Genomic DNA, 53,800 nt, shown 5'->3' on the forward strand with positions numbered 1-53,800 from the left:
CGGATGGAGCGAAGCGCAATCCGGGACTCTCTGCGCGGCGCAAGAAACCCGGATTTCGCTTCGCTCCATCCGGGCTACGATTTGCGCTAAATCTCCAGCTCCGTGCCGAACTCGACCACCTGCTTGGTCGGCACGCCGAAGAACGCGGCTGAGCGTTCGGCGTTGCGTTGCAGAAAGGCGAACACGGTTTCGCGCCAGACCCACATGCCCGGCACGTCCTCGCGCGGAATGATGGTTTCGCGGCCGACGTAATAGGTGATGTCGTCGAGGTCGATCCCGGGCAGCTTGCCGTGGCGGCAGGCGAGGGTCAGCCCGTCGTAGATCGTCGGGTTCTGCATGAAGCCGTAATGCAGGACGACGCGGGTAATGCCGGGAATGATCTCGATCACCTCGATGCGGTCTTCGTCGGCGATGTGAGGAAGCTCCTCGATCAGCACGGTGACCAGGATGATGCGCTCGTGCAGCACGTGGTTGTGCTTGACGAACTGGGTCAGCGCCAGCGGCACGCCGCGCGGCGCCGACGCCAGGAACACGGCGGTGCCTGGAAGCCTGGCGCTGCACTTGTTGACCGCGGTCTCGATCAGATCCTCCTCGGGCTGGCGCAGCTTCGCGCGTGCCGCTTCGACGAGCTTCACGCCGCTGCGCCACGTCAGCATCAGGAAGGCGACGAAGCCCGCCAGCATCAGCGGAAACCAGCCGCCCTCGAACAGCTTGATCGAATTGGCCGAGAAGAAGATCAAATCGATCACAAAGAAGAAGCCGTTCACGGCCACCACGAGCCACGGCGAAAAGCCCCACTGGATCGCGAGCAACGCGGCGAGCAGCGTGGTGATCGCCATCAACAGCGACACCGCGATGCCGTAGGCGCCGGCCAGCGCCTCCGAGCTGCCGAAGCTCAGGACGGCGCCGAGCGTTGCGGCGGCGAGCAGCCAGTTCACCAACGGCACGTAAATCTGGCCGATCGCGTCGCTCGTGGTGTGACGGATCTGCATGCGCGGCAGGAAGCCGAGCTGGATCGACTGCTGCGTCAACGAGAACACGCCGGAGATGATGGCCTGTGAGGCGATCACGGTCGCGACCGCCGAGAAGGCGACCAGCGGATAGTGCAGGGCGTCAGGGCAGAGCTGGAAGAAGGGGTTTTCGATCATGGTGGGGTCGGTGATCAGCAGCGCGGCCTGGCCGAAATAGTTCAGCACCAGCGCGGGCAGGCAGATCGCGAACCAGGCCAGCCGGATCGGCAGGCGGCCGAAATGCCCCATGTCGGCATACATGGCTTCGCCGCCGGTCACCGCGAGGAAGGCGGCCCCCAGGATCGCGAAGGAGACATGAAAATCCTGGTGGATCAGGAAGTCGAACGCATAGAGAGGGCTGAGCGCCGCCAGCACCGCCGGCGCCTTGACGATGCCGTGGATGCCGAGCGCTGCCAGCACGAAGAACCAGGCCAGCATCACCGGTCCGAAGATGCGGCCGATGAAGCCGGTGCCCTGCTTCTGCATCATGAACAGTCCGATCAGGATGACGACGGTCACGGGTACAACCGCCGGCGCGAGCGAGGGGGCGTCGACCTTCAGACCTTCGATGGCGCTCAGCACGGAGATGGCCGGCGTGATCGCGCCGTCGCCATACAGCAGCGCTGCGCCGATGAGCCCGACGACCAGCAGATGCGCGCGCCAGGTACCGGGTTGGGCGTTGCGGGCATGCAGCAAGGCCAGCAGGGCGACGATGCCGCCTTCGCCGCGGTTGTCCGCGCGCAGGATCAGCAGCGCATATTTCAGCGAGATGATCAGCAGCAACGCCCAGAGGATCAGCGAGGCAACGCCCAGAACGGCGTCGTTCGTCAATGTGCCGCCGTGGGCGGCAGCCTTGGCGGCTTCCTTCAGGGCGTACAGTGGGCTGGTGCCGATATCGCCATAAACCACCCCGAGGGCGCCCATGGTCATCGCAAGCGGCAGTGGATCAGGTTGATGGCCGGAGGCGACTGCGGGCGTACTGGACAATGGCGACCCCCCGATGGGATCGCGCCCGACTGGTCATTCCGGCGGGCGCGAGCGTCAGGCAGTCTGCGACGGTACGTCGCAAATATCCATGGGGTTTATCTAGGGGGTTTATCGTTGGGAGTTATCAGGAGGTTTCCTGACGCGAAACTGACAGACCCCGCTACGGTGTGCGGTTGGCGGTCACGAGGCGAGCCTCGCGGATGTTGGCTTTGGTGCCGGCCTGGCGAAGGCAGGACGCCTCGAAATTCGGCCAGGCTCGCTGCGAGCAGTCCTTGCCGATGGTGCGGATATCGAGCCGGTCGCCCTTGGCGAGCGGCTGCGGCACGCTCGCCTCGACGGTCGGGGCGAAGCCGGGCAGGAGGGTGAGGGCGGCAGCAACACACGCAGAGATGGCGATCGCCGAAAGAGCCTTGATCATGACAGTCCCCTGTGATGCGGCCGCTACGCCCAGTGTGCGGCCCGTCGTTCGTTGGCCGGATTAGTAACCATGGCCAGTTTCCGGACGTCTTCGCGAACGCGGGAAATGGTTTCGTTCGCGCTCCGTTTTGTTTCGTGGCCGCCCTCAGGACGAAACAATTCGGCGCATTCCGACACGGTTTTGCGGAAAAGCCGCCGGGGAACCTGACCGGCTTGCCGGGCCGGGCCGGGCGCGGTAGGACGTGGCCATGCCCCGCATTGCCTTCTATCCAGGTTCCTTCGACCCCATCACCAACGGCCATCTGGACGTGGTCCGGCACAGCGTGTCGCTGTGCGACAGGCTCGTTGTCGCGATCGGGGTGCACCCCGGCAAGAAGCCGCTGTTCTCGACCGAGGAGCGGCTCAAGATGCTCCATGACGTCTGTGGGCCGGTGGCGGCCCAGGCCGGCTGCGCGCTCGAAGCTGTGACGTTTGACGACCTGTCGGTGACCTCGGCGCGCAAGCACGGGGCGACGATCATGATTCGGGGCCTGCGCGACGGCACCGACCTCGACTACGAGATGCAGCTCGCCGGCATGAACGAGGCCATGGCGCCCGAGGTGCATACGGTCTTCCTGCCGGCTTCTCCCATGGTCCGCCCGATCACCGCCACTTTGGTGCGCCAGATCGCTGCCATGGGCGGGGACGTCTCGGCCTTCGTCCCGCCGCTGGTTGCGGCCCAGCTCAAGGCAAAATTCGCCTGATAACGGCGCGTTTCCTTTCTCATCTCTGATCCGGAGTTATCATGATCCGAATTCTCGCAGTTCTTGTCGGGTTTCTTGCCGCGGTTCTGTTCGCGGTGCCGGCCTTCGCGCAAGCCTTGCCGGCCGGCCTCGACAAGGCCAACGCCATCGTCATCGACTCCACCAAGGGCCGCATCGTCATCAAGCTCAGGCCGGACCTTGCGCCCCAGCACGCCGAGCGCATCAAGCAGCTCGCGCGGGAGGGCTATTACAACAACGTGCCGTTCCACCGCGTCATGGACGGCTTCATGGCGCAGACCGGCGACGGTCAGAACTTCAACGGCACCGGCGGGTCGAAATATCCGAACCTGAAGCAGGAATTCTCCAAGGTGCATTTTGCGCGCGGCATCGTCGGCATGGCCCGGCGCGGCGACAGCGTCGACACCGCCAATTCGCAGTTCTTCATCATGTTCGCCGACGGCGGCAGCCTCGACAACCAGTACACCGTGATCGGCGAGGTCGTGCAGGGCATGGACGTCGTCGACAAGCTCAAGAAGGCGCCTCCCGGATCAAGCGGCGGCACCGTCACCGATCCCGACAAGATGGTGAAGGTGCAGGTCGCTTCCGACATCAAATAGGAGCGGCGATGGCGCGCTGCGGTGGCAAGCTCCTGCTGGTTGCCGCGGTGCTGCTGCTCGGCGTCCCCGGCGCAATCGCCGAGGACGCACAGGTCAACACCATCCAGGACATCTTCCGGCATCTGCGCACCTGCTGGAAGCCGCCACCCGCCGCCAGGGCACGCCCGATCGACATCACCGTCGTCGTGAGCTTCAACCGGGCCGGAAACATTCTGGGCCATCCGAGGATTACCTATGAATCCGCGGAGGCCTCCGACGAGGACCGGCTGCAATACCGGGTCGCGGTGATGGAGGCATTGCAACGCTGCACGCCGATGCCATTTACCGATGCGATGGCCGGCGCCGCTGCGGGGCGTCCATTCGCGATCCAGTTTCGCAACCGCAAATCTTCACCTGACAGGACTTCACCCCCAACCCAAGAGAGACGAGCATGAGCGCCACTGAAAACACACTGATCCTCGAGACCACGCAGGGCCCCGTTACCATCGAGATGCGGCCTGATCTGGCGCCCGGCCACGTCGCGCGCATCAAGGAACTCGTGCGCGAAGGCTTCTACGACGGCATCGTGTTCCATCGCGTGATCGACGGCTTCATGGCGCAGACCGGCTGCCCGCAGGGCACCGGCACCGGCGGCTCCGGCAAGAAGCTGAAGGCCGAGTTCAACAAGGAGCCGCATGTGCGCGGCACCACCTCGATGGCGCGCGCCGCCAGCCCGGATTCCGGCGACAGCCAGTTCTTTATCGTGTTCGACGACGCCCGCTTCCTCGACAACCAGTACACGGTGTGGGGCAAGGTCACCGAGGGCATGGAGAACGTCGACAAGATCAAGCGCGGCGAGCCCGTGCAGAACCCCGACAAGATCGTCAAGGCGCGGATGGCGGCTGACGCGGAGTAGGCGTTCAACCCTCATGGTGAGGAGGCGCGTAGCGCCGTCTCGAACCATGAAGGCCGAGCTGGAGCAGCGGGGCCTTCATCCTTCGAGACGCGCGTTCCGCGCTCCTCAGGATGAGGAGTGACTGTACGGCCCCGAGCACGCGATGCGCACTGACCTCTTCGATTTCGACCTGCCCGCCGAGCGCATCGCATTGCGCCCGGCGAGCCCGCGCGATTCCGCGAAGATGCTGGTTGTCGATCAGGGCACGCTGTGCGACCAAATCATCGCCGATCTGCCGCAATGGCTGAAGCCAGGCGACCAGCTCGTCGTCAACGACACCAAGGTGATCGCGGCACAATTGAAAGGCCGTCGCATCGGCCGCGAGACCGAGCCGAAGATCGAGGCGACGCTGATCAAGCGCCTCGACGGTTCGCGCTGGCAGGCGCTGGTGAAGCCGGCCAAGAAACTCACGGCCGGCGACCGCATCCGCTTCGGCAATGAGGGCAAGGTCTGCCTGCTCGGCCATCTCGATGCAGAGGTCGAGGCCAAGGGCTCCGAAGGCGAGGTGACGCTGTCATTTTCGTTCCACGGCCCGACATTGGATCAAGCCATCGCAGATCTCGGCAGCCCGCCGCTGCCGCCCTACATCGCCTCGAAACGCACGCCTGACGATCAGGATCTCGCCGACTACCAGACCATGTTCGCGGCGAATGAAGGCGCCGTTGCCGCGCCGACGGCCGGCCTGCATTTCACGCCGGCGCTGGAGCAGGCGCTGCACGCGCGCGGCGTCGGCATCAATCGCGTCACGCTGCATGTCGGGGCAGGGACCTTCCTGCCGGTGAAGGTGGACGACACCGAAGGCCACAAGATGCACGCCGAGTGGGGTACGCTCTCGGCCGAGACGGCGGAGCGGCTCAACACCGCCCGCAAGAACGGCGGCCGTATCATCGCGGTTGGCACCACGTCGTTGCGCTTGCTCGAAAGCGCAGCGAGCGAGGACGGCACCCTTGAGCCGTTCGCCGCCGAGACGTCGATCTTCATCACTCCCGGCTATCGCTTCCGCGCCGTCGATGTTCTGCTGACCAACTTCCATTTGCCGATGTCGACACTCTTCATGCTGGTGTCGGCGTTCTCCGGGCTGGAGACGATGCAGCAGGCCTATGCACACGCGATCGCGCATGGCTATCGGTTCTATTCCTATGGCGATGCGTGTTTGCTGTTTCGGGCAGAGCCGTAAGCGACGCACGACTTTATCACCGTCACCCTGAGGTGCTCGCCTCTTCGGCGAGCCTCGAAGGGCGACGGCCCGGCTGATGCGCCTCGGCCGTGCATCCTTCGAGGCTCCCCGTGCAGCGCCTCGCGCTGCACAGCTCGCGCCTCAGGATGACGGATTGAGCGCGCGTTACGCCATCACGCGCTGTGGCAAGAGCTCCGCGATCTGCACCGCGTTGAGCGCAGCGCCCTTCAACAGCTGGTCCGCCGCCACGAACATCGAGATCGAATGCCCGGAGGGGTCGCTGAGGTCCTTGCGGATGCGGCCGACCAGGACGTCGTCCTGCCCCGAGGCGTCGATCGGCATCGGGAAGTAGTTCCTGGCGCGGTCGTCGACGATCCTGACGCCGGGCGCTCGTGCCATGATGGCACGGACCTGATCCTCGCTGATCGGCTTCTCGCATTCGAAGGTGATGGCCTCGCAATGAGCCCGCAGCACCGGCACGCGCACGCAGGTGACGCCGATCGCAATCTTGTCGTCCTCGAAGATCTTGCGGGTTTCGTTGATGACCTTGGTCTCTTCGTCGTTGTAGCCGGTGTCGGGGTCGATCGCCGTGTTGTGGTTGAAGAGGTTGAAGGCGTAGGGATGCGGCATCACCTTCGGCGTATAAACCTGCCCGTTGAGGTTGGCGCGGGTGGACTCGACCAGCTCGTCCATGGCGGCAGCGCCGGCGCCGGAGGCCGCCTGGTAGGTCGAGATGATCACGCGCCTGATGCGGTTGGCCTGGTGGATCGGCCACAGCGGCACCAGCGCCGTGATGGCGGCGCAGTTCGGGTTGGCGATGATGCCCTTGTGGTCGCGGATGCGGTTCGCGTTGATCTCGGGGATCACCAGTGGCACGTTCGGGTCCATGCGGAAGGCGGAGGAGTTGTCGACGACGACGGCACCCGCCTTGACCGCGATCGGCGCGAACTTCTTGGAGATGCTGCCGCCGGCGGAGAACAGGGCGATGTCAACGCCCTCGAAGGCGCGTTCGGTCAGCTCCTCGATGACCACGTCTTGCCCACGAAACGACACCGTCTTACCGGCCGAGCGGGCGCTGGCCAGCGCCTTGAGCTTGCCGACGCGAAAGCCGCGCTTGTCCATGGTGGCGATGAATTCGGCGCCCACCGCACCGGTGACGCCGACAATCGCGACGACGGGATCGTTACTCACTTTGTCCTCCATTGATTTGAGAATTCAGACAACAAAAAAGCCCCGGACCAACGAGGGCGGGGCTTCGGTAGAGTGGATTGCGTTCTAGTCGACGACTACACGCGCACGCCTCCCCGGGCCCCGAAGGCCGTGGTGGTTTTAGTCGTGCGTTTGGTGGTCGTGAACATGGCGGGAGCTTATGCGGGAGAGTTTTGCGCCCGTCAATGGCTTTTCGGCGGGATTGGGGCCGCCGCTATTTGGTCCGGGCGCCCGGCGGTTCGAGGATGACCTCCTTGAGGTTGTCGCCACTGATGACGACGATCGCGAAATTCAGCCGACCGCGTTCGCGCACCAGCCCGCCGCTGATCGCCTTGCCGGAGGCCGCGCGTTCGGCGACGTGCACGGCATCCGCAAGCCGGTGCTTGATGGCACCGAGCGCTGCGAGGTTGCTGCGGTCGTCGAGGTCGAGCTCGGCGAGAGGGAGGGCGGCTTCGCCGCCGACGAGCTCGCCGGTTGCGGCATTGATGGTGTGGCGCCAGATCCGGTCATTGTGCAGGGTCTTCACCCGGTAGACCGGCACGCCGGAGGCTCCGTCGAAACTCACATCCGCCGTGGTGGCACCCGCGTGACGGGCTTCCGCAATCGCCATGGCCTGGTTGATCGAGATTGAAGAGCTGCGGAAGCGCTCGATCTCGCGGCTGACCGCTTGGCGGTCGGCCTCAGCGTCACCATCTGTATCGCTGTGAAGGGTGGTCGGAGTGCCTGTGCTCACGATCGCCCGCGCCGGCGCCGCGAGGAGGAGTGCGGACAGGGCGATCGCGAGCAATCCCGAGATCCGTCGTTTGGCTGTCGTCATGCTCGAAACCCTCGGCCAGCGAGTGTGCCGGATGATCGTAAAGAATTTGCGGCCGACCTTGGGCATCGGTCGGCCGCTGAGCGTCGTGACGGGTGGTACCGCCGCGGCGATCGAAGCGATGCGGACCTCTTTGGGGCTGGTGAAAAAGCGATCCGCATCGCCCTATAATTAAACCATACCGTATCGTTTTGTTTTGGTCAACGGCGCGGGCGCCGGATTCCCTGGAAGAATCGCAACCTCACGGAATTGTCAGCGCGAGGGGCGCCGCCGCCGCGTGGTCTTGGCGGCCTCCTGGAGGCGGTCCGGAGGGCCAAGCGCACCGGCCAGGAACAGCTTGATGGCAACCCGCATGCGCTTTTCGGCGTCTTTCAGCTCGAGCGTCGTTCCGAACGTCGCCATGCGGTGGGTGTGCCCCACGACGACGTCGAGAAACACCTCGGCTGCGATCGTGGTGTCTTCGATGTCGAGCGCGCGTTGCGCCACCAGATGGTCGAAGAAGCGTGCCGTGGTGGCGACGGCCTTGAGCCAGCCTTCCTCCTTGCCGAGCTTGGCGATGTCGGGGAAGTTGATGGCCTGCGACGTCATCATGCGGCTGAAGGCGACGGCATCGGGACCGCAGGTGAATGTCAGCATCTCGCGCCCGATCTCGACCAGCCGCTGCTCGACCGAGATATCCGAGGCGCTGCCGAGCTGGGTCTCGGCAGCCGCCGATAGCGGTGCAAGCCATCGCGCGATCTCGCGCCGCAGCACGGCGGCGAACAATCCGCGCTTGTCTCCGTAACGGGCATAGACGGTGGGCTTGCTCACCCGCGCGGCTTCCGCGACCGCATCGAGCGAGGTGGCATCGAAGCCGCGATCCAGGAACAGGCGGGTGGCGACCTCGATCAGCCGCTGATCGCGCTCGATCGCGGCGCTTTTCGTCGGCCGGCCGCCGCGCGATTTCGGCACCTCGCGCCGCTGAGCTGCCGGTCTGGTCCTGGTCGCAGTCAATCCCATGCCCAATGATTCCTGCGCGGTCGTGACATCAGTGATTGCTCTATAACGCGCAGCAACGGGTGCGTCATGGCCAATCTGGCCGGACGGGCCTCATCGTCAACCGTCCCGGCACGGCCCTGTTCCTCAGCGAGCGCTTACGGAAGCGTCGAAGTCCAGGCCTGGCCAGACGCCGCCTTCTCGTATCCGTACTGATACAGCGCTCGCATATAGGCGGTATCGAATCCTTCCGAGGGGGCGGCCGGATAGTCGCGCGCGATGTAGGAGAGGTGGAAGCCCAGGCGGTTGCGCCTGGCAAAATCATAGGTCGAGAAGATGATCGAGCGGGTTTGCGACTGGGTGATCGACGATAGGCTGCGTGAGGCGACGTCGATGGTGCTGTTGGAGACCAGCTCGAAGTTTCGCTCGATCTTCTTGTTGACGAGGATGTAGATGTCCAGCTTCGCAGGTCCCGGCAGGCGACTGCCCTGGAAAAGCAGGGCTTCCGGCAGCGTCAGCACCGGGGCGGTCACGCCGCCGTCGACATGCATCTCCTGAAACCTGCGGCCCTCGCCTTCGGCGTCGATCATGATCGGCGGAAACACCAGGGGGATGCTGGCGGAGGCCGCCATCACGTCGCGAAACAGCTTGAGCGCCTCGGGCGTGCCGACCGCGGCGATCTTGCCCATGTCCCAGATCGCGGTGCGCTGGGTGTCGAGATCGGTCGTCACCACCAGCAGCCTTCGGCCCTTGGCGTTTTCACGCGCGACCTGCGCCATGATCTCCGGCCCGACATAGCGGGCGACGAGCTCGCGCAGCCGCGTGTTGCCGAACAGGCCGGATCCGAACAGCACGCGCATGATGCTGGGATCGCTCAACAGACTCTCCGCGACACCGCTGGTGTAGACCTCCTTCAGCGTGTCGTCATATTGCGAGCCGAGAAACGCAAAGGGTGCGATCAGGCCACCGGTGCTCACGCCCGAGACGACCGAGAAGGTGGGACGCGTTCTGGCCGCGGTCCAACCGTTCAGCACGCCGACACCATAGGCGCCATCCGCGCCGCCGCCTGACAGCGCCAGATAGGACTTGCTCGCGGTGCTGGTGTCCTTCTCGAAGCTGAATTTCGTGATGGGCTCGTCGGCGTAGCGCCGGAGGCCGTCGATATCGAGCACGCGCGATGTGCTGGCCTCAGCGGCCGTATAGGGCGTGCGGGGCAGGGAGGTGCAGGCGCCGAGCGCCAGGCTGTACGTCAGGACCAGCAATCCGAACAGGCGGACGCCGGTCTGCCTTGTCCGGCCATGCGAACGGGCGGACGGATCAGTCGAACTTGAAGGGAAAGGCATTGTCGGTGGCTGGCGATCACGCATCTACCGCCGCCGGCAACATCGCCGCGGCAGCTCGTCCAGCCCCAAGATAAAACTATACTGTATCGTTTTGTTTGACAAGCGCTGCAGGCACAAATTCCGTGTCCCCAATATTGGTGTCGGTTGTCCCGGTCTGATGCATAAGCCGGCCGAAGCATGGCCTGAGCGGGTTGATCGGCCTGCTCCGACACGCAATAAGCACCGTCATGAATCGTCCTGACACCGGTCTGCCCAATCATTTCGAACTGCTCGCCACCGATGGCGCCGCGCGCACCGGGCGCCTGGCCACGCCGCACGGCGTGGTGCGCACGCCCGCCTTCATGCCGGTCGGCACCGCCGGCGCGATGAAGGGCATGCACTGGCGCGAGGTGCGTGAGGCCGGTGCCGACATCGTGCTCGGCAACACCTATCATCTGATGCTGCGTCCCGGCGCCGAGCGGATCGCGGCGCTTGGCGGCCTGCAGACATTCACCGGCTGGAACGGGCCGATGCTGACGGATTCCGGCGGCTTCCAGGTGATGTCGCTGGCGGATCTGCGCAAGGTCAGCGAGCAGGCCGTGACGTTCCGTTCGCATATCGACGGCGCCAAGGTCGAGCTGTCGCCGGAGCGCTCGATCGAGGTGCAGCGTTTGCTCGGCTCCGACATCGCCATGCAGATGGACGAATGCGTGCGGCTACCCGCCGAGCGCGCCGACATCGACCGCGCGATGCAATTGTCGCTGCGCTGGGCCGAGCGAAGCAAGCGCGCCTTCGAGAGCGCGCCCGACGGCTACATGCTGTTCGGCATCGTGCAGGGCGGCGACATCCCCCAGCTTCGCCATGCCAGCGCGCAAGGCCTCATCGAGATCGGTTTCCATGGTTATGCGATTGGCGGCCTCGCCGTCGGTGAGCCGCAGGCCGTGATGCTGGCGATGATCGACGAGACGGCGCCGCTGCTGCCCAGAGAGCGCCCGCGCTATCTGATGGGCGTCGGCACGCCGGACGACATCCTCGAAGCAGTCAAGCGCGGCATCGACATGTTCGATTGCGTGATGCCGACGCGCAATGGCCGGCATGGCGTTGCCTTCACACGCTTCGGCCAGGTGAATTTGCGCAACGCGCGCCACGCCGACGATTCCCGTCCGCTCGACGAAGAGAGCTCCTGGCCGTCGGCGCGCACCTACGCGCGCGCCTATCTGCACCACCTCGTCAAGTCGGGCGAGACGCTGGGTGCGATGCTGCTGTCCGAGATCAATATCGCTTACTACCAGTTCCTGATGCAGGGCATCAGGGAAGCTATCGCACAGGGAACGTTCGAGGAGTTCTATCGGCGTACGCGCGAGAACTGGGCGAGGGGCGACATCGCCCCGCGCTAGGTCAATTGCGCATGGTCAGTGAAGGAGCATCAGTTGCAGAGGAAACGCTGCTTGACGGCGTGCTTGGTCACGAAGCCGTAGCCGCAATTGTCGCAGGTCCAGAGATAGCTGATCAGGTGCTCCGACACATACGCAGAACCTTCGGCGGCGACCATGGAGTCGGCGCAGACGGGACAGGTGGGCAACTCACTGCACCGCGGAGCGCGGTTCGGTGCGACGGTCGACAACACTTCAGCGACTGCTGACATCGTGGTGACCTCCCAGCTTGAGACCTAAGTCTAACATAAGCAGAATCAGTTGACGAGGTCGCAACACAAATGCGTTGGTTTTCTGATAATTACCGCTCACGCGATTTTGCGATGCAAGGTATTTAACATGTGTCGCAATCTCGCTTGCGTGTCGCCGCAGGCTGTCTCTAACTGCGCAAGAGCTGCAACAGAAGCACAAATCGTCGCCACAGGGAGTTGATCATGGACGCATCGTCCCCCACGGGTGCAGCGCACCAACCCGGCCGCGGCCGGATCTATGACTCGATCGTCGATGCTTTTGGCGACACGCCGATCGTGCGCTTGCGCCGGCTCCCGGGCATGCACGGCGTGAACGCGACCATTTTGGCAAAGCTTGAATATTTCAATCCCGCCGCAAGCGTGAAAGATCGCATCGGCGCGGCGATGATCATCGCGATGGAGAAGGCCGGCATCCTCAAGCCCGACACCGTGCTGATCGAGCCGACCTCCGGCAATACCGGCATCGCGCTGGCTTTCGTCGCGGCGTCGCGCGGCTATAGGCTCAAGCTGGTCATGCCGGAGTCGATGTCGATCGAACGCCGCAAGATGCTGGCCTTTCTGGGCGCGGAGCTGGTGCTGACACCGGCCGCGCAAGGCATGAAGGGCGCGATTGCGACGGCCGAAGAGCTGTTGAAGACGACGCCGAATTCGGTGATGCCGCAGCAGTTCAAGAATCTTGCCAATCCCGAGGTGCACCGCCGCACCACCGCGGAGGAGATCTGGAACGACACCGGCGGCAACATCGACTTCTTCGTCGCGGGCGTCGGCACCGGCGGCACCATCACCGGCGTCGGCCAGGTGCTGAAGCCGCGCAAGCCCTCGCTGCGCGTGGTCGCGGTCGAGCCGGAGGAGAGCCCGGTGCTGTCGGGTGGCCAGCACACGCCGCACAAGATCCAGGGCATCGGTGCGGGCTTCGTCCCTGACATCCTCGACCGCTCGGTGATCGACGAGATCGTCAAGGTCAACTCGACGACGGCGATCGAGACCTCGCGAGCGCTGGCGCGGCATGAGGGCATTCCGGGCGGCATCTCCTCGGGCGCCGCGATCGCCGCGGCCCTCGAGATCGGCAAGCGGCCGGAAGCTGCGGGAAAGACCATCCTGGCTATAGTGCCGTCCTTCTCCGAGCGGTATCTTTCGACGGCTCTGTTTGAGGGAATCTAGGACGTGGCGGATCAACCACCGAGGCGACCGCGGACGTTGGGCGACGCCAGGACGGAGGCCGAGGCGGCGTTCAAGAAGGTGACGGCGAAGGTCGCTGCGGCGCCGCCGAAGCAGAACGTGGCGCCGGGGGTCAAGGAGCAGGTCACGCTGCGCATTGACCAGGACGTGCTGGAGCATTTCCAGTCCGGCGGGCCCGGCTGGCAGGACCGCATCAACGAGGCGCTGCGAAAGGCCGCGGGGAAGTAGACGCCAAAGGTTGAGGGACTCGCAACGAAAAAGCCCGGCGCGAGCCGGGCTTTTGTATTTGCGATTGGCCTCGCCTCAGCGGCGGAACATGCCGCCCATCATGCCGCCGACCACACCGCCGACGAAGGCTGCGCCAGCGTCGCCGCCGCCGCCGCGATGCTGGGCCGGTGCGCTCTGCGCTTGGGCCGGGGCACGTCGGGCCGGCTTCGCGCTTTCATCGCTCGCAGTGGCCGGCGCGGAGGCCACGATCTCCGACAGCAGGGCCTTGTGCTGGAGCTTGTTGAGATAGCCCGTCGACGGATAGCCGCGTGCCGCCTGCCAGCGCTTGAGCACCGTACGGGTGTCCTCGCTGAACGCGCCGGTGACCTTGGTGTCGAATCCAAGTCCGGTCAGGCGGCGCTGCACGTCGCGGCGCTGGCCCTTGTCGAGGCCGATCTGGTCCTCGGTGAGCTGGCTGGCGTCGTCGGTGAAGGTGGCAGGATCGACGCCGGCGTTGAGGTTGCGGGTCGTCGTCGACGGGCCGCTCTTGATCGCGGCGAGCCGCGCCAGTGCCAGCGCCTTGAACTGGCCGTTGGGGTAGGTGGAGAGGTAGGCGTTGAGCTCTTCGGGCTTGTTGCTCTCCTTGACCGAGCGCCAGTATTCGAGCTCGACACCATCCGAATTGCCGCCCGTTGCCGCGGGCACGACGCCAGCAGCCGTCGGTGCCGCATTGGCGACCTGCGTCGTCGGAGCCTGGTTGAGATAGACCGCGCCGATCAAATTGGTGTGGCCCCAGGGGAGCTGCCCCTTGTGGGTCTCCTCGTTGACCTGGGCGCGGACCGACGTCATCGCCTGCTGGATCTCGACACCGGGCTTGGTGATGTTGTCGATCAGCGCACGGGTGAACGGGCTATTGTTGCCCTCCTGGCCGTCGAGCGCGGTCTGGCCGGGGCCAGTGGCGAACGCGATCAGCGTGCCTTCGCCGGATTTCATCTCGGCAAGACCGCTCTGTACGTTGACGCTGCGGGTCGCGGAGTTCGACTTGATCTTGGCGGCGAACGGATTGTCGCGGCAGGCGTCGAGGAAGACCAGCTTGACCTTGGCGTCGCCCATGGTCTGCTCGAGCGTCAGATCGATGTTGATGGCGGCACCGAGCTTGACGTCCATCTCCGATTTGATGTCGGCGTCGACAGGCAGAAGATAGTTGGAGCCGCCGACCGCGATGCCGTGACCGGCATAATAGAACACTGCGACATCGGAGCCCTGCGCCTTGCGGCCGAAGTCGAGCAGCTTCTCCGTCATCTGGTCGCGCGAGAGGTTCGAACCTTCGATCACCTCGAAGCCGACATTGCGCAGCGTTGCCGCCATCGCCTTGGCGTCGATCGGCGGGTTCGGCAATTGAGCGACGTTCTTGTAGGTGCCGTTGCCGACGACGAAAGCAACACGGCGGTCGGCCTTCGCGGCACTGACCGACAGTGCCATGCACATCAGCGACGCGAGGAGGGTGAGAGTGCGCATCTGGAATCCCCAACAGAATCGAATTGCAGGCAGCAACAAATTGGCAACGAACTTACACGAAGTACCCGATTTGGCGCCACCAAAACGGCAGTTCGTCGCGTTCAACCCGCTGCTGTGTGGCAGAATGTGCACGATGGAGTCCCTCTCCAGCGTGATCCAAATCACACGGCCACTTGGTTTTGTCGCGCGAGGCGGCGGGAGGTTCAGCGTGCGAGGGCAGGATCCGCCGGAGCTGGCTTTAGATTCAGGAGATTGCCGAACAGGATCAGCGCGGCGCCGACCACCGTCCAGGTGTCAAGCCGCTCCGAATAGAGCAGCCAGCCCGCGGTCGCGGTCAATGGAACCCGCAGGAAGTCCATGGGAACAACGATGGTCGCATCCGCATAGCGCATCGCGCTGGCGAGGCAGTAGTGCGAAAACGTGCCGCAGACGCCGATCACGCCGACCCATGCCCAGACATAGGCGGAGGGCCACGTCCAGACGAACAGCGTCGGAATGAAGCCTGCGACCGATTGCACCACCAGCATCCAGAACAGGATCGATAGCGCGCTTTCGGTGCGGGTCAGCGATTTGACGAGCACCATGGACACGCCAAAGCCCATCGCGGCGCCGAGCGCAATGAGTTGACCGGGATTGATTTCGCCGGTGGCGGGTCGGACGATGACGATCACACCGATAAGGCCAAGCGCGATGGCGGCGATCTTCCACGGCGTCATGCGTTCGGAGAGGAGGCTCGCTGCGAGCAGCGCCGTCCAGATTGGCATGGTGAACTCGATTGCCACCACCTGGCCGATCGGGATCAGCGTCAGTGCGAAGAACCAGCCGAGCTGCGCAACATAGTGCACCAAATTGCGCCCGATGTGCTGCGGCAGGCGCGATGTCCTGAGCACCTTGAAGCCGCCGGCCCGATAGATTATCGGCGAGAGCAACAGGAAGCCTATCAGCGAACGCACTTCCATGATCTGAAATACATTCAGCTCGCGCGTGGTCTCGCGTCCGGCGACCGCCATGACCAGCATCAGCGACAGCCAGCCCGCCATCCACAGGGCAGCCATCGTTTTGGACGGTGTCGTGTTCATCGGCGCGGGTGTGAGAGGCGAGGGTCCTGAGGGAGGGCCGGTATCGGCGACATCGCCGCCGTTTGCAACGGCCAAATCTGCCGGTGCAGCGATGCATGCCGGCGTGCTAAGGCATCAGCGAACAACGAGAAAAATCGGGAGATATTCGCTCATGCACATCTTGCAGCCGGCCGAGTGGAAAAAACCGCGCGGCTTTTCCCATGGTGTCGTGGTCGAGGGGCCTGGTCGCTGGGTGATGCTGGCCGGGCAGACCGGCGGCGAGGAGACCGGCAATTACGCGCCTGACATGGCAGCGCAGGTCGGGACCGCGCTGAAGCGGATCATCAAGCTCCTGGGCGAGGCCGGCGCCGGCCCCGAGCATATCGTCCGCCTGACCTGGTACCTGACCAGCCGCAGCGAATATGAGGCAGCCGGGGCCGGCATCGGCGCGGCCTGGAAGGAAACGCTGGGGCGCAATTTCCCGCCCTCGACCTTGCTCTACATCGGCGGCCTCGTGGACGACCGGGCCAAGGTCGAGATCGAGGTCACGGCGTTCGTGCCGGGCACATAAAAAAATCGACCCGGCGAGATCGCAGGGTCGATTGTCAATTTACTCGTATCGGTCTAGCGCGACAGCGAGATGTTGGCGCCGCGGAACTGGCTGTCGGCGCGCATCGTGACGTTCTGCTTGTTGCCGGACGTCTTCAGCGAGATGTTGGCGTTGAAACCGGCGGTGGAGGCGAGCAGCTCATAGTTTCCGCCGGCGCCGCGACCCGAAAGAGAGCCGCTGATATTGCGGCTGGCCTCGGACCAGCTGCCCGCGATGGCGCCGCCTTCAGCCTTGACGTTGGCGCCGAGGTTGAACTTGTAGGCGTCGCTGGCGCAGGTCAGAGACAACTCCATGGTCGGTCCGATCGGAGCGTATTTGGCCCGGCAGCGGATCCGCTCGGTCGAGCCGTCATCCAGGGTGACCGTGCCTGAGCCGCTCCAGCTGCCGGCCAGCGGGGCGAACGGGCCGGACTGGGCCTTGCTCTCGGAGTTGGCAATTCCGGCCGCAAACATAACGGCGGCCGCGATCAGCAGCCGCCGGCCCAGACCGCTGGTCACGACTTTTCTATTGGCGCGATGCTTCCCACCGCCCGCTGCACGGTATGCCTGCAGATGCTCCATTCCACTTCCCCGATCCGGCGTTGCCGCTGAGTTGACCGTTGGCATATGCACCATTGATCGAAACTTTCACAAGACCCTCCCGGCCGATGGTGCCGGAAACGTTAGCGCCGGGGGCGGTGATCTTGCCGTCGGCAACGGTCAGCAAGGAGCTTGCGGTCGGCTCGCAGGAACCGCTCTTGGTGACGATGGTGACCTGCCAGTTGCCGTCATAGGGAGTCTGGGCGAAAGCGGGCGCGGCGAGGGTGATAACTGAAGCGGCACAGAACGCCGCAATGCGAGCAAAACGCATAAAATCCGTCCTTGAATTTGTCTGATATGCTGACCCTTATTCGGGCCAAATGTGACGGAAATTTGGTGCGGTGCCAAATCGAAAATTGTTCCTGTGGGAACAATGGTTTATTTGGGTTTCCGGCTGCAATTTTCGAAGCAGAATCAACGCCCCTTCACGTTAAGGGTAAACGTCAAGACAGCGACTCAGGAAGGGGCTCAGGAAAGGGGTCTCAGGAAAGGGGGCTTAGGAAAGACTTGGCGCCGAGGTCGCGAACTGCTCGTCCTGGGACTTGGACGGCAGCGCCTTGTGGACCTTGGCGTAATCAATCACGTCGGCCAGCAATTTGAGCCCAAGCGGGGCGAGCGCTCGCTCCCACAGCTCCCGCGCGGTCTCGCCCTTCTTGACGAAGCACCACTCCTGGGCCGCGATGGCGCCGGCGTCCATGCGGTCGGCGAGGTGATAGATCGTGCCGCCCGCGATCGGATCGCCTTCCTTGATGGTCCATTCCACGGCCGCCTTGCCGCGGTGACGCGGCAGCAGCGAGGGATGATAGCCGATCCCACCCAGCTTCGCCGCCTCGAGCGCGTCCTTTCCGATCCGGGCGTGGCTGTGCGCGGTGACGATCAGATCGGTGTCAGGGGCGATCTCGGAGGCGACCACCAGTTTGGGATTGGCCTGGACCACGACGTCGATGCCCGCCGCCTTGGCCGTCGCGGCGAGACGATCCTCAGCATCGGCCACCACGACCCGCACGATCGAGACACCGTGCTCCCGGAGCATGTTGAGGGTGGTCACGCCGAAATGGCGGGAGCCGACGAGGGTAATACGCATGGGTGTCCGATCCGTCTCGCAACTGCGTCATCTCCCGATAACACGTCCGGACGTCCTGTCACCATCCGCGCCGGGTTTGGGCCGGTTATCAACAATGCAACCGGGCGAGGGTGCCCGATGAATTCCGCGATTGCGGCGTCGGCCGGTCCGGTGCTTCCATGCGGGCATGGCATCGGCTCGGAGCGAACGCATGCGCAGCGCGTGGTTTGTCCTTCTCGCGGCCCTGGTCGCAACCGTTCCGGCGCGCGCCGGCGGACCACCCTATCCGGCGGTTCCGCCCGAGGTTGGGGTGGCTCCGTTCATCGGCCCGACCTGGGACACCTATCGCTGCGCCGAAGGGCCGGTCATCAATTTCTATCACGGCGCCTATTACGGCCAGGAGCCGCCGGCACTCTATCGCGGCTACGCGTACCGGCCGCATTACCGCTACAGCGCCTACCGCAGGCTGCCGCGCAAATATTTCTGCGTCTCGGACTAGCCGTGCCACGCCGCCACGGTCGGGCGGCGATTAGGATAGGCCTGTTCCTGTGTTTCGTTTTTAACACAGAGATCCAGGATTTGCCGGTAGAAGGTGGACCCACCGGGGCTGGCGACATTTCAACCCGCATCCGTTTTCGAACCCGGATTTGGCCGCTGGCGTGATCGCCAGCGGCTTTTTCGTGCTCGGCCATCACGAAATCATCTGACGGTAACATGATCTCAACCAGCTTGGCGTATCGACGAATCCGTCGCGGATTTGTATTGCGTACCGCGACACCGAGATTGTCCCGCCGGCGTGGGTGCGCTGTGCGGGCTTTTTCGCCGGGACCTATTTCATGCCGAGCGCGATTGAGCAGATCGTCGACGTCTATGTCCGGCTGAAGAACCGGCGCGGCCTCGACGAGCTGATGATGCACAGACAGCGGCTCGCGGTCGATCTGAAGAGCAGGTCCGGCTACGACTTCAGCCTGCCGATCGGCCAGATCGACGAGGAGATCGCGATCATCGAAGCCGGCCTCAGCCGGCTCAAGGCGGGCGATGTCGCCGCGACGGACGACGGTCGGCCAATTTGAGGCTCAGTCGCGCCGTCCGCCGTCAATGACGGTGAACAACGGCCGTGCCTGGGTCGGCTCGACCAGCAATTCCTCCACCAGCGCGGTCGCCGCATCGACATATTTGCGCGTCGGCTTGTCGAGGGGACGCGTGGCCTCGTCGTCGAGCGCGACCTTTGCAGCCTCGACCAGCTTGCGCATCCGCACGGCATGGTCATCGCCCGCGGTCAGCGTCGCGCGGGCCAGCGAGCGCAGCACGAACAGCTCACCTTCGAGGCGGAGCAGGCGGTCGTTGAGCCTGGTGAGGACGGCGTTGAGGTCGGCCATGGCGCGCGTTCGTTGCGGAAGAGACATCCTGCTCTAGCGGCGATCGGTGAACGGAGTCCAAACGGCATCGGCGCAATTGGGGCGATCTCCCCTCAAGTCTCGGTCCGCGCCAGATAGTTGCGCGCGAGGGCGAGATACCAGTCGAGGCAGGCGGGATTGGCCATCGCCTCCCGGTTGATCACCTTCTCGACGGGCTGGCCGAGCAGCAGCTTCTTGATCGGCAGCTCCTGCTTCTTGCCCGAGAGCGTGCGCGGAATTTCAGTGACCGCAAAAATCTCGTTGGGCAGGAAGCGGCGGGAGAGGCCTGCCTCGATCGCCTTGTTGATCCTGGCCCGCATCGCCTCGTCGAGCGCGACGCCTTCGCGCAACACCACGAACAGCGGCATGTAGCTGTCACGGCCGAGATATTCGAGATCGACGACGAGGGAATCCAGCACCTCGGGCAAGGCCTCGATCGCGGAATAGAGTTCGCTCGTGCCCATGCGCAGGCCGTGCCGGTTGATGGTGGCATCGCTGCGGCCATAGATGATGCAGGAGCCGTCCGGGTCGACCTTGAGCCAGTCGCCGTGCCGCCACACCGGCCCGCGGCCGCTGCCGTCGAAGTTGTCGGGATAGGTCTCGAAATAGCTCGCCCGATAGCGCGCATCGCCCTTGTCGTTCCAGAAATAGAGCGGCATCGACGGCATCGGCTCGGTGCAGACGAGCTCGCCGACCTCGCCGATGACGGCGCGGCCCTGTTCGTCGAAGGCTTCCACGGCAGCACCCAGCAGACGGCACTGCATCGCGCCCGGCGTCTGCGGCAGTTCGCGATTGCCGCCAATGAAGGCGCCGGCGAAATCCGTGCCGCCGGAGATGTTGGCCCACCAGATATCGGCCTGCGCCTTGCTGCCATTGGTCTTCGCGAGCGCCGCGAAGCGGTTGTTGAACCAGGCTTGCGTGTCGGCGCTGAGCGGAGAGCCGGTCGAGCCGAGACAACGCAATCGCGAGAGATCGCCGGCGGTGAGGTCGACCTCGGCCTTGACGCAGTTGGCGAAGAACGCCGCGCCCGCACCGAAGAAGGTCGCTTTGGATTGCGCAACGAAGCGCCACAGCGTGGTCCAGTCCGGCTTGTCCTTGGCGCCACCGGGACTGCCGTCGAAAATGCAGCACGTGGTGCCGCTGAGCAGGCCGCCGACTTGCGAGTTCCACATGATCCAGCCGGTCGAAGAGTACCAATGGTAGCGCTCGCCGAACGAGTTCTCGTCGTAGGAGCAGCCGAGATCGTTGTGCAGTCCCAGCAGCGCCAGCACCACGATGACGATGCCGCCATGGCCGTGCACGATCGGCTTCGGCAGGCCGGTGGTGCCGCTGGAATAGACGATCCAGAGCGGATGATCGAACGGCAGCCAGACCGGCTCGAATGCGTCGATCTCCGCGCCGGTTGTTGCGACAATGTCGGAGAGCAGGGCGTCCGGCGCTGCGGGCACGGCGGCGTCGCTGTGCAGGATGACGTGCTCGACCGCCGGCAGCGATCGCCGCAGCTCGGCGACGACGTCTTTGCGATCGTGCCGGCGACCGGCATAGGTGACGGCGTCGCAGGCGATCAGCACTTTGGGTTCGATCTGCTTGAAGCGGTCGATCACGGCTGGCGCGGCCATGTCGGGCGCGCAGACGCTCCAGATCGCGCCGATGCTGGCGCTCGCCAGGAATGCGATGATGGTCTCGGGGATGTTGGGCAGATAGGCGGCGACGCGGTCGCCGGGCTTGATGCCTTTTTCTTTCAGATGCAGGGCGAGGGCAGCGGCCTTGCGCCGCAGCTCCGGCCAGCTCGTCTCGCAAAGCTTGCCGTCCTCGCCACAGCTGACGATCGCGGGCAGGCCGGCGGCGTCGGCCGCGTCCACGTGGCGGAACACCTGCCGGGCATAATTGACCTGGGCGCCGGGAAACCAGACCGCGCCGGGCATCTTGCGCTCGGCGATCACGGCCGCAAACGGCGTTGGCGATTGCAGATCGTAATAATCCCAGATGCTGTGCCAGAAGCCGTCGAGATCGCGCACCGACCATTGCCGCATCTCCTCGTAGCTGGCGAAGGTGAGGCCGCGCTGTTCGGCGAGCCAAGTGCGATAAAGGGCAATCTGGGGAACGAAAGCTGCGGTCATTGCGTATCGGCTTCAGTTGCGGGGCGCGGAGTTTAACCGGTGCCGCAGAGGAGAAGAAGCCGCAGTTCGGGCAGGCAGCATTGACGGGAGTAGCTGGTCTGGGTCCGCTGGAAGCAGCCTACCAACCGGCCCCGGCCCAGCGCCTGCCGAACACGGGTGGCTTGGTCTTCACCGCTTCCCAGCCGAAGAAATGGTGCTTGCCAGACCATGTGTGCACAACGCCGCTGCAGATGCTGCACTTGAAGCTGCCGGAATGCGCTTCGGCGTGCTCCTCTCTCGTCGCGGTGTAGTTCATGCTGCAACCCGCGCAGGTGAATTCTTCGATCGTCCAGATGGTATTGGCCATTGCACCGAAGTGATTTGGGGGACCTGGATGGAAGCGTAGGTGCACGCCTTTGCAACGGCGTAAACCGGTCGGCCGAAATCCGGTTAATCGTCGTTAATGCTCCGCATGTCCCGGTCGATGCGCATCTGCACGCGCCTGATGGCGAGCAACGGCAGCCTGCCTTGCACGCGCCCGGAGCGGGCCCTGTCGCCGAGCGCATAGGCGTAGCGCCAATAGCCGGGTGCGGCGTTTGGCTTCAGCGAAAAGTGGATGCCGCGGTGAATGCCTGCGTGTGTGACGGGCTCTCTGGGACGGCGTGCCATCGTCTCGGAATGCAGAATGGCCCGATGCGTTCCTAATCGCCGGCTCGGGCCGGCCCCCGTCGTCTTGACGCCGGGGGCCCGGCTGGCAATAACGCTGGGCCGCGCAAGTGCCGGAACCCGCGTCAATGCCGCAAGGAAAGCCGTGCCCGTGAAAAGTCTGCGTCAGCTCCTGACGGGCGAGGACATCATCCAGCTCGTGATCCGCGTCGGCCTTCTCGGCCTGCTGATCATCTGGACCTTCCTGATCATCCGCCCCTTCGTGCCGATCCTTGCCTGGAGCGGCGTGCTCGCTGTCGCGTTCTACCCGGCCTTCAGCTGGGTCGCCAAGATCCTTGGCGGCCGGCCCAAGACCGCAGCGGCAATCCTGACCCTCATCACGCTCGGCATCGTCATCGGTCCTGCGACCTGGCTCGGCATCAGCGCAGTGGACGGCGTGCGCGAACTGGCGCACCAGCTCGGCACCGGCGACCTCGCGCTTCAGTCGGCGCCGGAGCAGCTCAAGTCGTGGCCGCTCGTCGGCCCCTGGCTATTCGACCTCTGGGAGCAGGCCTACAACAACATCCGCGCAGTGCTGCGGGAGGTGGCGCCTTATCTCCAGCCGCTGGCGGGACCGCTCTTGTCGCTCGCGGGCGACGCCGGCGTCGGCACGCTCCAGTTTCTGGTCTCGGTGTTCGTGGCCGGCTTCCTGTTTCCGCACGGACCGAGGCTGGTTGCGGCCGGCCGCGGCTTCCTGTTTCGCATCGTGCCCGAACAGAGCGAGCATTTCCTGGGGCTCGCGGGCGCGACCATCCGCGCCGTGGCGCAAGGCGTGATCGGTGTCGCGATCGTGCAGGCACTGCTCGCCGGCATCGGCTTCAAGCTTGCCGCGGTGCCGAGCGCAGGCCTGCTCGCCTTCATCGTGCTGCTGCTCTCGATCGTGCAGATCGGCGCCTTCCTGGTGCTGCTGCCGGTAATCATCTGGATATGGACTGCCAAGGACGTCACCACAGCGCTGCTGCTCACCGTATTTCTCGTCGTCGTCGGCTTCCTCGACACCATGTTGAAGCCGCTGGTGATGGGACGCGGCCTGACCACGCCGACCATCGTCATCTTCGTTGGCGTGATCGGCGGCACGCTCGCCCACGGCATCGTCGGCCTGTTCATCGGCCCGATCATCCTGTCGGTGGCCTGGGAAATGATGATGGCCTGGATCAGGACGGAGGACCGGGCAGAGGCGGGGGCAAGGGCGGGCACAGCGGCGGGCGAGGGCTGATCTGGCCCCCTCGAGCGGCGGGATCGGCCTGCCGGGTTCGATCAGAACTGACGGCCTTGCCCATGTGATCAAGATCCATCCCGAACTTGTCTATCCGACTAGACAAGTTACCATGGGCTCGATTCTATTTTCGATTACGGCGGACATGGCGAAGTCTTCCAAGCTGGTTGCCGCCAAGCGCGGCAAGGTATTGTTGGTCAGACGCCGGTCGGACGGCCTGTGGATGTTCCCGGGCGGCCGCAAGCGCGCGCGCGAGTCCGACAAGGACTGCCTGCGGCGGGAAATCAAGGAAGAGCTGCCCAAGCTGAAGCTCGGCCGGATCAGCCTTTGGAAGGAAGTGACGACCAGGAACAAGCGCTCCGGCCGCAAGATGAGCGACGCGATCTTCATCGCCAAGGGCGCCAAGGGCAGGCTCGCGATCGGGGACAAGAACGAGATCGACCGCGCCGTCTGGCAGAAGCCGCGCGGCATCCGCCTGACGCCGACCTCGCGCTATATCCGCGACCGCCTGTTTCCGCGGAAGCGCGGGTGAGCTAGGCCTCCTCGTCCTCCGACGAGTGCTGTATCCGTCCGGTGTGGGCCCGCGAAGAATTGGCGCGCGTTTGCGGCGCGGACACCCTGGCCATTTCGGTTTCGCGCTGCTCCTTGCGAGCCTTGCGCGCGCGCTTCATGGCCTGCTTGACCTGAGGGTTTGGCGAATCCTCCGCGAAGAACAGCACCACCTCGCAGCTCGGACATTGCCTGGAATAGCCGTCCTGCAACCGTCCCGCGCGGTCGCGGAACACGGTCTTGCAGCGCGTGCACTGAATCTGGACGAAACTCATGCGCGGTCGATCGACGATGACTGATGGAAATGCATCGTCAGGTGATCCCAAATGTCTGAAGAAAGCTTGAACGCGTCCGGGACTTCAAGCCGCTCGATCAGCCGCCTATTGCTTGGCCGCTATCGTGTCCAGGCAATGGTTGAGATAGACGGTGCGATCCCTGGGCAGCACCTTCTCGAGATCCGCCTTCAGCGCGCATTCGCGCTGCCGCATCTGCTCGGCCCGCCGCTTCTCGGCCGCCTCGCGATATTCGGGAGCAACCTTGTTGGGATCGACGAGCGCCTGCGAGCGGGCGGGAGCTGTCACGGCGAGCGCAATGGCGGTGATGATAATGAACTGTTTCAAATGAGCCTCCGTAAAAGGCTTATCCTAGCGCTCGGGCGGCGAGAGCTCAAACGGCAAGTTCGCCGAGACACCCGGCAGCGCAGCCTGTCCGCGCAGGGGCGAAGGCATCTGGTCGAGTTGATTTCAACTACCTGAAGTTGGGACGAGGGGAGGCCGTCACTTCGGGACGTGGTCGATCTTGTGGCCGAGATGCCCGGTGTCGTGATCGCGCCGCAACTGGCTCAGCGATGTCTCGTTCAACTGATGCAAGACCTCGCTGAGTTCAGTCGTATCCGGATAACCGGCGGCAAAACCCTTGCCGTAGATCTTGCGCAACGTACCGACCAGCGTGTTGCCGTGCTTCTTGCTGATCGCGCCATCCTTGTCGCGGTGGCGATGATCCAGGCCCGTTTCCTTCATGGCTTTCTCCCTGAGCGGCGTCTGCGCGCCTGGAGAGAGCGTGCTCCCAAACGAGTTGATTGGCAACGGCACGGCGCGCGGCAGTTGAGCCTCGTCAAGGCGTGGAAAGATCGAAGTCTGTGTGAACCAGTTCACAAGCGATGGTCGAGATCGCTGCTACGAAGACCTCATTGCTTGACCAATTGATATTTTGGAAACGCCCCGGCGCTCCACCAGGCGCTGGGGTTTTCACGTCGATCACCGCAACGGCGAGAGCGCGCGACGCGCGATCGGATGGGCGGGTGGTTTCCGAATAATACCGAAGGCGGGCGGCTACGCGGCTTGCTCCTCGAACGAGGTGTAGACCTGGCCCCCTGGACCGATCACCTGAACGCCCCAGCACCCGTCGGCGATGAGCTCCTTGGCCTTCTTGAGGGCGGCGGTGAGTGACAGCCGCTTGAGGCTGACGATTCCTGCCGTGTCGAAACCGCTGATTTCAAACATGCCGCTCCTCCCTGTTTTGTCGAATCCTACACTTTTTGAGCGGGTTGTCTCGCGGCTTTTGGGTCAGGGCCCGGCGCAAGAGCAGGCGGTGGCCAAAATCGCGAAAACAACCCCATGCACAGTAGCTAAGTCCTGCTGGCGCAACGCTTTCTTTTTGGCACAAAGCGGTCTTGCATCCGGCGGAGACGCCGGTTGACTCGTCGGGCAAAACAGGGGTAAGTTGCCAACTTCGGAAAATCCGTTTCGGACCGAGGCGGCTTCCCGGGATCGGGGGGAGCTCTCGCACCGGGCTGCGAGTCATGTCTGTCGCACGACCCCGTAGTCGGCCGGGGTGGCGGGGTCTGCAGCAGGCCGCGGCCGCTAACGTGGAATTAAGCTGAAAAGCCCACAATTTTAGACAGTTGTAGATGGGTGCTGCGTAAGGGAGCTGTCGCGAGGACGTTCCGGCGACGGCTTCCCGTTGCTCGCTCATTTGGGGTCAATGCCATGACCGCGACTTTCGAAACGCAAGGCCTCGTCGAACAGCTCGACCCTGCAGCACTGGCTGCGGCCATCGCCGCCGACGAACCCGCAAGCTTGGACGCTCCAGAACCGGTCAAGCGGTCCAGCCGGACATCGGTCATGGCGCTGTCGGTGTGTGCCCTGGCCATCAACGGCGCGGCGGCGATCTACACATGGCCCTCCGGCTTGCCATCGGTGAATCTGAGCAGCTTGGCTGATCTGCTACCGCGGCAAGAGGCGTCAGCGCCAAAGCCGGATCCGGTTGTCGCTGCCTTGAAGGATATTCAGTCGACCCAGCAGCAACACACGGCTTCGCTGCAGGAGAGCAATCAGGCTTTGCAGCAAAACGCGGCTCTGCTGCAGGGGGATTCGATGGTGCTGCTTTCGCTGCGGCAGAGCATCACGGACGAACGGGTCGATGTGAAGAAGGTGTCCTCGCAGCTGTCCACGCTGATCGCGAAGATCGACTCGCTGCAAAACGCCATGATGTCGGACGTCACGTCCTCCGTTCGAAGAGCGCATGCGCGCTATGGACTATCCGCCGCGATCCGCAAGCGGATCGCCCGGCAGTCGAAATCGGTCGGGCCCGTTTCGGTTGGAGGAGCTCCGCTGAGCACGCCGGCTACGGTGTCAGCTCCGGAAAGCTGAAGGCAAGGCGGGCTCGCGTTGACGGGCCGCTGATATCGGCCCGTGCATCCGGGAACCAATGACGCGACGCTAGTAGCGCGGGTAATAGCCCGGCGCGTACCTGGGATCGCCATATCTGTGAGGTCGATAGTAGCCATAGCCCCGCGGCGGATCGTCGGGGATGGGTCTTGCGTAGACGCCGGGCGCCTTGTACGCGTTGGGATAGCAGCGGCCGTTGGAGTAGTTGAAGTCATATCCGTGCGGACAGCCGCCGTCCGGGCTGCCGCGAAACTGGACCTGTTGGACCGGGCCCGGCTGGGGAGCGGCCATGCCCACCTGGAGAGCGAGGGCCGCACCGGCGATAGCTGCAAGCATTTCTATGTCCTCCGCGTCACTCCCCGATCGACCATATGGCTATGACGAGTAATGGTCGCTGAATTGGGCATTCATCCACCATTCACTTCGGGTTGTTGTTTACTCCAACGGTTCGAGGATGACGAGCCATGGTGTCCGCCAGGAACTCGGCTAACGAAGCGAAGGCGCAGACCACCGAAAAGGCGACGGAGGAATAGCGGCGCACGTAGCTCGTTCTCCAGGGCGCCAGGGCTTGTGGCGTATCGGTCCGGCGCGGGAAGGTGTCTTCGGCCTCCGGTCGTCCCTGAGGCCGCTTTTTTGCCTGAATCCGCCGGTCCACGCGCGAGCCTTAACCTAGCTTTAAGAAAACGTTGGACGGCGGTGCTAGGTTGGATACAACAAAGCCTGTGTCAGCGTCAGTTGCGTCCGGAAGTCATGATTACGTACAAGCAGTACCATATCGAACGATTTGAGCACGGGCCCAAGCGCTGGGTTGCTCGCATCACGCGGACAGACGGCCAGAACATCCGCACGATTCTGCCAGCGACCGAGCTACCTTACCTCGACACGAAGCCGACAACGTCCCCCGAGGAAGCCGAGGCGCTTGCCAAGGAAGGCATCGACTTCGGCGGCGTGGTGTAGTCCGTCGTCGCGGTCTCCTGACTCTTATTCGCGAACTCGCCGGCGAGTTCATCCGCAGCGGTGGTGCGGGTGTTTGGCTTCGTCCGGTCACCGGTGGTCTGCTTCGCCGTGGTCGTCGAGCGCTACGATCAGCGGCCCGCGGGGCTTCCGCGCCTGATCCACTCTGCAGGATCTTGCGAGGCATCCGGAGTTGGCGGGCCCCAGGCAGAAAGCCTTCGCTTCCCTCGGCACGCTTGCTCGCCTTCAACTTGCGCGACGTCGGAAACCGACGGTTCTTTGCTCTTTCTGCCACATGTCATCTGGGATTGAGCCTCGCCGGCCTATAGGATCACCTGATCCTTGCTTGGATTGACGGAATCGCCTTCGTTCGAACCTGCGCGCAAGAGGCTCCGATCGTCGGTTGACGCCACATTGAGCAACAACTAGTCAGCACGCTTCGGATTGAAGAATATTGCATGCAGTCCAAGATCAATCTTACACGCACCGATGCTCGAGGGGCGCGTACAATAAATCTCGCTGCATGGACTATGGTCGTTGTTGTGTCGGCCGTGTTCATCCTGAAGCTGCTGGGACTGGCACTCTACGCGATCCCCGAATCCGATGATTTTTGTTTCTTTGATGCGAACAATCATCACGGGATGGTGGGATCGGTATCGGTATTCTACAACTCGGCCATAGGGCGCATCACGCCGTTGCTGCTGATGCAGCTTCCTGCCGTCCTCCGCACCTCAACTGGCATAGACCTTTTCATTTGCTACGTCGTGATCATGGTTGCGTTCATGATCGCGTTTGTTGCGGCAATGATATTCCTTGCGCGACGAATCCAGCCGAACACAACTCTCTTGCAGCAGACTGCGCTCGGGCTGGCCTTCGTCGCTGTGCTCGCGAGCGAGGCTCCGAGCCTGCATGACATGTTCTATTGGTTACCAGGTGTCGCCTGTTACATCGTTCCTGCGGCGATCATCGTCTTGGTGTTTGCTGAGCTCATAAACGCGACGGAAAATGGAGTGCGTTTCTCGCGCGCATCGACCGCACTGATGGCATTCGGTGGTTTAGCCGCGGCTATGTGCAATGAGTTCACGGCGGTTTGGCTAATAGGTGCCGTCTCCTGCTCGCTGTTGGCTCGCTGGGTGTTTGACCAACGCCTTCAGCTCGACGCGCATTTGTGGATTGGTCTTGCGACCGTCGCCGGTCTCGCCGTCGTGTTGTCGGCGCCTGGCAATTCCGTGCGCATGAGTCAGTTTCCGCTGGCGGGTGATTTCTTGAATTCGCTGAAGGAGGCGTTTCTTTTCGGCTTGATTGGCCTGGGGCGCCTGTTCAGAGAGCCCGCGACGGGGACGTGGCTTCTGTTCGTTTTGTTGGTCACCACCGTATTGCCACAGCCGAATTGCGTGAGTTCGAGAAACAGAAAGTTTTTAGCCGCAGGAGTCGCGCTCATTAGTCTGGGCGGCGCGTATTTTGGATATTTTGTGCACCAATATGCGACGGGGAACCGGCTAGTGGAGAGGGCGCAAAATGAGGTGCTGGTCTTTGTGCTGTTCGGCCTGACGATGAGCGCCGCGCTTTTCGCGCGAGCCTATCGCGACCGAATTTGCAAGCTCGTCACGGCGTTGCCCTTGCCTTCATCAGTCATGGGTATTGCCTTGCCCCTGATATTCGGCGCCAGCCTGGCAGTAGCGTTGCACTACAGCAAAGTCGGCATGCAGATTCGGTCGGAGCGGGACGACTTCAGCGTGTTCTGGCTCGAGAGCATGGAACGTCATGCGCGCCTGACCCTGTCTCCAGAGCAAAGGCTGGTGGTTGCGCAGCACACGGTTCACCCGACGACGTTGATGAACAGCGATGTGACCGACAACCCCGGCCGGCTCCCGAACGACTGCATCGCGCGCCTGTACCAGAAGGAGAGCATCGTAGCGGGGCCCGCGGGTACGTCTAGCGTACAGCGCGCCGACTAGACCAGGCCAATGACAGGAAGTCGTAACGCGACGGCTGCGCGGTGATTGCGTACGCCGCGGCCTCTGGACTAGTCGAGTAGGCCGCAGGACGCCACTTGCGAAGCCCGTGCCTGCGCTGGCTACCGTTCCGCACGATCGGCACCCCGAGCTTGCGGGGCACAGGCAGAGCGACTTCGCCTCGCTCGGCACGCTCGATCACCTTTAACTTACACGGCGTTGGAAACCGACGGCTCTTTGCTATTGCTGCCGCCTCCGCAGCGGGCTTTTTATCCGAAAACTATTGTGGCTCGGTTGGCTTGTCTCGCTCATGGCTCTCGGCTTCGGCGGCCGCGCACGCATCCATGCCATGGCATTTGCTTAGATAGTACCGGGCGCCCGCGAAGATCGAGCAAGTAATCACCACGGAAACCAGCAGGAAGATCATCCACCGTCGGTTCAACATTGCCATGACCTTCTGCACCCTCCATCCGACGCGGCCCGTTCGCCCGACCGGCACAACCAGGCGAGGCGAAGGGGCGTAAGCTCAAATCAGACCTTGCGCTTCGGATTCAGTCTAGCCTCACGCTCCAGCCGCTCGGACTTCAGGCGTTTGAGGTTTTCCTGAAACTCCGGAGTGGCTTGACTGTCCGCGATTGTCTGTCTCGATCCTATCGGATTGAGGGTCTTTCGATTGGCTTCGTCCGCGACTTGTTGCTCGGCCGAACGTTTGGGTTTGATCATTTGCTTTTTGCCTTCAGGCCGAGATGGACCAAGCGGTGGCCGGTCAATTCATTTTCGATTTGGCCGGTCGCGTCGAACGTTCTGGAATTCCTCGGGCCCCTTGACGAGCCGCCGCTTGCGGCTGGCCTGATCATCCGGGCTCGCTTTGTTGTCTTTGAGCTTGTCGATCGCGTTACCCGCCATTTCCCGAGCCCGCTCGGACGAGGCCTTGGCGGCAGACGTGACCGCGAGGGCGGGGGCGGGTTTGCCCAAGCCAATATCGACCAGCCGACGGATGGATTCAGAGCGAGCCGGAGTGTCTTCCTGCCGCGACGCCCATGCGTCGATCTGAACGACAGTCGCCTCCGGCCAGCGCGTGCCGATCTGGACGCCCTGACCAGTCGCGGGGCGGCCGCGATGTCTTTTGGCACGAATCTTTTTTGCTGGTTTCATTTTATTTGGTACCAAAAAATCGGGCGAAAGGGAAGCGCGAACTTCGATAACTGTGCCTGTTCGGTGCACTGTCACCGCAGTCCCCACGCAAGATGTCGATCACAGATTTGACGTCAGGCGGCGCCCCGTAGAGGGAGCGCCAGTTGTACAGCAAATGGTCGGGAAGCATTGGCTTGGATGAAGGCCTGCAAGGCCGGCGTGATCTCGCTACTCGTGACACGCTCGGCAAGCTCATCTGCGATCTCGCTGGTGGCATCGCGAGACCAGCCCTCGATCGCGTTGAAGGCGACAATACGGACGGGATACGCGTACTGCCCGGAGAGCAGGTCGCGGATGACGGTCTCGACGTCGGTGTCCTGCTCGTCGGTCTCGCGCCAGGAGCAGCCGGCGCGCGCGCCGAAGTCTTCCAGCACCAGGTAAATCTCACGGTCGAGCCGATCCAGCGGCACAATCGACGGCGCATGACGCATGACGCAACTCCTACTAAAGAGGAGCAATTGCGCTGCCACGGGGATCGTTCCGTTCCCGCCTGAGGGTAGGTTCATAGCGGAAAGGCCGTCCACTGAGGCAGTTTTATTCTTTGTCCTCAGTCCAAGAGCGGTCGCCGCACTGGCACTCATAGACCCGAACCGTGAGCCCGCGTATGGCGTCCATCATCGTGTGCTTGAGCTTGGGTTGAGCGCCGCAGCTACAGCGACGTTCCTCTCGGGTCTTGGCGCCTGAAAATTTGTCGCTGCTGAAATAGTTCATGAACTCACCCTGCCAAAGGTATGTCGTTAAGTCTCAAACTGGACATTTGTTCCCACGGCGGATTTGCCAAAGCCTGGCTCGGCTGGTCATCAGAGAACGGAGCGGGCGAAGGATTCACGTTGGGCCCGCATGAAGTGTGCCGGCAATAGGAACGACGCTCATCGGCCAACCTTGGTTCTACATGCGTTTCAGACGCATGAGGCTATCGGTTCGGTAGCCGGGAGCGGCCTCAGCCCTGGGTCTGCCACCTTGGCCTGGGGCCGTTTCCTTGGTGTAGGCGGCGCGTTGCGATCCGCCAGGGTCATTCCGCCGCTCGCAGGCCTTGCTCTGTTGGCTCATAGCGCTGGCCGTACTGTTGGAGCCAGCCCGCCAGACTCATTGAAGTAGCTTGGCATAGAAGGGCCGCATAAGATCGCTCACCTCATCGAACAATGCAGTCCTGAGAAGCTTGTTCTTCGTGTCGGTCTGTATTACGTGCCCATCGTATTTCGCGCCGTGAAGACTAACTGTACCGAGGATCAATTGGGAGCCTTCGGGAACTTCATTGAGACAAAAATCGATCATGCGCGTCGCGTTAGCTACGTCTTGGTCCTGCTGCACGGGCGAGTCAATGACGATCGGACAGAACGCTGAGGTGGAATATCTCTTCATCGTGTGGATGAACGCGTAGTAGTACGCGAGAAGCCCGCGCGGTAAATCGCTGCCTGTCTCGCGAATGTGGCAGTCAATCGCTTTGTAACTGTCTTCTGCCAAATTCGGGACGTGAAGCTGCTGAACGAATGAGTTCATCTGCCGCAAATAGAAACCCTTAATCTCACCCTGACGCTTCTTGTCATCCAGCGACTTCATGGTTTGCGCTGCCTCGTCGGATTTTATCTCTTGGGTGCCGATTTGCGAGTCAATCTCCTTCTGTTCGGAGGCGACGGCCTCATCCATCATCTTCTCACTCTCGCCTTCTATGATGTCGCGGAGCTTCAGATCGCCGCGCTGTTCATCAAGAATGCTGTTGATGCGCGTGATGGAGTCTGAGAAGCCGCCCAGTTGCTCTTTCTGCGCAGCAATCTGAGCGTCGACAACTTCTATTTCCTTGCGTATATCGACTAGGAACGCGCGGCATGTGTCGACATCTGAGATCAAGCCAAATTTATTGGCAAAATCGTTCGCGTGGATGGTTCCGCACGTAGGACAGATGATCTCATCTTCGGTTTCTCGGCGGAGAAACTCGTAGTCAGCATCGAGGTCGGCGAGAGCGTTTTCGGCAAGAACACTCTGCTCGACAAGGATTGCCCTCTTCGAATTTAGGTCTGAGAGCGCACCTTGCACTTTGTCCTGGGCGGACTGCAATGACTGGCATTCAGCAACCAGCGCATCAATCTGATTTATAAACTGATCAGGAGACAGATCGAAATGAAGCCGCTTGCGGTTTGCTCGTAGTCGCGCGCTCGCACGATCAAGTGCGCGCCGCTCGACTTTAAACTCGTCTTTAGTTTTGTCGGCTGAAGCCTTCAACGCCTTCGCTTCGTAGTACTCGTTTGGTCGCAGCCCAGCATGAAAATTCGCCACATCCTTCCGGTATCCCGCAAACATCTGAAGGTTTGAAAAAGAACTCCAATTCTCGACCCAGCTGACGTCCTGGTCGACATAGAATGGAAGGAATAGATAGGCGGGAGGCGGCACCTGCAGTTCGCCTTTTCGATCAGCTAACGTAAGGCCGAAATCTAACAGCGTTGCAATTTGAGGGCCGATCCCGCTTGTAATGTTGCTGCCGACCCAGATCGTTGCTCCATCTCCGTCAAAAAGCCCAAACGTGCTTCCCGATCGCAAGAGCTTGTATGGGATGCCCTCTATGGTGAACTCGACCAGTGTATCAACCGCGGCTTCCTTCCACGTCTGATTGACCTTTGCAGAGTCGGCGCCGAATGCTGCATAGATCGATTTAATCAGGCATGACTTTCCGGTATCATTTTCTCCGAGTACGACCGTCTTGCTCGCGTCGAACGTCGTTAGTTGGGCTGCCTTCTCGCGTGCGGACAGCAGAAGCAACCTTCTTAATTGCAAGTTTTTCATGGCTGCATGTTCTGAGGCTTCTGATCAATTTTTTGTACATCTCCTGACGAGTCATAAGTCATCACCTCGTAGATGATCATCGCTCTAGCGCGGCTCGGCGTCAGCTCAGAAATCGTGGTTTTCGCGAAGGCCCAGATCGCACCCATCACTTTGTCAGTCAATGGTGATAAATCTAGTGAGAGGCTACTCGGCTTTTTCAGTTCTGTTCGAATGCGTCAGCGAACACGGTTGATTGCTTCGTTACCTGCGCCCAGTGCAAGAGTCCTGTAGCGTCTCCAGTCTTTGGCGATGAGAGCCTTTTCCAAAGCCGAATAAGTAAGATCATTTGAGAAGTCGGACCATTCTGGTACGGTTTGGTTGTTCGCGATTTGTGATAGCCAGCCATTCACATGGCTCTTGGTGATCGCCTTGTGGTTGATTAGGTCATCGAAGCTACGGATTGAGCCGGTAAATTTTGACTTTGTACGACAGTCCTCGATGATGGCCTTGTACAGAGTGTCGGGGCTATAGCTCAGAATGCCAAGCTGGGTCGTCACAAATTCCTGCATCAGCCCTTTCACGTGCGCAGAGGCATCGTGAAGACTCAAGTGCGCTCGGACGAAATGCATAAGCTTCGCGGTGTCTTCCGTTGCTGTCGGACGCTCATGCTTCAACTTCGTTAGAAAGTTGGCAAAGGCGTCCGCGCTGCAATCAGCGAAGCAGGAAATTGTCGCCGAAGCGTCCATGAACTCACATGGGAGGTTGGAAACAAAACTCAGCCTCTCAGTCTCGTCCGGGAACAGCTCGTAGTTGTCATGCATCTTCCCTATGTAGGACGGAAGAAGTGAGGTGCCGTCCTTTGACTTCTTCTGTGCGCTCAGGTCTGAGAGCGTCCAGTGGCCTTTGATCTTAGTCTTGACCTGATAAAATCGCGCCCGCGTAGGCGCCGAGCTGCTGTTCAGCCGCACGATGTCGTCATGGAATTCAAACGCGATCGCGTAATCATCAAGCTCGCTGTGGCTTTCGAAGATTAAAACGAGCCCCCAGATCGCCTGATAGTCGTATCTCTCGTAGCCAGTCTCGCCCGACTTCTCTCGCCCTGGCGTTTGAACAAGCTTGTCTGCGAATATCATCTGTCCCCCACGGCACACTAGCGGGTAGAACGGGCGAGACAACTATTGCGAGCGTCGTCGGTCTACGTATTAGGGATAAGCGCATCGCCCGAGGAGATGATCGTCCGAAACGGTCAATGGACCTGACTTATAAATCTGGTGGAGGTTCCACTTGATTTTGTGTCTGGAACTGCCACTTCGTACAAGGGGCAGTGTCAGGCCAACCGCGGACGGGAACGATGTACAAGACCGACGAAGAGCTTGAAGCAACCGCTCGAGGTTTCCTGCGCAAGCTTGGCCTGGAGCATCAGGTCAGGCCAGACATGATGACGATTATCTCCAAGCTCAAACACTTCGATAGAAACTTCAAGTACAGGCGGGCTCGTGACGCGGAAATGCCGGACGCCGAGGCTCAATGGTCCTCGAACGACACAGAGATCAGAATGCGCGAAAGCGTCTTCGCCGCTATGCAGCGAGGCGAAGCAAGGGCTCGAATGACAGTCTCGCATGAACTCTCGCATTATCTGCTCAAGCACGAGGGGCAGCTCAATCGGAGCCAAGTCAAGTCGGCCGCAGAGGTGTCAGTCCGGCGTATCGTCAATCAGGAGTCGGAGGCCCGCCGGTTGGCTCCCCGAATTTTGGCTCCAGAACATCTCGTGCCTGAGGGCGCATCGATCGAAGACATCATGACGAGCTTCGGGCTGAGCCACGAAGCCGCTGCTATCAGGAAGGACGAGATCGAAGGAATTCGGCGGCGCAGGCGGGGTGAGAAGCGACCGCTCCCACAATCGATCATCGACTTCCTCAAGGAGGCGAAGCGTCGCGGACATGCCGTCCGCACCGATCTAGGGGATGACGATCAGTGATTTCTTTCTGCCTGCTGGACCAGATCTAGACCTAATCTCGCGATTGACGCGAACGACGTCACAATTGGCGTAAATATCTGATTTGCTTGGTGAGCGCGCTGGGGCTCGAACCCAGGACCCCGTGATTAAAAGTCACGTGCTCTACCGGCTGAGCTACGCGCTCCCATGGCCGCTGATGGCTCTAAAGAAATCGCCATCGTCTTCGGTCATTTGGAAAAGCATGTTTTGCCGCCACATCGACGCAAGCGTTGCGGAAAAACCGGCTGTTTCCGGATCATGCTTTCGGCCCGCGCTGTGTAGGGGGATGGGGCGCGGAGGTCAATAGCAGGAGTGGGTGCCGAACTTGAAGGCAACAGCGGGAATTCGCTCGCCGTTTCCAATGCTTGAGCCGGGATTTTCAACCGGAATGGCGGCCGTCATCCACGCCGAAGAAGCCGCGACATCCGCCCCTGGGCCGGATGCCGCGTTTGGAGCCCCGTCACTTCGCTTCCCGCCGCACCTCGCTGGGCACCGGCACTTGCTGCGGCGTGCCGGCGGGGGTCGGCAGCGCGACCGGGCGCAGGCCGATCAGCTCGGCGGTGCGGATCGCGCTGTCGCGCCAGAACTGGAACGAGTTGATGCGGCTGAGCTCGAGGATGGCGATCGCGACCGCAGCCAGGAACGGCAGGCTTTGGAGCACCAGCACGCCGGCGAAGATGTAGATCTCGGTGATCTGGCGATAGCTGTTGGAGGCCACCAGCACACCGGCGCCAATCAGGAGCAAAGCGCCGATCACGGCCTCCCAGAACGCCTGGAACTCGATCGACATCCTGGACAGGCCGCCCTTGGAGGTGCGCGCGAACGCGATGTGCTCGGTGATCAGTCCCTGCGCCACCGCGCGCGACACCGTCCACTGCACGCTCATTGCCGCGATCATCGCGCCCAGCATCTGGCCGGGTTTGATCGCGACGCGCGCGCGGTACATCGACAAGAAGTGCACGAGCGAGACGATGAAGGCGCCGATGATCGGCAGCGTCAGGATCTTGTCGGGAATGGCGATGTCGGCGAAGGCGACGATCGGCACCCAGACGAGGTTGAGCAGCGCCACGACCACGCCGAGGCTCTCGGCACCCAGCCAGTTCAGCCAGCCCAGGCCATATTCGCGCTTCTGGTCGGGCGTCAGCCGGCTCCGGCCGGGCAGGAAGTTCCGCCAGTGCTTCTTGACGATCTGGAGGCCGCCATAGGCCCAGCGGTGACGCTGCTTCTTGAAGGCCTCGTAGGTGTCGGGGAGCAGGCCCTGGCCGTAGCGGTGGTTGGTGTAATGCGTGGTCCAGCCGAGCTGCTGAATCGAAAGGCCGAGATCCGAGTCCTCGCAGATCGTGTCGGACGACCAGCCGCCGGCCATGTCCATCGCGGCGCGGCGGATCAGGCACATCGTGCCGTGCACGATGATGGCGTTGGTCTCGTTGCGCTGGACCATGCCGATGTCGAAGAAGCCGGCATATTCGCCGTTCATGATGTAGTGCATGATCGACAGGTCGCCGTCGCGATGTTCCTGCGGCGCCTGCACCAGGCCGACACTGGGATCGGCGAACGCCGGCACGAGGTCCTTCAGCCAGTCGGGATCGACGACGTAGTCGGCATCGAGGATGCCGATGATCTCGGCGTCGACGGCGGTGCGGTCCATCGCGATGCGCAACGCACCGGCCTTGAAGCCCTGCACCTTCTCGGCGTTGATGAACTTGAAGCGTTCACCGAGCGCGCGGCAATGATCCTGGATCGGCTGCCAGAAGGCAGGGTCCGGCGTGTTGTTGATGATGACGACGCATTCGTAATTCGGATAATTCAGCCGCGACAGCGCATCGAGCGTCTGCTTGAGCATCTCGACGGGCTCGAAATAAGCGGGGATGTGGATCGAGACCTTCGGAAAGTAATTCTCGGGCACGTCCTCGACCGGCTTGCCTTTCGTGAGCAGCCGCTGCGGCGGCCGGCCGAACGCCACCGCCGCGATCTCGTCGATGCGCGCCATCGCGATCAGCACGAGGGGAACAAGCAGGATCATGCCGAGCGTGAGCGCGAAGGCGGAGCCGAAGATGAAATAGTGCCCGTTCCAGAACGCGAACACGGTGGCGGCCCAGGCGCCGACGCCATTGGCAGTGGCCGACAGCAGGAACGCCTGCTTCGCCGTCGGCTGCTGCAGCCGCAGAATCGGCAGCGACAGCAGGATCCCGACCAGGAGCGCCACACCCATCAGCTTCCAATAGTCGGGATTTTGCACCGGGCCGGTCCAGGCGAATTTCGGCTCGCGGCTGGCGTTGAGGATGCCCCAGTACGGACCGACGCCGCCTTCGAAGTATTTCCAGGGCTGATCAATGGCCTCGACGATGTTGTATTCCATGCCGATGGCATCGGCGCGGCTGACGAAGTTGCGCAAGGTCAGGGCCTGCTGGAACGGACCGGGGTCGGCGTTGCGCAAATTGTAACCCGCGCTCGGCCAGCCGAACTCGGCGATCACGATGCGCTTGCCGGGGAACAGGTTGCGCAACAGATTGTAGCGGTCGACGGCCTGGTCGACCGCCTGGTCCGACCGGAAGTTTTCCCAATAGGGCAGCACGTGGGCGGCGATGAAGTCGACGTTGGAGCCGAGGTCGGGATTGTCGCGCCAGATGTTCCAGATCTCGCCGGTCGTGACGGGCACGCGGACCGAGCCCTTGACCTTCTTGATCATCTCGATGAGGTCTTCGACCTTCTGCTCGCCGCGGTAGATCACCTCGTTGCCGACGACGACGCCGTTGACGTTGCTGTTCTTGCGGGCGAGCTCGATGGCGGCCTTGATCTCGCGCTCGTTGCGATCCTTGTCCTTGTCGATCCAGGCGCCGACGGTGACCTTGAGGCCGAATTCGGCCGCGATCGGCGGCACCAGTTCCACGCCTCCTGTGGACGAATAGAGGCGGATCGCGCGCGTCATCGTCGACAGCGTCTTCAGGTCGGCGCGGATTTTCTCCACCGTCGGAATGTTGTCGATGTCGGGGTGAGCCGAGCCCTCGAACGGGGCGTAGGAGACGCTGGGCAGCAAGCCCTTGAAGTCGGGCGCGGGTTCCTTGTCGCGCAAGACTCCCCAGAGGCCGGCGTGGAGCGCGGACACAAGCAACAGAACGGCGGCGACAACCCGCATCGCGGCTAAACCAAAAGGGGCTGAGGGGGCAGGGAAGCGGATCCGACCCCGAGATCCGACCAAGTCCGCGGCAAATGGAGCATACCTCTGCCGCGCGGTTTCACAACTGTCATCGCCTCATGACCATATGAGGGCATGCACATTTCGAAATTCGCAGCAGTGCCAATTGCCTCTATCGCCGATCGTTCCTGAACGGAGGCTGAAACAATCGCGGCTATTTCGGGGGCGCCGGTGACGGGCTTGCCGCCGGCGAGGGGCTCGCGGCCGGCTGCGGCTGCGCATTGCCCGATGCCGGCGCGGCCGGCTGCGAGGCCGCGGCCGCGGCCTGCTGCGGCTGCGACGCCGGGTTGATCCAGCAAGCGTGCACACGGCTGTCCAGGGTCTCGGCGACCTTGGGATCGATCTGGCCGCCGAAGCGGGTCAGGCAGCGGAAGGCGGCCTGGATGTGGCCGCCGGGGCAGCCGAAGCGGTCGTAGAGGTCGAGATGACGGAATGCGGTATCGAGGTCATCCCGCCACATCAGCCGCACCACGCGCCGGCCGAGCCAGACGCATTCGGGGTTGCCTGCCGGGCCGCTGATGACCTGGGCTGCTTCGGCGAATTCGTCGGTGCGGCGCTGGTTCTGGGCGGCGTCCTTGGCGGCGGCGTCGGCAGGTTGGGCGGCTGCCTTGCTCTGGTCCGGAGCGGGCGCGCCGCTCTGGGCGGAGGCCGCGCCGATACCCATCAGGATGACAAGGGAAGAAACGGCCAAGGTGGCGGCGAACTGCCGCAGGACCGCATTTCGTAACTCGAACACCCGTTGCCGCATGAATTCCCCAATGTATCACTGACCGTCCGCGTCAGGACCTTCGCGGACGCGCCTGCGTGATGGCGTCCAAATGGGTCTCCAATGCGGCGGAAAAGTCCTCCCGAGTCCATGGCCTGAATCCGGAAATTTGTCCAGCAAAGTCACGATCCTAGGCCTCGGTCGAACGGCCGGAGGTAAATTCCTCAGGGGAGGGATGGATCCATAACGGAGTCACCCCCTTGGCAGACGGCGTGCTAGCAGGTAATCGACGGCCCTCGCGGAGGACGGAACCGATTTCTCTTCGTACGCCACTGGCGCTTCTGCTCGTTTCACTGGGTGCGATCGCTGCCGTGTGGTGGTGGCTTGCCACGCCGATCTCGCTTGCGCGCGCCCCGATCGATCCCGCCGACAAGGTCCAATGCGTCTCCTACGCGCCGTTCCGCGGCGAGCAGTCGCCGCTGAACGCATGGACCCATATCGAGGCCGACCAGATCGAGCAGGACCTGCGCCAGCTCAAGGAGATCACCGACTGCGTCCGCACCTATTCGATGGAGAACGGGCTCGACCAGGTGCCGGCGATCGCAGCCCGGATCGGCGGGCTGAAGGTGCTCCAGGGCATCTGGCTCTCCAGCAACCGCACCAAGAATTTCGAGCAGGCCGCGCTCGCCATTCGCCTTTCCAAGGATTTCCCCGGAATCATCACCAGCATCATCGTCGGCAACGAAGTGCTGCTGCGTGGCGAGATGACGACTGCGGACCTCGTCTCCATCATCCGCTCGGTGAAGGCGCAGGTCAGCGTGCCCGTCACCTATGCCGATGTTTGGGAGTACTGGCTCAGGAATCGCGAGATCTACGACGCCGTCGACTTCGTCACGATCCATATTCTGCCTTATTGGGAAGACAATCCGGTCAAGGCGAAGTTTGCCGCCTCCCATGTCGAACAGATCCGCGAGCGCATGGCGGTCGCGTTCCCCGGCAAGGAGATCCTGATCGGCGAAACCGGCTGGCCGAGCGAAGGGCGCATGCGCGAGGGCGCGCTGCCGTCGCGCACCAACCAGGCGCGCGTGGTCTCGGAGATCCTGAGTCTCGCGAAAGCGCAGAAATTCCGCGTCAATCTCATCGAGTCCTACGACCAGCCGTGGAAGCGCAAGCTGGAAGGCACCGTCGGCGGCTATTGGGGCCTCTATGACTCGGTGCGCCGTGGCCTGAAATATCCGCCGGGCCAGCCGATCAGCAATTTCCCGTACTGGAAATGGTACATGGGAGCCGGCATGGGCCTCTGCGTCCTGGTGTTCGCGGTGGCCGGCCTGACGTTGCGGCGCAGGCCCTGGACGCCGCGCTTCTCGGCCTGGCTCGGCGTGGCGATCTCGGCGACCTCGGCCGGCATCCTGCTCGGGATCGGCGCGGACAAGATGTACTACGAGAGCTACGGCATCGGCGGCTGGCTGCTGTGGGGCGCGCTGCTCGCGGCCGGTATCCTGTCGCCGATCTTCTGCGCGCAGGCGATGGTGATCGGCCGCAGCCTCCCGACCTTCCTCGATCTGCTCGGTCCGCGCGAGGGCCGGAAATGGTCGAAGCTCACCGCCGTGCTCGGCTTGACGCTGGCAGTGACGGCGGTCATCGCGGCGCAGGCCGCGCTCGGCTTCGTGTTCGACCCGCGCTACAAGGATTTCCCTTACGCCGCGCTGACGATGGCGGTGGTGCCGTTTGCGCTATTGATGCTGAACCGGCCGCAGATCGGCCAGCGTCCGATCGCGGAATCGGTCTTCGCCGGCGTGCTGGCGCTGTCGGCGACCTATGTGCTGTTCAACGAGGGCCGCGACAATTGGCAGTCGCTGTGGACCTGCGCGATCTATCTCTTGTTCGCGCTTACGCTGTGGCGGGCGCGGGCCGAGCAAATCCAAGAATGAGCAGGCCGATCGCCAGGCCCGACAGCACGACATTGTAGAGAACGATACCGAGGCCGGCCGCGATGATGCCGACGGTGAGCAGCACGATCGACGGCCGCATCAGGTTCAACGTCGCCACCACCAGCGCGACGATGCCAAACACCGAATTCTTGAACAGCACGGTCGAGACCGAGCGCGCCTTGCAGACCAGGGTCTGAAGCCCGGCCTCGCAGGCGAGACCGACCTGCGAGTTTTCGATTCCGAGGTAGCGCAGATAGAGCGCATAGCCGACGCTGGCGAAGCCGACGACGATCAGGAACTGCACCTGGTAGGGCGTGAGACGGAAGGGCTTTTTTGTCATGGCGGCAATATGGTCGGGAAGGCGCGGGCGGGCAACAGGGAAGACGAGTTTATGTCGATCGCGGCCCGTTGCGGGAGGAGCAAGGCGGCCGCGCTTTGCCCGAACTTGTCCAGGAACAGGCTGGGATCACGCAGGTTTTGAAACGGTGTGACCGCGCAACGCATGCTGCATACAAGGAGCGAGCATGGAAAAGCCAACCCAGGAGCAACTGGACGAACTCAAGAGGCTGAGCAAGGAAGCTCGGGTCGAGGATTGGTCGGAACTGGTCCAGTCGAGGGATGAAGCTGAGAACCGCATTCGCGACCTGAAGGAAAAAGCGCGCATCGAGTAGGTGATTGCGTGCGCCGATGAGCCATCAAGGACGATTTTGCACCACCCGGTTCTGGTCCCTCAGCCGACGTTCGTATTTTTCGGCCAAGGCCAGTAATCGCCTCTTGATATAGGGGTCGGCCTGTTCGGCCAATTCGCGGATGAGCGCGAGGTGCTCGCGCAAAAACGTCTCGTCCGCCATCTCCGCTCCGAATCATGTTCGTCGCGGATACTGCCGTTTTGTGTCGGGAGAGTTCGTATCGTTTGATACGTCGGCCCGAGACGGTCTTCCCCGCCGCAGGGCGGATGCCGCGTCTACCTTCTGAAGAACGACGACAGCGTCGATCCCGCCGACGCCGTCTCCGGCTTGGCCGGCGCTGCGGGTTGCGCCGCAGGAGCAGGCGCCGGCTCCTCGCGCTTCGACGAGCGTTTTGAGGAAGAGCTGCGGCGATGCTTGTCAGGCTTGGCGGCGGGCGCGGGTGCCGGAGCGGTCTCGGCTTGCGGCACCGAGTCCTGGTTCTTGTCGGAGTTCTTCTCTTGAACTCGATCCTGACTCTTCTCTTGTTTTTCCTGGCCGCCGCGCATTGACAGCCGCTGGCCGTCGAACACGGTGGTCTCGCAGTGGCGGTCGTTCTCGGCGAGGCCGGCGCAGAGTTTTGCTGCAGCCGCTGCGTTGATCAGCGGGCCGGCACCGAGGCGGAGCTGCATGCCGAGGCCGGTGTTGCCTTCCTTGATCATGATGATCGGCCGCAGCGCTGCGATCTCGGGATTGGATTTGGTCACCCCGCGCCACAGCGCGCGCAGGCCATCGAGCGAGTTGGCGCCACCGAGATCAATCGCAAAGCGCGTCTGCTGGACCGCGATCGCGGGAGCCTCGCTTTCAGCGGCCTCCGGCGGCTTGGCTTGTGCCGCAGCGACTTCGACCGGGGCAGGCGCCGGATCTGGCTTCTTCTCGGTCGCCTTCTCAGCGGTCTTCTCAGTGGACTCGGGCTGAACCAGTTTCGGGGCGGCCGGATCGGGCGGCGCCATGATCGATTTGGATGGGACCAGCGGAAGCATCGGCAGTGCCGAATTCGTCGCCGGCAACTGCGCGACGAGCGAGGCCGCGGCCGCGCTTTGTGGCGACGGGCTCGGCGGCTCCTTTGCGGCCTCGGCGCGCGGCTTGTCGTTGGCCGGAGCCGGCGTCGAGGCGACCGGCGCGATGCCGGGCGCCGGCGGCCCGATCAAAGCCGGCGCGTCCTGAGGTTTCGCAACGGACGCCTGCGGCGGCGTTGTCGTCTGCTTGGCGATCGCGCCGGTGACGGAATCGAGCCCTTGCTCGAGCACGGTGACGCGCGAATAGAGCCGGTCGCGATCGGTGTTCAGCGTCTCGATGGCGGAGGCGAGGCGTCGGGCCTCGTTCTGGCTCTCCTTGCTCAGCATCTGGAGCCGGTCGGCCTGGCGCGCGAGATCGGCGGACGCAACCTGATCGCGCCGCCAGCCGAGCTGGGCCTGATTGGCGAACACGGCAAGCACCACGGCGCCGACGGCCGCCACGCCCCATGACCCCAGCCGCCACATCATGCCGCGATCGAACGAACTCTCCTCGGCCACAAGTCCGGAGAACAGCCCGCCGGTCTCCTTGGCGCCGAAGGCATCCGCCAGTGGGTCGGAATCCTTTGCCATGAACGTTAAGTGCCCAACCCCTGTCCGGCTTCCCCGAATCAATCAGGGAACATTAACAGGAAAAGCGTGTCGCACTTGAACTCCGGGCGTTTGCGGGGGTAGCAAGGCGATAGCTCATGAGGGCGGCCGTCGCCCGCTGGCGCCACTTGATTCGGCCGATTGACAGGATTTCGATGACCGCCCGTTCCAGCCTCACGATCGTGCTCGCCGCCGGCGAAGGCACGCGTATGCGCTCACACATGCCGAAAGTGCTGCATCCGGTGGCGCACCAGAGCCTGCTCGCCCACGTACTCGCCGCGGCGCCCAAGGGAACCGGCACCTCGCTCGCGGTCGTGATCGGACCCGACCATCAGGCGGTGGCGGACGAAGCAAAGCGCATCCGCCCCGACGCGCTCACCTTCGTGCAACAGGACCGGCTCGGCACCGCGCATGCGGTGCTGGCGGCGCGTGATGCCATTGCGCGGGGCGTGGACGATTTGCTGATTGCGTTCGGCGACACGCCGCTGATCTCGGCCGAGACCTTTGCGCGGCTGCGCGCGCCGCTGGCCAAAGGCGCCGCGATTGCGGCGCTCGGCTTCCGCGCCGCCGATCCCACCGGCTATGGCCGCTTCATCGTCGAGAGCGACCGCCTGGTCGCGATCCGCGAGCAGGCCGATGCCAGCGCCGAGGAGCGCAGGATCGACCTGTGCAATGCCGGGGTCATGGCGATCGACGGCCGCCGCGCGCTCGCGATCCTCGAGAAGATCGGCAATGCGAATTCCAAGGGCGAATATTATCTGACCGACGCCGTCGGCGTTATCAGCGAACAAGGATGGGATGCCGTGGTGATCGAAACCAGCGAGGACGAAGTGCGCGGCATCAACACCAAGGCGCAGCTAGCCGAGGCCGAAAGCGTGATGCAGGCGCGGTTGCGGAAAGCGGCGATGGAGTCCGGCGTCACGCTGATCGCGCCCGAAACCGTCTATCTCGCCGCGGATACCGTGTTCGGCAAGGACGTGACGATCGAGCCCTTCGTGGTGATCGGCCCCGGCGTTTCGATCGGCGACGGCACGGTGGTGCATTCCTTCTCGCATATCGTCGAGACCAGGCTCGGCAAGAAGGTCTCCATCGGCCCCTATGCGCGGCTGCGGCCCGGCACTTCGCTCGGCGACGGCGCGCGCATCGGCAATTTCGTGGAGACCAAGGCCGCGACGCTGGAGGGCGGCGTCAAGGTCAACCATCTCTCCTACATTGGCGATGCCACAATCGGCGCCAATTCCAACATCGGCGCCGGCACCATCACCTGCAACTACGACGGCTTCAAGAAGCACAAGACGATCATCGGGCAGGGCGCCTTCGTCGGCACCAACTCCTCGCTGGTCGCGCCGGTGACCATCGGCAACGGCGCCTATATCGGCTCGGGCTCGGTGATCACGCGCGACGTGCCTGATGATGCCATGGCGCTGGAGCGTAGCCCGCAGACCATCCGCGACGGTGGCGCGGCGCGCTATCGCGAGATGAAGACAAGTGGCAAGAAGCTTGAAAAGAAGCCGGCGAAATGAGCGCCGCTATTCGTCGTCGGCGAATTCGGAGAAGATCGCGCGCGTCAGGCGCCAGCCGCGCGCCTTGGCACGCTTGGCCGGCTCGCCGGCGGCGTGCTTGATGAAGACGGGCTTGCTTTCCTTGCCGCGCTGGGGCGGCGGCCAATGCGCAAGGTGCGTGCCGGTGGTCTCGCTGGCGCTCACCGACATCGATGACAGACCTTTGCGGTTGGATGAGCCTTTCATGGCCTCTCTCCTTGGTACGCAAGGGTTGGCCAAATTCGTTGACAACAAGTTAATGCGCGCGGTTTAAGGCTCAGCCAGTTCGACGCAGGCGAGGCGCGTTGCCGTCGGTGCTGTCTCAATCAGCAATAATTATTGAGTATCTGGTTCCTTAGGAACTTCGCTAAAAACCGAGCGCGTCGTTTAGGCGATTTTTCGACGATTTGGGGGATATTGATCCGCATGTGCGGGATTGTCGGCATTCTCGGGCGCGAACCGGTTGCAGAGCAATTGGTGGATTCGCTCAAACGTCTTGAATATCGCGGCTATGATTCCGCGGGCGTCGCCACGCTTGAAGGCAAGCATCTCGAGCGCCGCCGCGCCGAGGGCAAGCTGAAGAATCTGGAGAAGCGGCTGGAAGCCGAGCCGCTCAAGGGCACGACCGGAATCGGTCACACCCGTTGGGCCACCCACGGCAAGCCGACCGTGAACAATGCGCACCCGCACGCGACCGAGCGTGTCGCCGTCGTTCACAACGGCATCATCGAGAATTTCCGCGAGCTGCGCGAGGAACTCGAGACGAAAGGCACGGTGTTCCACACCCAGACCGACACCGAGATCGTGCTGCATCTCGTCGACGATCTGCTCACGCGCGGCAACAAGCCGGTGGAAGCGGTGAAATTGACATTGGCGCGTCTGCGCGGCGCGTTCGCGCTCGGCTTCATCTTCGCCGGCGAGGACGATTTGATGATCGGCGCCCGCAATGGTCCGCCGCTCGCGATCGGCTATGGTGACGGCGAGATGTATCTCGGCTCCGACGCCATCGCGCTCGGGCCGTTCACCGACACGATCAGCTATCTCGAGGACGGCGACTGGGTCGTGCTGACCCATACGAGCGCTTCGATCTTCGACAAGGACGGGCATGCCGTCCAGCGCGAGAAGACCAAGCACGCCGCCTCGACCTCGCTGGTCGACAAGGCCAATTACCGCCACTTCATGGCCAAGGAGATCCACGAGCAGCCGGAAGTGGTCGGCCACACGCTGGCACGCTATGTCGACATGGCGACAGAGCGGGTCTCGCTGCCGGTCAAGCTGCCGTTCGACTTCAAGAATATCCAGCGCATCAACATCACGGCCTGCGGCACCGCGAGCTACGCCGGGTTCGTCGCAAAATACTGGTTCGAGCGTTTCGCGCGCGTGCCGGTCGAGGTCGATGTCGCCTCCGAATTCCGCTACCGCGAGGCGCCCTTGCGCAAGGGTGATCTCGCCATCTTCATCTCGCAGTCGGGCGAGACCGCCGACACCCTGGCCGCGCTGCGCTACGCCAAGGCCCAGGGTGTGCACACGGTGGCCGTCGTCAACGTGCCGACCTCGACGATCGCGCGCGAGAGCGAGACCGTGCTGCCAACGCTGGCCGGCCCCGAGATCGGCGTCGCCTCGACCAAGGCCTTCACCTGCCAGCTCATGGTGCTGGCAAATCTTGCGATCGCGGCCGGCAAGGCCCGTGGCGAACTGTCCGACGAGGACGAGACCAAGCTCGTCCACGGGCTCGTCGAGATCCCGCGTTTGATGTCGGATGCGCTCACCACCGAACTCCAGATCGAAAAGCTGGCGCGCGAGATCGCGAAATCGCGCGACGTGCTCTATCTCGGCCGCGGCACCAGCTTTCCGCTCGCGCTCGAAGGCGCGTTGAAGCTGAAGGAGATCTCCTACATCCACGCCGAGGGCTATGCCGCCGGCGAGCTCAAGCACGGCCCGATCGCGCTGATCGACGAGACCATGCCCGTCGTCGTCATCGCGCCCTACGACCGGGTGTTCGAAAAGACCGTCTCCAACATGCAGGAGGTTGCCGCCCGCGGCGGCAAGATCATCCTGATGACCGACGCCAAAGGCGCGGCGGAGGCAACCGTCGAGTCCCTCGTCACCATCGTCATGCCTGACATGGCGGCGGCGTTCACGCCGATGGTCTATGCCGTCCCCGTTCAGCTGCTCGCCTATCATACGGCGGTCATCATGGGGACCGACGTCGACCAGCCGCGCAATCTCGCGAAATCCGTGACGGTGGAATAGGCGGAAGGGTTGAGAGCGGAACGCTTCGTGGTCTTCCAAAACCTGCTAGAAGACCCTAGCTTGAACGAAGCGACCGACCTGGAACCCGAATGACCCCCCGTGACGATGCGCCTGCGCCTCTTGATCCCATGCCGGAGCCGCATACCGGCCTGATAGGCCGCTTCCGCAATTATTTTCTCACCGGTCTCGTGGTGACGGGACCGGTTGCGATCACCTTTTATCTGGTCTGGTGGTTCGTCACCTGGGTTGATGGCGTGGTGCGGCCGTTCGTGCCGCTGGCCTATCGGCCTGAAACCTACATGCCGTACGTCATCCCCGGCTGGGGACTGATCGTCGCATTCTTCACGCTGACTCTGGTCGGCTTCCTCGCGGCCAATTTGATCGGCCGGACGCTGGTCGATGTCGGCGAGACCTTCCTCGGCCGCATCCCGGCGGTGCGCGCCATCTACCGCGGCCTGAAGCAGGTGTTCGAGACTCTGTTCTCGGGCAAGGGCTCGAGCTTCCGCAAAGTCGGTCTGGTCGAGTTTCCCTCGCCGGGCATGTGGTCGATCGTGCTGATCTCGCAATCGCCGAACGAGGACGTCTCCCGCAGCCTGCCGGGTCAGGAGGAGCACGTCTCGGTGTTCCTGCCGTGTTCGCCGAACCCGACGACCGGCTTCTTCTTCTACGTGCCCAAGAGCAAGATCGTCGAGGTCGACATGAGCACCGAGGACGCCGCGACGCTGATCATGTCGGCCGGCGTGGTGCAGCCGGGTTCGGCGCCCGACCCGAAGAAGGCGGCGGCGCTGGCGGGCATGGCGAATGCCGCGCGTATTGCCAACGCCTCGGCTGCGCTGCAGCCCCAGCCTGCGAAGGTGGAGTAGGGCCATTCCTCTGCGGGATGGCCGCCGGTCACGCGAGCGTCCCGTCCTCTGCTAGTCTCCGGTGAACCGAGCGCGTTGCTCGGACTTCGATCTGGAGTGCACGATGTCCAAAACCATTGCGATCCTCGCGCCCGGTGCCATGGGCAGTGCCGTGGCCCGCCGTCTCGGCGAGCACGGTGCGCGCGTGCTGACGTCGTTGAAAGGACGGAGCGAGGCGACGCGCAAACGCGCGGCGGATGCCGGCATGATCGGCGCCGAGGACGACGCGATCGCGGACGCCGACATCATCCTCTCGATCGTGCCGCCGGGCGAAGCCGTGGCGCTCGCCGAGCGGCTTGCCGGGCTGATCGTCCGGCGCGAGAAGAAGCCGGTCGTGGTCGATTGCAATGCCGTCAACGTCGATACCGTGATGAGGATCGAGGAGATCATCGGCTCGGCACAGGCGCGGTTCGTCGATGCCGGCATCATCGGGTTCCCGCCCCAGCCCGGCGGCAAGAGCCCGGCCTTCTACATGTCCGGCGAGCACGCCAAGGACGTCGCCCTGCTGAAGGATTTCGGGCTCGACGTGCGGATCGTCGAAGGGCCGGTCGGTGCCGCGTCCGCGCTCAAAATGTCCTATGCCGGGATCGTCAAGGGTCTCGTCGGGATCGGCTCGGCGATGGTGGTCGCGGCAACGAAAGCGGGGGCTGCGGATGCGCTGCGCGACGAACTCGCACTCAGCCAGCCCGCGGTTCTGGCCCGGCTCGAAGTCGCGCTGCCGGACATGATTCCGAAAGCCTATCGCTGGGTTGCGGAGATGCGGGAGATTTCCGGCTTTCTCGGCCCCGATCATCCAGCCAGCCAGGTTTACGAAGGCTTTGCGCGTTGGTTCGAGCATCTCGCTGACGACGCGAAAGGCGAGGCGGCGGATACCGACCTGATGAAGGCATTCGCCGCGCGTATCGCGCAGAAGAAATCCTGATCGTCCGGTCTCACGTCGCGGCCATCGATCATGTGCCGTGCACCGACTCCAGAAAACCCTGGATGTCCCGATCGCGTCTCAAGCGCACGACCGGGACGTCAGCACCATACTGCACGCGCTCGGCCTCGATGACAGGCGCGCGCTCGGCGTCGTAGCGCCATGCTTCCCGCATCAATGTCCAGTCGAACTGTTCGGGGCACCCCTCCGGGAGGTCAGGCCGGGTCTTGTCGCGATCGAGGGCGGAGCGCAGGAGAATGCGCCACTGGCAGAGCCAGCGCGGGCGGTCGATGACGACCAGAGTATCGGCGCGCGCCAGCGTGAGATCGAAGGCAAGCCCCGAGAAGCTGCCGTCGACAACCCATGCGTCGCCCCCGATCGCATCAGCAACACGTGTCCGGAAGCTCGGTTTGTCGGACGGCTTCCAGCCCGGCTGCCAGTAGAGCACGTCGAGATGCACCACCGGCAGCCCGAGCTTTTGCCCGAGATTCCGGGAGAGGTTCGTCTTTCCGCTGCCCTGACAGCCCACGACGATGATCCGGCGCATCGCCGCAAGGTTTCACGAAACCCGCCGAGGCGAAAGATTGGATTTCAACTTGCCGTTCCAGGTGCGGAATGGCTGAATGGCCGCGTTTGACATGGGAGTTCGAATGAGAGTGCTCGTCATCGGCGCGGGAGCGCTTGGAGGTTATTACGGAGCGCGCCTGGTCCGAGCCGGCGGCGACGTGACCTTTCTGGTGCGGACCGGGCGTGCGGAGCAATTGCGGCGGAATGGATTGCAGGTCGTGAGCCCGCACGGCGATTTCGCCGTGCAGCCGAAGGTCATCCTGGCCAACGATCTCAAGGAAACCTTCGACGTCGTGCTCGTCGGGGTGAAATCCTACTCGCTCGACGAGGCGATGGCCCAGTTTGCCCCGGCGGTTGGTGCCCAAACGATGATTTTGCCGATCCTCAACGGGTTGAAACATGTCGACGCCCTGACTGCGCGGTTCGGCGCTGCTCAGGTTCTCGGCGGGCTCGCGAACGTCAGTGCCGGGCTCGATGCGGACGGCCGTGTCGTTCAGTTCATGGCCAATCAGACCATCGTGTTCGGCGAGATCGAGGGTTCGTTGAGCGAGCGTGTGCTTGCGCTGGAGACACTGCTGCACGTGCCCGGTATCGACGTGCGCGCCAGCGAAGCGATCATGCAGGACATGTGGGAGAAATTCGTCCAGCTCTCGACGCTCGCCGGCATCACCTGCCTGATGCGTGCAAGCATCGGAGACATTCTGGCCGTGCCGAACGGCGAGCAATCCATCTTCCGCCTGTTCGCCGAATGCTGCGCCGTCGCGACGGCCTCGGGTTTCGAGCCGCGAGCGCCTTTCATCGAGTTTGACCGGAAGCTGTTCACGACCCTGGACTCCCCGCTCAAGGCCTCGATGCTGCGTGACATCGAGCGCGGCTCGATTACCGAGGCAGAGCACATCCTCGGCGATATGGCCAACCGGGCCCGTGCACTTGATATCGACACGCCCTTGCTGGATCTCGCCCGGGCGCATGTGGCGGCTTATGAGATTGGGCGGCAGAGAGAGGCCAGCTAACCCGCCCCGATCAGCGGGATCGCCTCATCCCGCTCGTAGAGATACAGCAGGCACCGCAGCGCCTCGCCGCGCTCGCCCTTGAGCTTTGGATCGTCCTTGAGGATGCGCAGCGCCTCGTCGCGGGCCTGGGTGATGAGCTGGCCGTGCACCTCCGAGCGGGCGATGCGGTAGCCAGGCAGGCCGCTCTGGCGCACACCGAGCACATCGCCTTCGCCGCGCAGCTTCAGATCTTCCTCGGCGATGCGAAAACCGTCGGTGGTCTCGCGGATCACCTTCAGCCGCGCCTTCGACATCTCGCCGAGCGGCTCGGAGTAGAGCAGCAGACAGGTCGAGGCCTCCGAGCCGCGCCCGATGCGGCCGCGCAATTGGTGAAGCTGGGCGAGGCCAAAGCGTTCGGCGTTCTCGATCACCATGATGGTCGCCGCCGGCACGTCGACACCGACCTCGACGACGGTGGTCGCGACCAGCAGGCCGATCTCGTGGGCGGCGAACTGGCCCATCACGCGGTCCTTCTCGGTGCCCTTCATCTGGCCGTGGACGAGGCCGACGCGCTCGCCGAAACGCTTTTGCAGGCTTTCGAAGCGCTTGGTCGCATTGGTGAGGTGCTCGGTACCCTCGGCCTCCGATTCCTCGACCAGCGGGCAGATCCAGTAGACCAGCTTGCCGGATTCGAGCGCGCGGCCGATGCTGTCGGTAACCTCGCCGAGGCGGCTCATCGAGATGGTGCGGGTTTCGATCGGCTGGCGGCCGGCGGGCTTCTCCCTGAGCTCGCTGATGTCCATGTCGCCGAAATAAGTCAGCACCAGCGTGCGCGGGATCGGCGTTGCGCTCAGCACCAGCACGTCGACTGCCTCGCCCTTTGACGTCAGCGCCAGCCGCTCGCGCACACCAAAACGATGCTGTTCGTCGACGACGGCGAGGGCGAGATCGCTAAAGATCACGTCGTCCTGGATCAGCGCATGGGTGCCGACGAGGAGGTCGATCTCGCCGGCTTCGAGGTGTGCCAAGAGTTCCCGCCGCTCCTTGCCCTTTTCGCGGCCGGTGAGGATCGCGACGCGCATGCCCGCGCGCTCGGCGAGCGGCGTGATGGTCTTGATGTGCTGACGGGCCAGAATTTCGGTCGGCGCCATTAGCGCCGCCTGCTTGCCGACCTCGGTGACGGCGGCGGCGGCGAGCAGCGCCACCACGGTCTTGCCGGAGCCGACGTCGCCCTGGAGCAGGCGCAGCATGCGCACGGGTTGTTGCAGATCATTGGCGATAGCGGCCGCGGCGTCGCGCTGGGAGGACGTCAGCGCATAGGGCAGGGCATCGATGATCTTGTTGCGGAGCTGCCCGTCGCCGGCGTTGCGCACCCCGGCCGGGCGCCGCAATTGCGCGCGAATCAGGGCAAGCGCAAGTTGCCCGGCCAGGAGTTCGTCGAAGGCGAGGCGCGACCAGAACGGCTGGTCGGGCAGAATGTCGGTGAGCTCGACCGGCTGATGCACGCGGGTGAGCGCCTCGGTGATCGGCGGGAAGCTGCAGCGGCGCAGCACCTCCGGGCTGATCCATTCCGGCAGCGCCGGCAGCTTCTGCAGCGCCTGCGCGACCGCGCGGCGCAGCGAGCCGAGTGCAAGGCCTTCGGTCAAGGGATAGACCGGATCGATGCCGGAGAGTTTTGAAATCGCCTCCTCGTCCAGCACCCGGTCGGGATGCACGATCTGCGGAATGCCGTCGTACATCTGCAGCGTGCCGGAGACGAAGCGCTTCTCCCCAATTGGCAGCAGCTTTTCGACATAGCCGGGCTTGGCGCGGAAGAACGTCAGCACGACGTCGCCGGTATCGTCGCTGGCGTAGACGAGGTAGGGCGCGCGCGCATTGCGCGGCGGGGGCGGGCGGTGGCGGTCGACGGTGACCTCCAGCGTCACCATGGTTCCTTGCACGGCGTCGCGGACCTTCGGCCGTGCCCGGCGGTCGATGACCTGGCTCGGCAAATGCAGCAACAGATCGACCAGCCGCGGCGTCTCATTGCGGCTCAGCAGATATTGCAGCAGCTTGTCCTGCTTCGGACCGACGCCGGGCAGGCTGGTCACGGGGGCAAACAGCGGATTGAGCAGGCTGGGGCGCATCAGGCGAACCTAGGATCGTTTTCGCTCGTCATGCCCGGCTTTGTGCCCGGCATCCACGTGTTTTTTCGTGCCCCTGCGGCGGCAGCAGGCCATGACAAATCGAGGGCTGACAGGGCCCGCCCGAGTGGCTATATCACCCCGGCCCGGCACGTCCGGGCTTTTGGCGTTTGACTGGAATTGAGACATGACGGGAACGACACGTTCGAGCAACGGGCTGGACGACCGCCGCAAGCGGCTTCTGTTCCGCTGCTGGCACCGCGGCACGCGCGAGATGGACCTGATCCTCGGTCGCTTCGCGGATGCCGAGATCGGCAATCTGTCCGAAGACGAGCTGACGCAGCTCGAGACCCTGCTCGAAGAGGCTGATCCCGACCTCTATGCCGCCATCACCGGCGACAAGGTGCTTGCCGCCGAAATGATCGGCCCGCTGTTTGCGCGCATCAAAGCGTTTCCGATCGCGGACCGCGACGTATGAAGCAGGGGATGAAATCGCCGGCCGAGCTGCTCACGCCCGGCCGCGCGCTGACGCTTGCCAATGTCGCCGAGGGTGCCGAGGGTCTCGTCGTCTCCGATCTCGCGCGCGCCATCGCGGCGCGGCCGAAGAAGCCGGCCGTCAGCCTCGCGGTGGTCTGCCGCGACGGGCCGCGGATGCAGCAGCTCGAACGCGCCCTGCAATTCTTCGCGCCCGATTTGCCCGTGCTGACCTTCCCGGCCTGGGACTGCCAACCCTATGACCGCGTCT

61 protein-coding genes and 1 tRNA gene (1 of these 62 only partly in view) are annotated in these 53,800 nt (G+C 63.3%); 26 read left to right on the plus strand and 36 right to left on the minus strand.

Features of this window, described 5'->3' with window-relative positions; genetic code table 11:
- Nucleotides 1-86: 86 nt before the first annotated feature.
- Together AC0L2J_RS12395 and AC0L2J_RS12400 are read right to left on the minus strand one after the other, a co-directional pair.
- Complete coding sequence (locus AC0L2J_RS12395; protein ID WP_050992648.1) at nt 87-1,940, minus strand: potassium transporter Kup; 1,854 nt, start codon at nt 1,938-1,940, stop codon at nt 87-89.
- Between the two features lie 217 nt (nt 1,941-2,157).
- Entirely contained in the window at nt 2,158-2,415 is a 258-nt protein-coding gene (locus AC0L2J_RS12400; RefSeq protein ID WP_007610646.1) for a hypothetical protein, read from the minus strand.
- A gap of 247 nt (nt 2,416-2,662) precedes the next feature.
- On the opposite strand from AC0L2J_RS12400, the gene coaD reads away from it, so the two are divergent.
- From coaD to queA, 5 genes are all read left to right on the plus strand, one after another.
- The gene (gene coaD / locus AC0L2J_RS12405; protein ID WP_473248972.1) at nt 2,663-3,157 is read left to right on the plus strand and encodes a pantetheine-phosphate adenylyltransferase; all 495 of its coding nucleotides are present in this window, start codon (nt 2,663-2,665) and stop codon (nt 3,155-3,157) included.
- A gap of 41 nt (nt 3,158-3,198) precedes the next feature.
- On the plus strand, nt 3,199-3,774 hold the full coding sequence (locus tag AC0L2J_RS12410; RefSeq protein WP_473390037.1) for a peptidylprolyl isomerase: 576 nt from the start codon (nt 3,199-3,201) through the stop codon (nt 3,772-3,774).
- Between the two features lie 8 nt (nt 3,775-3,782).
- Nucleotides 3,783-4,208: a hypothetical protein gene (locus AC0L2J_RS12415; protein WP_063996246.1), complete on the plus strand. Its 426-nt coding sequence runs from the start codon at nt 3,783-3,785 to the stop codon at nt 4,206-4,208.
- Nucleotides 4,205-4,669 (plus strand): peptidylprolyl isomerase, encoded by a 465-nt coding sequence (locus tag AC0L2J_RS12420; protein ID WP_007590736.1) that lies wholly within the window; start codon nt 4,205-4,207, stop codon nt 4,667-4,669. The genes AC0L2J_RS12415 and AC0L2J_RS12420 overlap by 4 nt, the downstream gene beginning before the upstream one ends.
- Before the next feature lie 142 nt (nt 4,670-4,811).
- Nucleotides 4,812-5,885: a tRNA preQ1(34) S-adenosylmethionine ribosyltransferase-isomerase QueA gene (gene queA / locus AC0L2J_RS12425; protein ID WP_473390041.1), complete on the plus strand. Its 1,074-nt coding sequence runs from the start codon at nt 4,812-4,814 to the stop codon at nt 5,883-5,885.
- Between the two features lie 165 nt (nt 5,886-6,050).
- On the opposite strand, the gene AC0L2J_RS12430 is transcribed toward queA, so the two are convergent.
- From AC0L2J_RS12430 to AC0L2J_RS12445, 4 genes are all read right to left on the minus strand, one after another.
- Entirely contained in the window at nt 6,051-7,088 is a 1,038-nt protein-coding gene (locus AC0L2J_RS12430) for an aspartate-semialdehyde dehydrogenase (RefSeq protein ID WP_473390045.1), read from the minus strand.
- A 220-nt stretch (nt 7,089-7,308) separates the two neighbouring features.
- Nucleotides 7,309-7,911 carry a PepSY domain-containing protein gene (locus tag AC0L2J_RS12435; protein ID WP_007610636.1) on the minus strand — a complete coding sequence of 201 codons (603 nt, stop codon included), beginning with the start codon at nt 7,909-7,911 and terminating at the stop codon, nt 7,309-7,311.
- A 249-nt stretch (nt 7,912-8,160) separates the two neighbouring features.
- Nucleotides 8,161-8,907, minus strand: a complete 747-nt coding sequence (locus tag AC0L2J_RS12440) for a TetR/AcrR family transcriptional regulator (protein WP_007610635.1) — start codon at nt 8,905-8,907, stop codon at nt 8,161-8,163.
- Nucleotides 8,908-9,041: 134 nt separating this feature from the next.
- Nucleotides 9,042-10,250 (minus strand): patatin-like phospholipase family protein, encoded by a 1,209-nt coding sequence (locus AC0L2J_RS12445; protein ID WP_473390049.1) that lies wholly within the window; start codon nt 10,248-10,250, stop codon nt 9,042-9,044.
- Nucleotides 10,251-10,453: 203 nt separating this feature from the next.
- On the opposite strand from AC0L2J_RS12445, the gene tgt reads away from it, so the two are divergent.
- Nucleotides 10,454-11,602 (plus strand): tRNA guanosine(34) transglycosylase Tgt, encoded by a 1,149-nt coding sequence (tgt, locus tag AC0L2J_RS12450; protein WP_473390053.1) that lies wholly within the window; start codon nt 10,454-10,456, stop codon nt 11,600-11,602.
- A 29-nt stretch (nt 11,603-11,631) separates the two neighbouring features.
- Here tgt and AC0L2J_RS12455 read toward each other — a convergent pair whose 3' ends face one another.
- Complete coding sequence (locus AC0L2J_RS12455) at nt 11,632-11,850, minus strand: hypothetical protein (RefSeq protein WP_007610632.1); 219 nt, start codon at nt 11,848-11,850, stop codon at nt 11,632-11,634.
- Between the two features lie 222 nt (nt 11,851-12,072).
- Here AC0L2J_RS12455 and cysK point away from each other — a divergent pair, with 222 nt between their 5' ends.
- Together cysK and AC0L2J_RS12465 are read left to right on the plus strand one after the other, a co-directional pair.
- Nucleotides 12,073-13,050: a cysteine synthase A gene (gene cysK, locus AC0L2J_RS12460; RefSeq protein WP_473390057.1), complete on the plus strand. Its 978-nt coding sequence runs from the start codon at nt 12,073-12,075 to the stop codon at nt 13,048-13,050.
- Nucleotides 13,051-13,053: 3 nt separating this feature from the next.
- Complete coding sequence (locus AC0L2J_RS12465; protein ID WP_007610629.1) at nt 13,054-13,296, plus strand: BrnA antitoxin family protein; 243 nt, start codon at nt 13,054-13,056, stop codon at nt 13,294-13,296.
- A gap of 75 nt (nt 13,297-13,371) precedes the next feature.
- Here AC0L2J_RS12465 and AC0L2J_RS12470 read toward each other — a convergent pair whose 3' ends face one another.
- Both AC0L2J_RS12470 and AC0L2J_RS12475 read right to left on the minus strand, forming a co-directional pair.
- Nucleotides 13,372-14,793 carry a caspase family protein gene (locus AC0L2J_RS12470; RefSeq protein WP_063996254.1) on the minus strand — a complete coding sequence of 474 codons (1,422 nt, stop codon included), beginning with the start codon at nt 14,791-14,793 and terminating at the stop codon, nt 13,372-13,374.
- A gap of 203 nt (nt 14,794-14,996) precedes the next feature.
- Nucleotides 14,997-15,872 carry a DMT family transporter gene (locus tag AC0L2J_RS12475; RefSeq protein ID WP_063996954.1) on the minus strand — a complete coding sequence of 292 codons (876 nt, stop codon included), beginning with the start codon at nt 15,870-15,872 and terminating at the stop codon, nt 14,997-14,999.
- A gap of 151 nt (nt 15,873-16,023) precedes the next feature.
- Between AC0L2J_RS12475 and AC0L2J_RS12480 the strand changes: the two genes are divergently transcribed.
- Entirely contained in the window at nt 16,024-16,422 is a 399-nt protein-coding gene (locus AC0L2J_RS12480; protein ID WP_063996255.1) for a RidA family protein, read from the plus strand.
- 53 nt (nt 16,423-16,475) lie between these two features.
- Here AC0L2J_RS12480 and AC0L2J_RS12485 read toward each other — a convergent pair whose 3' ends face one another.
- The 3 genes from AC0L2J_RS12485 to AC0L2J_RS12495 form a co-directional block, all read right to left on the minus strand.
- The gene (locus tag AC0L2J_RS12485; protein WP_473390066.1) at nt 16,476-17,021 is read right to left on the minus strand and encodes a hypothetical protein; all 546 of its coding nucleotides are present in this window, start codon (nt 17,019-17,021) and stop codon (nt 16,476-16,478) included.
- Nucleotides 16,966-17,310: a hypothetical protein gene (locus AC0L2J_RS12490; protein WP_007610621.1), complete on the minus strand. Its 345-nt coding sequence runs from the start codon at nt 17,308-17,310 to the stop codon at nt 16,966-16,968. Before AC0L2J_RS12490 ends, AC0L2J_RS12485 begins: the two co-directional genes overlap by 56 nt.
- Nucleotides 17,311-17,535: 225 nt before the next feature.
- Nucleotides 17,536-18,123, minus strand: coding sequence for a formyltransferase family protein (locus tag AC0L2J_RS12495; RefSeq protein ID WP_473390071.1), 588 nt, complete (start codon nt 18,121-18,123; stop codon nt 17,536-17,538).
- A gap of 190 nt (nt 18,124-18,313) precedes the next feature.
- On the opposite strand from AC0L2J_RS12495, the gene AC0L2J_RS12500 reads away from it, so the two are divergent.
- Entirely contained in the window at nt 18,314-18,601 is a 288-nt protein-coding gene (locus tag AC0L2J_RS12500) for a hypothetical protein (RefSeq protein ID WP_473248985.1), read from the plus strand.
- A 337-nt stretch (nt 18,602-18,938) separates the two neighbouring features.
- Nucleotides 18,939-19,175, plus strand: coding sequence for a hypothetical protein (locus tag AC0L2J_RS12505; RefSeq protein WP_473390075.1), 237 nt, complete (start codon nt 18,939-18,941; stop codon nt 19,173-19,175).
- Between the two features lie 3 nt (nt 19,176-19,178).
- Here AC0L2J_RS12505 and AC0L2J_RS12510 read toward each other — a convergent pair whose 3' ends face one another.
- The 4 genes from AC0L2J_RS12510 to AC0L2J_RS12525 all read right to left on the minus strand — a co-directional run bounded on the left by AC0L2J_RS12510 (nt 19,179) and on the right by AC0L2J_RS12525 (nt 22,267).
- Nucleotides 19,179-19,481, minus strand: a complete 303-nt coding sequence (locus tag AC0L2J_RS12510; protein ID WP_007610613.1) for a hypothetical protein — start codon at nt 19,479-19,481, stop codon at nt 19,179-19,181.
- A 92-nt stretch (nt 19,482-19,573) separates the two neighbouring features.
- The gene (locus AC0L2J_RS12515; RefSeq protein WP_473390079.1) at nt 19,574-21,619 is read right to left on the minus strand and encodes an acetoacetate--CoA ligase; all 2,046 of its coding nucleotides are present in this window, start codon (nt 21,617-21,619) and stop codon (nt 19,574-19,576) included.
- Nucleotides 21,620-21,737: 118 nt separating this feature from the next.
- Complete coding sequence (locus AC0L2J_RS12520; protein ID WP_007610605.1) at nt 21,738-21,965, minus strand: hypothetical protein; 228 nt, start codon at nt 21,963-21,965, stop codon at nt 21,738-21,740.
- Between the two features lie 83 nt (nt 21,966-22,048).
- Nucleotides 22,049-22,267 carry a hypothetical protein gene (locus AC0L2J_RS12525; RefSeq protein WP_063996259.1) on the minus strand — a complete coding sequence of 73 codons (219 nt, stop codon included), beginning with the start codon at nt 22,265-22,267 and terminating at the stop codon, nt 22,049-22,051.
- Between the two features lie 148 nt (nt 22,268-22,415).
- Here AC0L2J_RS12525 and AC0L2J_RS12530 point away from each other — a divergent pair, with 148 nt between their 5' ends.
- Entirely contained in the window at nt 22,416-23,519 is a 1,104-nt protein-coding gene (locus AC0L2J_RS12530; RefSeq protein WP_473390086.1) for an AI-2E family transporter, read from the plus strand.
- Between the two features lie 145 nt (nt 23,520-23,664).
- Nucleotides 23,665-24,051, plus strand: a complete 387-nt coding sequence (locus AC0L2J_RS12535) for an NUDIX hydrolase (RefSeq protein WP_179950106.1) — start codon at nt 23,665-23,667, stop codon at nt 24,049-24,051.
- Between the two features lies 1 nt (nt 24,052).
- Here AC0L2J_RS12535 and AC0L2J_RS12540 read toward each other — a convergent pair whose 3' ends face one another.
- From AC0L2J_RS12540 to AC0L2J_RS12555, 4 genes are all read right to left on the minus strand, one after another.
- Nucleotides 24,053-24,343 (minus strand): Zn-ribbon containing protein, encoded by a 291-nt coding sequence (locus AC0L2J_RS12540; protein WP_007610595.1) that lies wholly within the window; start codon nt 24,341-24,343, stop codon nt 24,053-24,055.
- A gap of 105 nt (nt 24,344-24,448) precedes the next feature.
- Nucleotides 24,449-24,688 carry a hypothetical protein gene (locus AC0L2J_RS12545; protein WP_473248989.1) on the minus strand — a complete coding sequence of 80 codons (240 nt, stop codon included), beginning with the start codon at nt 24,686-24,688 and terminating at the stop codon, nt 24,449-24,451.
- A 156-nt stretch (nt 24,689-24,844) separates the two neighbouring features.
- The gene (locus AC0L2J_RS12550; protein ID WP_007610592.1) at nt 24,845-25,087 is read right to left on the minus strand and encodes a hypothetical protein; all 243 of its coding nucleotides are present in this window, start codon (nt 25,085-25,087) and stop codon (nt 24,845-24,847) included.
- Nucleotides 25,088-25,399: 312 nt separating this feature from the next.
- Nucleotides 25,400-25,570: a hypothetical protein gene (locus AC0L2J_RS12555; protein WP_007590796.1), complete on the minus strand. Its 171-nt coding sequence runs from the start codon at nt 25,568-25,570 to the stop codon at nt 25,400-25,402.
- A 486-nt stretch (nt 25,571-26,056) separates the two neighbouring features.
- Between AC0L2J_RS12555 and AC0L2J_RS12560 the strand changes: the two genes are divergently transcribed.
- On the plus strand, nt 26,057-26,719 hold the full coding sequence (locus tag AC0L2J_RS12560) for a hypothetical protein (RefSeq protein ID WP_473390090.1): 663 nt from the start codon (nt 26,057-26,059) through the stop codon (nt 26,717-26,719).
- 69 nt (nt 26,720-26,788) lie between these two features.
- On the opposite strand, the gene AC0L2J_RS12565 is transcribed toward AC0L2J_RS12560, so the two are convergent.
- A complete protein-coding gene (locus tag AC0L2J_RS12565; protein ID WP_473248991.1) occupies nt 26,789-27,073 on the minus strand; it encodes a hypothetical protein in 285 nt (94 codons plus the stop codon).
- A 414-nt stretch (nt 27,074-27,487) separates the two neighbouring features.
- Here AC0L2J_RS12565 and AC0L2J_RS12570 point away from each other — a divergent pair, with 414 nt between their 5' ends.
- Together AC0L2J_RS12570 and AC0L2J_RS12575 are read left to right on the plus strand one after the other, a co-directional pair.
- Nucleotides 27,488-27,694 carry a hypothetical protein gene (locus AC0L2J_RS12570; protein ID WP_007610586.1) on the plus strand — a complete coding sequence of 69 codons (207 nt, stop codon included), beginning with the start codon at nt 27,488-27,490 and terminating at the stop codon, nt 27,692-27,694.
- A 455-nt stretch (nt 27,695-28,149) separates the two neighbouring features.
- Complete coding sequence (locus tag AC0L2J_RS12575; RefSeq protein ID WP_473390094.1) at nt 28,150-29,649, plus strand: DUF6056 family protein; 1,500 nt, start codon at nt 28,150-28,152, stop codon at nt 29,647-29,649.
- 528 nt (nt 29,650-30,177) lie between these two features.
- On the opposite strand, the gene AC0L2J_RS12580 is transcribed toward AC0L2J_RS12575, so the two are convergent.
- The 6 genes from AC0L2J_RS12580 to AC0L2J_RS12605 all read right to left on the minus strand — a co-directional run bounded on the left by AC0L2J_RS12580 (nt 30,178) and on the right by AC0L2J_RS12605 (nt 34,730).
- The gene (locus AC0L2J_RS12580; protein ID WP_084777559.1) at nt 30,178-30,369 is read right to left on the minus strand and encodes a hypothetical protein; all 192 of its coding nucleotides are present in this window, start codon (nt 30,367-30,369) and stop codon (nt 30,178-30,180) included.
- A gap of 48 nt (nt 30,370-30,417) precedes the next feature.
- The gene (locus AC0L2J_RS12585) at nt 30,418-30,801 is read right to left on the minus strand and encodes a hypothetical protein (RefSeq protein ID WP_473248993.1); all 384 of its coding nucleotides are present in this window, start codon (nt 30,799-30,801) and stop codon (nt 30,418-30,420) included.
- 113 nt (nt 30,802-30,914) lie between these two features.
- Complete coding sequence (locus AC0L2J_RS12590; protein ID WP_473390098.1) at nt 30,915-31,271, minus strand: hypothetical protein; 357 nt, start codon at nt 31,269-31,271, stop codon at nt 30,915-30,917.
- Nucleotides 31,272-31,926: 655 nt separating this feature from the next.
- Nucleotides 31,927-33,618, minus strand: coding sequence for a hypothetical protein (locus tag AC0L2J_RS12595; RefSeq protein WP_473390101.1), 1,692 nt, complete (start codon nt 33,616-33,618; stop codon nt 31,927-31,929).
- A complete protein-coding gene (locus AC0L2J_RS12600) occupies nt 33,615-33,779 on the minus strand; it encodes a hypothetical protein (RefSeq protein WP_473390103.1) in 165 nt (54 codons plus the stop codon). Before AC0L2J_RS12600 ends, AC0L2J_RS12595 begins: the two co-directional genes overlap by 4 nt.
- A gap of 54 nt (nt 33,780-33,833) precedes the next feature.
- Nucleotides 33,834-34,730 (minus strand): dsDNA nuclease domain-containing protein, encoded by an 897-nt coding sequence (locus tag AC0L2J_RS12605; RefSeq protein WP_473390106.1) that lies wholly within the window; start codon nt 34,728-34,730, stop codon nt 33,834-33,836.
- Nucleotides 34,731-34,948: 218 nt separating this feature from the next.
- Between AC0L2J_RS12605 and AC0L2J_RS12610 the strand changes: the two genes are divergently transcribed.
- Nucleotides 34,949-35,575: an ImmA/IrrE family metallo-endopeptidase gene (locus tag AC0L2J_RS12610; protein ID WP_473390109.1), complete on the plus strand. Its 627-nt coding sequence runs from the start codon at nt 34,949-34,951 to the stop codon at nt 35,573-35,575.
- An 87-nt stretch (nt 35,576-35,662) separates the two neighbouring features.
- Here AC0L2J_RS12610 and AC0L2J_RS12615 read toward each other — a convergent pair.
- From AC0L2J_RS12615 to AC0L2J_RS12625, 3 genes are all read right to left on the minus strand, one after another.
- Nucleotides 35,663-35,738, minus strand: a tRNA-Lys gene (locus AC0L2J_RS12615).
- Nucleotides 35,739-36,053: 315 nt separating this feature from the next.
- A complete protein-coding gene (locus tag AC0L2J_RS12620; protein WP_473248995.1) occupies nt 36,054-38,729 on the minus strand; it encodes a glycosyltransferase in 2,676 nt (891 codons plus the stop codon).
- A gap of 214 nt (nt 38,730-38,943) precedes the next feature.
- The gene (locus tag AC0L2J_RS12625; protein ID WP_007610565.1) at nt 38,944-39,537 is read right to left on the minus strand and encodes a hypothetical protein; all 594 of its coding nucleotides are present in this window, start codon (nt 39,535-39,537) and stop codon (nt 38,944-38,946) included.
- Between the two features lie 329 nt (nt 39,538-39,866).
- Between AC0L2J_RS12625 and AC0L2J_RS12630 the strand changes: the two genes are divergently transcribed.
- Nucleotides 39,867-41,426, plus strand: coding sequence for a glycoside hydrolase family 17 protein (locus tag AC0L2J_RS12630; protein WP_473390111.1), 1,560 nt, complete (start codon nt 39,867-39,869; stop codon nt 41,424-41,426).
- On the opposite strand, the gene AC0L2J_RS12635 is transcribed toward AC0L2J_RS12630, so the two are convergent.
- Nucleotides 41,386-41,766, minus strand: coding sequence for a hypothetical protein (locus AC0L2J_RS12635; protein ID WP_473390114.1), 381 nt, complete (start codon nt 41,764-41,766; stop codon nt 41,386-41,388). The genes AC0L2J_RS12630 and AC0L2J_RS12635 overlap by 41 nt on opposite strands.
- A gap of 184 nt (nt 41,767-41,950) precedes the next feature.
- Between AC0L2J_RS12635 and AC0L2J_RS12640 the strand changes: the two genes are divergently transcribed.
- Complete coding sequence (locus tag AC0L2J_RS12640) at nt 41,951-42,097, plus strand: hypothetical protein (protein WP_156527171.1); 147 nt, start codon at nt 41,951-41,953, stop codon at nt 42,095-42,097.
- 24 nt (nt 42,098-42,121) lie between these two features.
- On the opposite strand, the gene AC0L2J_RS12645 is transcribed toward AC0L2J_RS12640, so the two are convergent.
- Nucleotides 42,122-42,277, minus strand: coding sequence for a hypothetical protein (locus AC0L2J_RS12645; protein WP_473248997.1), 156 nt, complete (start codon nt 42,275-42,277; stop codon nt 42,122-42,124).
- 113 nt (nt 42,278-42,390) lie between these two features.
- Nucleotides 42,391-43,740: a hypothetical protein gene (locus AC0L2J_RS12650; RefSeq protein ID WP_473390118.1), complete on the minus strand. Its 1,350-nt coding sequence runs from the start codon at nt 43,738-43,740 to the stop codon at nt 42,391-42,393.
- A gap of 173 nt (nt 43,741-43,913) precedes the next feature.
- On the opposite strand from AC0L2J_RS12650, the gene glmU reads away from it, so the two are divergent.
- Complete coding sequence (gene glmU / locus AC0L2J_RS12655; RefSeq protein WP_473390120.1) at nt 43,914-45,281, plus strand: bifunctional UDP-N-acetylglucosamine diphosphorylase/glucosamine-1-phosphate N-acetyltransferase GlmU; 1,368 nt, start codon at nt 43,914-43,916, stop codon at nt 45,279-45,281.
- Between the two features lie 6 nt (nt 45,282-45,287).
- On the opposite strand, the gene AC0L2J_RS12660 is transcribed toward glmU, so the two are convergent.
- Nucleotides 45,288-45,506, minus strand: a complete 219-nt coding sequence (locus AC0L2J_RS12660) for a hypothetical protein (RefSeq protein WP_063996287.1) — start codon at nt 45,504-45,506, stop codon at nt 45,288-45,290.
- Between the two features lie 219 nt (nt 45,507-45,725).
- On the opposite strand from AC0L2J_RS12660, the gene glmS reads away from it, so the two are divergent.
- From glmS to AC0L2J_RS12675, 3 genes are all read left to right on the plus strand, one after another.
- Nucleotides 45,726-47,552 carry a glutamine--fructose-6-phosphate transaminase (isomerizing) gene (gene glmS / locus AC0L2J_RS12665; protein ID WP_473390123.1) on the plus strand — a complete coding sequence of 609 codons (1,827 nt, stop codon included), beginning with the start codon at nt 45,726-45,728 and terminating at the stop codon, nt 47,550-47,552.
- An 89-nt stretch (nt 47,553-47,641) separates the two neighbouring features.
- Nucleotides 47,642-48,415, plus strand: coding sequence for a DUF502 domain-containing protein (locus AC0L2J_RS12670; RefSeq protein WP_063996289.1), 774 nt, complete (start codon nt 47,642-47,644; stop codon nt 48,413-48,415).
- Nucleotides 48,416-48,518: 103 nt separating this feature from the next.
- Nucleotides 48,519-49,376, plus strand: a complete 858-nt coding sequence (locus tag AC0L2J_RS12675; RefSeq protein WP_007610548.1) for an NAD(P)-dependent oxidoreductase — start codon at nt 48,519-48,521, stop codon at nt 49,374-49,376.
- Between the two features lie 28 nt (nt 49,377-49,404).
- Here AC0L2J_RS12675 and AC0L2J_RS12680 read toward each other — a convergent pair whose 3' ends face one another.
- Nucleotides 49,405-49,920, minus strand: a complete 516-nt coding sequence (locus AC0L2J_RS12680; protein ID WP_007610546.1) for a P-loop NTPase family protein — start codon at nt 49,918-49,920, stop codon at nt 49,405-49,407.
- Between the two features lie 103 nt (nt 49,921-50,023).
- On the opposite strand from AC0L2J_RS12680, the gene panE reads away from it, so the two are divergent.
- Nucleotides 50,024-50,953, plus strand: a complete 930-nt coding sequence (panE, locus tag AC0L2J_RS12685) for a 2-dehydropantoate 2-reductase (protein WP_473390312.1) — start codon at nt 50,024-50,026, stop codon at nt 50,951-50,953.
- Here the strand turns inward: panE and recG are convergent.
- On the minus strand, nt 50,950-53,058 hold the full coding sequence (gene recG, locus AC0L2J_RS12690; protein ID WP_473390128.1) for an ATP-dependent DNA helicase RecG: 2,109 nt from the start codon (nt 53,056-53,058) through the stop codon (nt 50,950-50,952). The two genes, panE and recG, sit on opposite strands and share 4 nt — an antisense overlap.
- A 184-nt stretch (nt 53,059-53,242) precedes the next feature.
- On the opposite strand from recG, the gene AC0L2J_RS12695 reads away from it, so the two are divergent.
- Both AC0L2J_RS12695 and mfd read left to right on the plus strand, forming a co-directional pair.
- On the plus strand, nt 53,243-53,533 hold the full coding sequence (locus AC0L2J_RS12695) for an FAD assembly factor SdhE (protein WP_473390132.1): 291 nt from the start codon (nt 53,243-53,245) through the stop codon (nt 53,531-53,533).
- Nucleotides 53,530-53,800, plus strand: the 5' end (the start) of a protein-coding gene (gene mfd, locus AC0L2J_RS12700) for a transcription-repair coupling factor (RefSeq protein WP_473390136.1). Its footprint extends 3,248 nt past the window's final position; the window shows 271 of its 3,519 coding nt (coding positions 1-271); it begins with the start codon at nt 53,530-53,532; its stop codon lies beyond the right edge, outside the window. Before AC0L2J_RS12695 ends, mfd begins: the two co-directional genes overlap by 4 nt.

Source organism: Bradyrhizobium sp. MV1.5 (genome assembly GCF_055807615.1).

Coding starts and splice junctions, on each gene's coding strand:
- AC0L2J_RS12415 (WP_063996246.1), top strand. CDS start 3,783: ATGGCGCGCTGCGGTGGCAAGCTCCTGCTGGTTGCCGCGGTGCTGCTG.
- AC0L2J_RS12645 (WP_473248997.1), bottom strand. CDS start 42,277: ATGGCGGACGAGACGTTTTTGCGCGAGCACCTCGCGCTCATCCGCGAA.
- AC0L2J_RS12580 (WP_084777559.1), bottom strand. CDS start 30,369: ATGATCAAACCCAAACGTTCGGCCGAGCAACAAGTCGCGGACGAAGCC.
- cysK (WP_473390057.1), top strand. CDS start 12,073: ATGGACGCATCGTCCCCCACGGGTGCAGCGCACCAACCCGGCCGCGGC.
- AC0L2J_RS12535 (WP_179950106.1), top strand. CDS start 23,665: ATGGCGAAGTCTTCCAAGCTGGTTGCCGCCAAGCGCGGCAAGGTATTG.
- AC0L2J_RS12480 (WP_063996255.1), top strand. CDS start 16,024: ATGCACATCTTGCAGCCGGCCGAGTGGAAAAAACCGCGCGGCTTTTCC.
- AC0L2J_RS12485 (WP_473390066.1), bottom strand. CDS start 17,021: ATGGAGCATCTGCAGGCATACCGTGCAGCGGGCGGTGGGAAGCATCGC.
- AC0L2J_RS12635 (WP_473390114.1), bottom strand. CDS start 41,766: ATGACAAAAAAGCCCTTCCGTCTCACGCCCTACCAGGTGCAGTTCCTG.
- AC0L2J_RS12515 (WP_473390079.1), bottom strand. CDS start 21,619: ATGACCGCAGCTTTCGTTCCCCAGATTGCCCTTTATCGCACTTGGCTC.
- panE (WP_473390312.1), top strand. CDS start 50,024: ATGAGAGTGCTCGTCATCGGCGCGGGAGCGCTTGGAGGTTATTACGGA.
- coaD (WP_473248972.1), top strand. CDS start 2,663: ATGCCCCGCATTGCCTTCTATCCAGGTTCCTTCGACCCCATCACCAAC.
- recG (WP_473390128.1), bottom strand. CDS start 53,058: ATGCGCCCCAGCCTGCTCAATCCGCTGTTTGCCCCCGTGACCAGCCTG.
- AC0L2J_RS12495 (WP_473390071.1), bottom strand. CDS start 18,123: ATGCGTATTACCCTCGTCGGCTCCCGCCATTTCGGCGTGACCACCCTC.
- AC0L2J_RS12435 (WP_007610636.1), bottom strand. CDS start 7,911: ATGACGACAGCCAAACGACGGATCTCGGGATTGCTCGCGATCGCCCTG.
- AC0L2J_RS12420 (WP_007590736.1), top strand. CDS start 4,205: ATGAGCGCCACTGAAAACACACTGATCCTCGAGACCACGCAGGGCCCC.
- AC0L2J_RS12500 (WP_473248985.1), top strand. CDS start 18,314: ATGCGCAGCGCGTGGTTTGTCCTTCTCGCGGCCCTGGTCGCAACCGTT.
- AC0L2J_RS12395 (WP_050992648.1), bottom strand. CDS start 1,940: ATGACCATGGGCGCCCTCGGGGTGGTTTATGGCGATATCGGCACCAGC.
- AC0L2J_RS12610 (WP_473390109.1), top strand. CDS start 34,949: ATGTACAAGACCGACGAAGAGCTTGAAGCAACCGCTCGAGGTTTCCTG.
- tgt (WP_473390053.1), top strand. CDS start 10,454: ATGAATCGTCCTGACACCGGTCTGCCCAATCATTTCGAACTGCTCGCC.
- AC0L2J_RS12430 (WP_473390045.1), bottom strand. CDS start 7,088: ATGGAGGACAAAGTGAGTAACGATCCCGTCGTCGCGATTGTCGGCGTC.
- AC0L2J_RS12560 (WP_473390090.1), top strand. CDS start 26,057: ATGACCGCGACTTTCGAAACGCAAGGCCTCGTCGAACAGCTCGACCCT.
- AC0L2J_RS12470 (WP_063996254.1), bottom strand. CDS start 14,793: ATGCGCACTCTCACCCTCCTCGCGTCGCTGATGTGCATGGCACTGTCG.
- AC0L2J_RS12670 (WP_063996289.1), top strand. CDS start 47,642: ATGACCCCCCGTGACGATGCGCCTGCGCCTCTTGATCCCATGCCGGAG.
- AC0L2J_RS12550 (WP_007610592.1), bottom strand. CDS start 25,087: ATGAAGGAAACGGGCCTGGATCATCGCCACCGCGACAAGGATGGCGCG.
- AC0L2J_RS12575 (WP_473390094.1), top strand. CDS start 28,150: ATGCAGTCCAAGATCAATCTTACACGCACCGATGCTCGAGGGGCGCGT.
- AC0L2J_RS12540 (WP_007610595.1), bottom strand. CDS start 24,343: ATGAGTTTCGTCCAGATTCAGTGCACGCGCTGCAAGACCGTGTTCCGC.
- AC0L2J_RS12410 (WP_473390037.1), top strand. CDS start 3,199: ATGATCCGAATTCTCGCAGTTCTTGTCGGGTTTCTTGCCGCGGTTCTG.
- AC0L2J_RS12695 (WP_473390132.1), top strand. CDS start 53,243: ATGACGGGAACGACACGTTCGAGCAACGGGCTGGACGACCGCCGCAAG.
- AC0L2J_RS12400 (WP_007610646.1), bottom strand. CDS start 2,415: ATGATCAAGGCTCTTTCGGCGATCGCCATCTCTGCGTGTGTTGCTGCC.
- AC0L2J_RS12555 (WP_007590796.1), bottom strand. CDS start 25,570: ATGTTTGAAATCAGCGGTTTCGACACGGCAGGAATCGTCAGCCTCAAG.
- AC0L2J_RS12660 (WP_063996287.1), bottom strand. CDS start 45,506: ATGAAAGGCTCATCCAACCGCAAAGGTCTGTCATCGATGTCGGTGAGC.
- AC0L2J_RS12565 (WP_473248991.1), bottom strand. CDS start 27,073: ATGCTTGCAGCTATCGCCGGTGCGGCCCTCGCTCTCCAGGTGGGCATG.
- AC0L2J_RS12675 (WP_007610548.1), top strand. CDS start 48,519: ATGTCCAAAACCATTGCGATCCTCGCGCCCGGTGCCATGGGCAGTGCC.
- AC0L2J_RS12520 (WP_007610605.1), bottom strand. CDS start 21,965: ATGGCCAATACCATCTGGACGATCGAAGAATTCACCTGCGCGGGTTGC.
- AC0L2J_RS12605 (WP_473390106.1), bottom strand. CDS start 34,730: ATGATATTCGCAGACAAGCTTGTTCAAACGCCAGGGCGAGAGAAGTCG.
- AC0L2J_RS12490 (WP_007610621.1), bottom strand. CDS start 17,310: ATGCGTTTTGCTCGCATTGCGGCGTTCTGTGCCGCTTCAGTTATCACC.
- AC0L2J_RS12525 (WP_063996259.1), bottom strand. CDS start 22,267: ATGGCACGCCGTCCCAGAGAGCCCGTCACACACGCAGGCATTCACCGC.
- AC0L2J_RS12570 (WP_007610586.1), top strand. CDS start 27,488: ATGATTACGTACAAGCAGTACCATATCGAACGATTTGAGCACGGGCCC.
- AC0L2J_RS12650 (WP_473390118.1), bottom strand. CDS start 43,740: ATGGCAAAGGATTCCGACCCACTGGCGGATGCCTTCGGCGCCAAGGAG.
- queA (WP_473390041.1), top strand. CDS start 4,812: ATGCGCACTGACCTCTTCGATTTCGACCTGCCCGCCGAGCGCATCGCA.
- AC0L2J_RS12640 (WP_156527171.1), top strand. CDS start 41,951: ATGGAAAAGCCAACCCAGGAGCAACTGGACGAACTCAAGAGGCTGAGC.
- glmU (WP_473390120.1), top strand. CDS start 43,914: ATGACCGCCCGTTCCAGCCTCACGATCGTGCTCGCCGCCGGCGAAGGC.
- AC0L2J_RS12455 (WP_007610632.1), bottom strand. CDS start 11,850: ATGTCAGCAGTCGCTGAAGTGTTGTCGACCGTCGCACCGAACCGCGCT.
- AC0L2J_RS12475 (WP_063996954.1), bottom strand. CDS start 15,872: ATGAACACGACACCGTCCAAAACGATGGCTGCCCTGTGGATGGCGGGC.
- AC0L2J_RS12620 (WP_473248995.1), bottom strand. CDS start 38,729: ATGCGGGTTGTCGCCGCCGTTCTGTTGCTTGTGTCCGCGCTCCACGCC.
- AC0L2J_RS12505 (WP_473390075.1), top strand. CDS start 18,939: ATGCCGAGCGCGATTGAGCAGATCGTCGACGTCTATGTCCGGCTGAAG.
- AC0L2J_RS12440 (WP_007610635.1), bottom strand. CDS start 8,907: ATGGGATTGACTGCGACCAGGACCAGACCGGCAGCTCAGCGGCGCGAG.
- AC0L2J_RS12590 (WP_473390098.1), bottom strand. CDS start 31,271: ATGCGTCATGCGCCGTCGATTGTGCCGCTGGATCGGCTCGACCGTGAG.
- glmS (WP_473390123.1), top strand. CDS start 45,726: ATGTGCGGGATTGTCGGCATTCTCGGGCGCGAACCGGTTGCAGAGCAA.
- AC0L2J_RS12445 (WP_473390049.1), bottom strand. CDS start 10,250: ATGCGTGATCGCCAGCCACCGACAATGCCTTTCCCTTCAAGTTCGACT.
- AC0L2J_RS12585 (WP_473248993.1), bottom strand. CDS start 30,801: ATGAAACCAGCAAAAAAGATTCGTGCCAAAAGACATCGCGGCCGCCCC.
- AC0L2J_RS12595 (WP_473390101.1), bottom strand. CDS start 33,618: ATGAAAAACTTGCAATTAAGAAGGTTGCTTCTGCTGTCCGCACGCGAG.
- AC0L2J_RS12625 (WP_007610565.1), bottom strand. CDS start 39,537: ATGCGGCAACGGGTGTTCGAGTTACGAAATGCGGTCCTGCGGCAGTTC.
- AC0L2J_RS12680 (WP_007610546.1), bottom strand. CDS start 49,920: ATGCGCCGGATCATCGTCGTGGGCTGTCAGGGCAGCGGAAAGACGAAC.
- AC0L2J_RS12510 (WP_007610613.1), bottom strand. CDS start 19,481: ATGGCCGACCTCAACGCCGTCCTCACCAGGCTCAACGACCGCCTGCTC.